This window comes from Streptomyces flavidovirens DSM 40150 (assembly GCF_000429085.1).
Lineage (GTDB): Bacteria > Actinomycetota > Actinomycetes > Streptomycetales > Streptomycetaceae > Streptomyces > Streptomyces flavidovirens.
Genome location: NZ_AUBE01000006.1, coordinates 226,806 through 281,654 on the forward strand (window position 1 = coordinate 226,806; position 54,849 = coordinate 281,654).

At 67.6% G+C, this 54,849-nt stretch carries 64 protein-coding genes, 1 tRNA gene and 1 pseudogene (2 of these 66 running past the window's edge); 10 read left to right on the forward strand and 56 right to left on the reverse strand.

Annotation, left to right across the window (positions count from 1 at the left end; all coding sequences use genetic code 11):
- The 3 genes in view from G412_RS34145 to glmS are tightly spaced (at most 12 nt apart) and all read right to left on the reverse strand, a layout consistent with a single transcriptional unit that may run on beyond the window.
- Positions 1-416 carry the beginning of a bifunctional ADP-dependent NAD(P)H-hydrate dehydratase/NAD(P)H-hydrate epimerase gene (locus G412_RS34145; protein ID WP_051338299.1) on the reverse strand. 1,126 nt of this gene lie to the left of the window's left edge, so the window shows 416 of its 1,542 coding nt (coding positions 1-416); it begins with the start codon at positions 414-416; its stop codon lies beyond the left edge, outside the window.
- A 12-nt stretch (positions 417-428) separates the two neighbouring features.
- Entirely contained in the window at positions 429-797 is a 369-nt protein-coding gene (locus G412_RS0112175; RefSeq protein ID WP_028812345.1) for a holo-ACP synthase, read from the reverse strand.
- A gap of 4 nt (positions 798-801) precedes the next feature.
- Positions 802-2,688 (reverse strand): glutamine--fructose-6-phosphate transaminase (isomerizing), encoded by a 1,887-nt coding sequence (gene glmS, locus G412_RS0112180; protein ID WP_028812346.1) that lies wholly within the window; start codon positions 2,686-2,688, stop codon positions 802-804.
- Between the two features lie 78 nt (positions 2,689-2,766).
- On the opposite strand from glmS, the gene coaA reads away from it, so the two are divergent.
- Positions 2,767-3,768, forward strand: a complete 1,002-nt coding sequence (gene coaA / locus G412_RS0112185) for a type I pantothenate kinase (RefSeq protein WP_028812347.1) — start codon at positions 2,767-2,769, stop codon at positions 3,766-3,768.
- Between the two features lie 12 nt (positions 3,769-3,780).
- Positions 3,781-4,725 (forward strand): DUF389 domain-containing protein, encoded by a 945-nt coding sequence (locus G412_RS0112190; protein WP_028812348.1) that lies wholly within the window; start codon positions 3,781-3,783, stop codon positions 4,723-4,725.
- On the opposite strand, the gene glmM is transcribed toward G412_RS0112190, so the two are convergent.
- The 4 genes from glmM to G412_RS0112210 form a co-directional block, all read right to left on the reverse strand.
- Positions 4,722-6,080, reverse strand: coding sequence for a phosphoglucosamine mutase (gene glmM, locus G412_RS0112195; RefSeq protein ID WP_028812349.1), 1,359 nt, complete (start codon positions 6,078-6,080; stop codon positions 4,722-4,724). The two genes, G412_RS0112190 and glmM, sit on opposite strands and share 4 nt — an antisense overlap.
- Positions 6,081-6,197: 117 nt before the next feature.
- Positions 6,198-6,725 carry a 30S ribosomal protein S9 gene (gene rpsI / locus G412_RS0112200; protein WP_028812350.1) on the reverse strand — a complete coding sequence of 176 codons (528 nt, stop codon included), beginning with the start codon at positions 6,723-6,725 and terminating at the stop codon, positions 6,198-6,200.
- 44 nt (positions 6,726-6,769) lie between these two features.
- Positions 6,770-7,213 carry a 50S ribosomal protein L13 gene (gene rplM / locus G412_RS0112205; protein WP_028812351.1) on the reverse strand — a complete coding sequence of 148 codons (444 nt, stop codon included), beginning with the start codon at positions 7,211-7,213 and terminating at the stop codon, positions 6,770-6,772.
- Positions 7,214-7,740: 527 nt separating this feature from the next.
- On the reverse strand, positions 7,741-9,369 hold the full coding sequence (locus G412_RS0112210) for an ABC-F family ATP-binding cassette domain-containing protein (RefSeq protein ID WP_028812352.1): 1,629 nt from the start codon (positions 9,367-9,369) through the stop codon (positions 7,741-7,743).
- Between the two features lie 47 nt (positions 9,370-9,416).
- Between G412_RS0112210 and G412_RS0112215 the strand changes: the two genes are divergently transcribed.
- Entirely contained in the window at positions 9,417-10,304 is an 888-nt protein-coding gene (locus tag G412_RS0112215; RefSeq protein ID WP_028812353.1) for a hypothetical protein, read from the forward strand.
- Here the strand turns inward: G412_RS0112215 and truA are convergent.
- The 31 genes from truA to rpsJ form a co-directional block, all read right to left on the reverse strand.
- Positions 10,278-11,162: a tRNA pseudouridine(38-40) synthase TruA gene (gene truA / locus G412_RS0112220; protein ID WP_028812354.1), complete on the reverse strand. Its 885-nt coding sequence runs from the start codon at positions 11,160-11,162 to the stop codon at positions 10,278-10,280. The two genes, G412_RS0112215 and truA, sit on opposite strands and share 27 nt — an antisense overlap.
- An 86-nt stretch (positions 11,163-11,248) precedes the next feature.
- A complete protein-coding gene (rplQ, locus tag G412_RS0112225) occupies positions 11,249-11,746 on the reverse strand; it encodes a 50S ribosomal protein L17 (RefSeq protein WP_028812355.1) in 498 nt (165 codons plus the stop codon).
- A gap of 78 nt (positions 11,747-11,824) precedes the next feature.
- Positions 11,825-12,847, reverse strand: coding sequence for a DNA-directed RNA polymerase subunit alpha (locus tag G412_RS0112230; protein ID WP_003956430.1), 1,023 nt, complete (start codon positions 12,845-12,847; stop codon positions 11,825-11,827).
- Positions 12,848-12,996: 149 nt separating this feature from the next.
- On the reverse strand, positions 12,997-13,401 hold the full coding sequence (rpsK, locus tag G412_RS0112235; protein WP_003948617.1) for a 30S ribosomal protein S11: 405 nt from the start codon (positions 13,399-13,401) through the stop codon (positions 12,997-12,999).
- A gap of 65 nt (positions 13,402-13,466) precedes the next feature.
- Positions 13,467-13,847, reverse strand: coding sequence for a 30S ribosomal protein S13 (gene rpsM, locus G412_RS0112240; protein ID WP_028812356.1), 381 nt, complete (start codon positions 13,845-13,847; stop codon positions 13,467-13,469).
- 192 nt (positions 13,848-14,039) lie between these two features.
- The gene (rpmJ, locus tag G412_RS0112245) at positions 14,040-14,153 is read right to left on the reverse strand and encodes a 50S ribosomal protein L36 (RefSeq protein ID WP_009740505.1); all 114 of its coding nucleotides are present in this window, start codon (positions 14,151-14,153) and stop codon (positions 14,040-14,042) included.
- A 59-nt stretch (positions 14,154-14,212) separates the two neighbouring features.
- Complete coding sequence (gene infA, locus G412_RS0112250) at positions 14,213-14,434, reverse strand: translation initiation factor IF-1 (protein ID WP_003956442.1); 222 nt, start codon at positions 14,432-14,434, stop codon at positions 14,213-14,215.
- A gap of 149 nt (positions 14,435-14,583) precedes the next feature.
- Positions 14,584-15,420 carry a type I methionyl aminopeptidase gene (map, locus tag G412_RS0112255; RefSeq protein ID WP_028812357.1) on the reverse strand — a complete coding sequence of 279 codons (837 nt, stop codon included), beginning with the start codon at positions 15,418-15,420 and terminating at the stop codon, positions 14,584-14,586.
- A gap of 119 nt (positions 15,421-15,539) precedes the next feature.
- The gene (locus G412_RS0112260) at positions 15,540-16,202 is read right to left on the reverse strand and encodes an adenylate kinase (protein WP_028812358.1); all 663 of its coding nucleotides are present in this window, start codon (positions 16,200-16,202) and stop codon (positions 15,540-15,542) included.
- Entirely contained in the window at positions 16,202-17,515 is a 1,314-nt protein-coding gene (gene secY, locus G412_RS0112265) for a preprotein translocase subunit SecY (RefSeq protein WP_028812359.1), read from the reverse strand. The genes G412_RS0112260 and secY overlap by 1 nt, the downstream gene beginning before the upstream one ends.
- Before the next feature lie 228 nt (positions 17,516-17,743).
- Entirely contained in the window at positions 17,744-18,199 is a 456-nt protein-coding gene (gene rplO / locus G412_RS0112270) for a 50S ribosomal protein L15 (protein ID WP_028812360.1), read from the reverse strand.
- Position 18,200: 1 nt separating this feature from the next.
- Entirely contained in the window at positions 18,201-18,383 is a 183-nt protein-coding gene (gene rpmD / locus G412_RS0112275; RefSeq protein WP_028812361.1) for a 50S ribosomal protein L30, read from the reverse strand.
- The gene (gene rpsE / locus G412_RS0112280; protein ID WP_028812362.1) at positions 18,383-18,985 is read right to left on the reverse strand and encodes a 30S ribosomal protein S5; all 603 of its coding nucleotides are present in this window, start codon (positions 18,983-18,985) and stop codon (positions 18,383-18,385) included. Before rpsE ends, rpmD begins: the two co-directional genes overlap by 1 nt.
- Positions 18,986-19,031: 46 nt before the next feature.
- Complete coding sequence (gene rplR / locus G412_RS0112285) at positions 19,032-19,415, reverse strand: 50S ribosomal protein L18 (RefSeq protein ID WP_028812363.1); 384 nt, start codon at positions 19,413-19,415, stop codon at positions 19,032-19,034.
- A 3-nt stretch (positions 19,416-19,418) separates the two neighbouring features.
- A complete protein-coding gene (gene rplF / locus G412_RS0112290) occupies positions 19,419-19,958 on the reverse strand; it encodes a 50S ribosomal protein L6 (RefSeq protein ID WP_028812364.1) in 540 nt (179 codons plus the stop codon).
- Positions 19,959-19,979: 21 nt separating this feature from the next.
- Positions 19,980-20,378, reverse strand: coding sequence for a 30S ribosomal protein S8 (rpsH, locus tag G412_RS0112295; protein ID WP_028812365.1), 399 nt, complete (start codon positions 20,376-20,378; stop codon positions 19,980-19,982).
- Positions 20,379-20,588: 210 nt separating this feature from the next.
- Entirely contained in the window at positions 20,589-20,774 is a 186-nt protein-coding gene (locus G412_RS0112300; protein WP_004571834.1) for a type Z 30S ribosomal protein S14, read from the reverse strand.
- Positions 20,775-20,776: 2 nt separating this feature from the next.
- On the reverse strand, positions 20,777-21,334 hold the full coding sequence (gene rplE, locus G412_RS0112305; protein ID WP_028812366.1) for a 50S ribosomal protein L5: 558 nt from the start codon (positions 21,332-21,334) through the stop codon (positions 20,777-20,779).
- Positions 21,334-21,657, reverse strand: a complete 324-nt coding sequence (gene rplX / locus G412_RS0112310) for a 50S ribosomal protein L24 (RefSeq protein WP_028812367.1) — start codon at positions 21,655-21,657, stop codon at positions 21,334-21,336. The genes rplE and rplX overlap by 1 nt, the downstream gene beginning before the upstream one ends.
- A gap of 2 nt (positions 21,658-21,659) precedes the next feature.
- The gene (rplN, locus tag G412_RS0112315) at positions 21,660-22,028 is read right to left on the reverse strand and encodes a 50S ribosomal protein L14 (protein ID WP_003966950.1); all 369 of its coding nucleotides are present in this window, start codon (positions 22,026-22,028) and stop codon (positions 21,660-21,662) included.
- A gap of 97 nt (positions 22,029-22,125) precedes the next feature.
- A complete protein-coding gene (gene rpsQ / locus G412_RS0112320; protein WP_028812368.1) occupies positions 22,126-22,410 on the reverse strand; it encodes a 30S ribosomal protein S17 in 285 nt (94 codons plus the stop codon).
- Positions 22,410-22,634, reverse strand: coding sequence for a 50S ribosomal protein L29 (gene rpmC, locus G412_RS0112325; RefSeq protein ID WP_028812369.1), 225 nt, complete (start codon positions 22,632-22,634; stop codon positions 22,410-22,412). Before rpmC ends, rpsQ begins: the two co-directional genes overlap by 1 nt.
- Entirely contained in the window at positions 22,634-23,053 is a 420-nt protein-coding gene (rplP, locus tag G412_RS0112330) for a 50S ribosomal protein L16 (protein ID WP_028812370.1), read from the reverse strand. The genes rpmC and rplP overlap by 1 nt, the downstream gene beginning before the upstream one ends.
- Positions 23,054-23,058: 5 nt before the next feature.
- On the reverse strand, positions 23,059-23,904 hold the full coding sequence (gene rpsC / locus G412_RS0112335) for a 30S ribosomal protein S3 (RefSeq protein WP_028812371.1): 846 nt from the start codon (positions 23,902-23,904) through the stop codon (positions 23,059-23,061).
- On the reverse strand, positions 23,904-24,251 hold the full coding sequence (gene rplV, locus G412_RS0112340; RefSeq protein WP_028812372.1) for a 50S ribosomal protein L22: 348 nt from the start codon (positions 24,249-24,251) through the stop codon (positions 23,904-23,906). The genes rpsC and rplV overlap by 1 nt, the downstream gene beginning before the upstream one ends.
- A 41-nt stretch (positions 24,252-24,292) precedes the next feature.
- Positions 24,293-24,574, reverse strand: a complete 282-nt coding sequence (gene rpsS, locus G412_RS0112345; protein WP_028812373.1) for a 30S ribosomal protein S19 — start codon at positions 24,572-24,574, stop codon at positions 24,293-24,295.
- A 12-nt stretch (positions 24,575-24,586) separates the two neighbouring features.
- Positions 24,587-25,423, reverse strand: coding sequence for a 50S ribosomal protein L2 (rplB, locus tag G412_RS0112350; RefSeq protein WP_028812374.1), 837 nt, complete (start codon positions 25,421-25,423; stop codon positions 24,587-24,589).
- A gap of 39 nt (positions 25,424-25,462) precedes the next feature.
- Positions 25,463-25,786 carry a 50S ribosomal protein L23 gene (gene rplW, locus G412_RS0112355; RefSeq protein WP_028812375.1) on the reverse strand — a complete coding sequence of 108 codons (324 nt, stop codon included), beginning with the start codon at positions 25,784-25,786 and terminating at the stop codon, positions 25,463-25,465.
- Positions 25,786-26,439, reverse strand: a complete 654-nt coding sequence (gene rplD, locus G412_RS0112360; protein ID WP_028812376.1) for a 50S ribosomal protein L4 — start codon at positions 26,437-26,439, stop codon at positions 25,786-25,788. Before rplD ends, rplW begins: the two co-directional genes overlap by 1 nt.
- Positions 26,440-26,446: 7 nt before the next feature.
- On the reverse strand, positions 26,447-27,091 hold the full coding sequence (gene rplC / locus G412_RS0112365; protein WP_028812377.1) for a 50S ribosomal protein L3: 645 nt from the start codon (positions 27,089-27,091) through the stop codon (positions 26,447-26,449).
- Positions 27,092-27,105: 14 nt separating this feature from the next.
- The gene (gene rpsJ, locus G412_RS0112370; RefSeq protein WP_003948644.1) at positions 27,106-27,414 is read right to left on the reverse strand and encodes a 30S ribosomal protein S10; all 309 of its coding nucleotides are present in this window, start codon (positions 27,412-27,414) and stop codon (positions 27,106-27,108) included.
- 543 nt (positions 27,415-27,957) lie between these two features.
- Between rpsJ and G412_RS0112375 the strand changes: the two genes are divergently transcribed.
- Positions 27,958-28,809, forward strand: coding sequence for a hypothetical protein (locus tag G412_RS0112375; protein WP_028812378.1), 852 nt, complete (start codon positions 27,958-27,960; stop codon positions 28,807-28,809).
- A 116-nt stretch (positions 28,810-28,925) separates the two neighbouring features.
- On the opposite strand, the gene G412_RS0112380 is transcribed toward G412_RS0112375, so the two are convergent.
- Positions 28,926-29,450, reverse strand: coding sequence for a hypothetical protein (locus G412_RS0112380; RefSeq protein WP_028812379.1), 525 nt, complete (start codon positions 29,448-29,450; stop codon positions 28,926-28,928).
- 230 nt (positions 29,451-29,680) lie between these two features.
- Between G412_RS0112380 and G412_RS0112385 the strand changes: the two genes are divergently transcribed.
- Positions 29,681-31,759: a PIG-L family deacetylase gene (locus G412_RS0112385; RefSeq protein WP_037648570.1), complete on the forward strand. Its 2,079-nt coding sequence runs from the start codon at positions 29,681-29,683 to the stop codon at positions 31,757-31,759.
- A 113-nt stretch (positions 31,760-31,872) separates the two neighbouring features.
- Here the strand turns inward: G412_RS0112385 and tuf are convergent, their stop codons facing one another.
- From tuf to G412_RS39615, 6 genes are all read right to left on the reverse strand, one after another.
- Positions 31,873-33,066 carry an elongation factor Tu gene (tuf, locus tag G412_RS0112390; RefSeq protein WP_028812381.1) on the reverse strand — a complete coding sequence of 398 codons (1,194 nt, stop codon included), beginning with the start codon at positions 33,064-33,066 and terminating at the stop codon, positions 31,873-31,875.
- A 148-nt stretch (positions 33,067-33,214) separates the two neighbouring features.
- Entirely contained in the window at positions 33,215-35,344 is a 2,130-nt protein-coding gene (fusA, locus tag G412_RS0112395; RefSeq protein WP_028812382.1) for an elongation factor G, read from the reverse strand.
- A gap of 38 nt (positions 35,345-35,382) precedes the next feature.
- Positions 35,383-35,853 carry a 30S ribosomal protein S7 gene (gene rpsG / locus G412_RS0112400; protein ID WP_028812383.1) on the reverse strand — a complete coding sequence of 157 codons (471 nt, stop codon included), beginning with the start codon at positions 35,851-35,853 and terminating at the stop codon, positions 35,383-35,385.
- A gap of 2 nt (positions 35,854-35,855) precedes the next feature.
- Positions 35,856-36,227, reverse strand: a complete 372-nt coding sequence (gene rpsL / locus G412_RS0112405; RefSeq protein WP_003948652.1) for a 30S ribosomal protein S12 — start codon at positions 36,225-36,227, stop codon at positions 35,856-35,858.
- Positions 36,228-36,519: 292 nt separating this feature from the next.
- On the reverse strand, positions 36,520-36,897 hold the full coding sequence (locus G412_RS34150; protein ID WP_157839082.1) for a hypothetical protein: 378 nt from the start codon (positions 36,895-36,897) through the stop codon (positions 36,520-36,522).
- 31 nt (positions 36,898-36,928) lie between these two features.
- On the reverse strand, positions 36,929-37,081 hold the full coding sequence (locus G412_RS39615; protein WP_157839083.1) for a hypothetical protein: 153 nt from the start codon (positions 37,079-37,081) through the stop codon (positions 36,929-36,931).
- A 208-nt stretch (positions 37,082-37,289) separates the two neighbouring features.
- Between G412_RS39615 and G412_RS37965 the strand changes: the two are divergent.
- Both G412_RS37965 and G412_RS0112420 read left to right on the forward strand, forming a co-directional pair.
- Positions 37,290-37,637 (forward strand): annotated as a pseudogene (locus G412_RS37965) (peptidoglycan-binding protein); the annotation flags it as partial.
- A gap of 91 nt (positions 37,638-37,728) precedes the next feature.
- Positions 37,729-37,992 (forward strand): hypothetical protein, encoded by a 264-nt coding sequence (locus tag G412_RS0112420; protein ID WP_028812385.1) that lies wholly within the window; start codon positions 37,729-37,731, stop codon positions 37,990-37,992.
- A gap of 76 nt (positions 37,993-38,068) precedes the next feature.
- Here the strand turns inward: G412_RS0112420 and G412_RS0112425 are convergent, their stop codons facing one another.
- A complete protein-coding gene (locus tag G412_RS0112425; protein ID WP_028812386.1) occupies positions 38,069-41,968 on the reverse strand; it encodes a DNA-directed RNA polymerase subunit beta' in 3,900 nt (1,299 codons plus the stop codon).
- Between the two features lie 98 nt (positions 41,969-42,066).
- Positions 42,067-45,549, reverse strand: a complete 3,483-nt coding sequence (gene rpoB, locus G412_RS0112430) for a DNA-directed RNA polymerase subunit beta (RefSeq protein WP_028812387.1) — start codon at positions 45,547-45,549, stop codon at positions 42,067-42,069.
- 335 nt (positions 45,550-45,884) lie between these two features.
- Here rpoB and G412_RS39620 point away from each other — a divergent pair, with 335 nt between their 5' ends.
- A complete protein-coding gene (locus G412_RS39620) occupies positions 45,885-46,055 on the forward strand; it encodes a hypothetical protein (protein WP_157839084.1) in 171 nt (56 codons plus the stop codon).
- 43 nt (positions 46,056-46,098) lie between these two features.
- Here G412_RS39620 and rplL read toward each other — a convergent pair whose 3' ends face one another.
- The 7 genes from rplL to G412_RS0112470 all read right to left on the reverse strand — a co-directional run bounded on the left by rplL (position 46,099) and on the right by G412_RS0112470 (position 50,304).
- Positions 46,099-46,485 (reverse strand): 50S ribosomal protein L7/L12, encoded by a 387-nt coding sequence (gene rplL, locus G412_RS0112440; protein ID WP_028812388.1) that lies wholly within the window; start codon positions 46,483-46,485, stop codon positions 46,099-46,101.
- A gap of 110 nt (positions 46,486-46,595) precedes the next feature.
- Positions 46,596-47,126 (reverse strand): 50S ribosomal protein L10, encoded by a 531-nt coding sequence (rplJ, locus tag G412_RS0112445; RefSeq protein ID WP_028812389.1) that lies wholly within the window; start codon positions 47,124-47,126, stop codon positions 46,596-46,598.
- Positions 47,127-47,459: 333 nt separating this feature from the next.
- The gene (gene rplA, locus G412_RS0112450) at positions 47,460-48,182 is read right to left on the reverse strand and encodes a 50S ribosomal protein L1 (RefSeq protein ID WP_028812390.1); all 723 of its coding nucleotides are present in this window, start codon (positions 48,180-48,182) and stop codon (positions 47,460-47,462) included.
- 104 nt (positions 48,183-48,286) lie between these two features.
- Positions 48,287-48,721, reverse strand: coding sequence for a 50S ribosomal protein L11 (rplK, locus tag G412_RS0112455; RefSeq protein WP_028812391.1), 435 nt, complete (start codon positions 48,719-48,721; stop codon positions 48,287-48,289).
- 161 nt (positions 48,722-48,882) lie between these two features.
- Positions 48,883-49,764: a transcription termination/antitermination protein NusG gene (gene nusG / locus G412_RS0112460; RefSeq protein WP_028812392.1), complete on the reverse strand. Its 882-nt coding sequence runs from the start codon at positions 49,762-49,764 to the stop codon at positions 48,883-48,885.
- A 73-nt stretch (positions 49,765-49,837) separates the two neighbouring features.
- On the reverse strand, positions 49,838-50,125 hold the full coding sequence (gene secE, locus G412_RS0112465) for a preprotein translocase subunit SecE (protein ID WP_028812393.1): 288 nt from the start codon (positions 50,123-50,125) through the stop codon (positions 49,838-49,840).
- Between the two features lie 106 nt (positions 50,126-50,231).
- A tRNA-Trp gene (locus tag G412_RS0112470) sits at positions 50,232-50,304 on the reverse strand.
- 194 nt (positions 50,305-50,498) lie between these two features.
- Here G412_RS0112470 and G412_RS0112475 point away from each other — a divergent pair.
- Together G412_RS0112475 and G412_RS0112480 are read left to right on the forward strand one after the other, a co-directional pair.
- Positions 50,499-51,725 carry a pyridoxal phosphate-dependent aminotransferase gene (locus G412_RS0112475; protein ID WP_028812394.1) on the forward strand — a complete coding sequence of 409 codons (1,227 nt, stop codon included), beginning with the start codon at positions 50,499-50,501 and terminating at the stop codon, positions 51,723-51,725.
- A 119-nt stretch (positions 51,726-51,844) separates the two neighbouring features.
- Positions 51,845-52,864, forward strand: a complete 1,020-nt coding sequence (locus G412_RS0112480; protein WP_028812395.1) for an adenosine deaminase — start codon at positions 51,845-51,847, stop codon at positions 52,862-52,864.
- 536 nt (positions 52,865-53,400) lie between these two features.
- Here the strand turns inward: G412_RS0112480 and G412_RS0112485 are convergent.
- Positions 53,401-54,456 (reverse strand): UDP-N-acetylmuramate dehydrogenase, encoded by a 1,056-nt coding sequence (locus G412_RS0112485; protein ID WP_028812396.1) that lies wholly within the window; start codon positions 54,454-54,456, stop codon positions 53,401-53,403.
- 57 nt (positions 54,457-54,513) lie between these two features.
- Positions 54,514-54,849: the 3' portion of a MaoC family dehydratase gene (locus G412_RS0112490; protein WP_028812397.1), read on the reverse strand. Its footprint extends 93 nt past the window's final position; the window shows 336 of its 429 coding nt (coding positions 94-429); its start codon lies off the right edge, out of view — the gene reads right to left on this strand; its stop codon occupies positions 54,514-54,516.

Consider the following 54,849-nt stretch of genomic DNA (forward strand, 5'->3'; position numbering starts at 1 on the left):
GCCAACGGCACAGCAGCCTCCCGCAGACCACCCCGCCCGCCGATCCCAGTGATCCCATCGATCACCAGATCCGCACCGGCCACACCCACACCCGCCCCACCACCACCAGCGACCACCCCCCCGGCCCGCCCCAACGCCGCCAGCCCACCCCCATGCGCCCGCTCCGCGTCGAGCAGCACGGCGGTCACCCCCGCCCCCCGCCGGGCCAGCCGCGCCCCCGCGTACAGCGCGTCGCCCCCGTTGTCCCCGCTCCCCACCAGCAGCACGACCCGCGCCCCGTACACCCGCCCCAGCAGCCCCGCACACACCGCGGCGAGCCCGGCCGCGGCCCGCTGCATGAGCGCGCCCTCAGGGAGCCGGGCCATCAGCTCCCGCTCGGCGGTCCGCACGGTCTCCACGCCATAAGCAGCACGCATCAGAAAAACCCCTCACCCTTCGGCAATGACAACCGCGGAAGCGATCCCCGCGTCGTGACTGAGCGAGACATGCCAGGACCGCACCCCGAGCGCCTCCGCCCGCGCCAGCACCGTCCCGCTCACCCGCAGCCTCGGCTGCCCGCTGTCCTCGACGTACACCTCCGCGTCCGTCCAGTGCAGTCCCGCAGGCGCGCCCAGCGCCTTCGCGAGGGCCTCCTTCGCCGCGAACCGCGCGGCGAGCGAGGCGATGCCACGCCGGTCACCGCTGGGCAGGTTCAACTCACTACTCAGGAAAAGCCGTTCGGCCATCTGCGGCGTACGCTCCATCGACACCCGGAAGCGCTCGATCTCGGCGACGTCGATTCCCACACCAATGATCACGCGCTCACTCCACCGTCACGGACTTGGCCAGATTCCGGGGCTGATCGACCTCATTGCCCCGAGCCGTGGCGAGCTCACAGGCGAAGACCTGCAAAGGCACGGTGGAGACCAGCGGCTGCAAAAGCGTCGGCGTAGCCGGAATCCGGATCAGATGATCGGCGTACGGAACAACCGCCTCGTCACCTTCCTCAGCGATCACAATCGTCCGGGCCCCCCGCGCCCGGATCTCCTGCATGTTCGACACGATCTTGTCGTGCAGAACGGACCGCCCCCGAGGCGAAGGAACCACAACAACCACCGGCAGATCGTCCTCAATCAGAGCAATGGGCCCATGCTTCAGCTCACCCGCGGCGAACCCCTCCGCATGCATATAGGCGAGTTCCTTCAGCTTGAGCGCGCCCTCCAGGGCGACCGGATATCCCACATGCCGCCCCAGGAAAAGCACCGTGTTCTTCCGCGCCAGCGACCGGGCCAGCTCCCGCACCGGCTCCATGGTCTCCAGGACCCGCTCCACCTCGCCCGAGATGGCGGACAGCTCGCGCACCACGCCCCGCACCTCGTCCCCCCACTTGGACCCGCGCACCTGCGCCAGATAGAGCGCGACCAGATAACAGGCGACCAACTGCGTCAGGAACGCCTTGGTGGAGGCAACGGCGACTTCCGGCCCGGCATGCGTATAAAGCACCGCGTCCGACTCACGGGAAATGGTCGAGCCGTTCGTATTGCAGATGGCCAGAACCTTCGCGCCCTGTTCCCGCGCGTGCCGCAGCGCCATCAGGGTGTCCATGGTCTCGCCGGACTGCGAAATCGCGATCACCAGCGTCCGCGAGTCAAGAATGGGATCGCGGTACCGGAATTCACTCGCCAGCTCGGTCTCGCAGGGGATGCGCGTCCAGTGCTCAATGGCCAGCTTCGCGATCATCCCCGCGTGAAAGGCGGTCCCACAGGCGACCACCACGACCTTGTCGACTTCCCGCAGTACGGAATCGGGAATCCGCACCTCGTCCAGGGTCAGCGACCCGCCCGAGTCGATCCGCCCCAGCAGCGTGTCGGCGACGGCCTTCGGCTGTTCGGCGATCTCCTTGAGCATGAAGTAGTCGTAGCCGCCCTTTTCGGCGGCGGAGGCGTCCCAGTCGATGCGGTACGACCGCACTTCCGCGGGCGCGCCGTGGAAATCAGTGACCGTGACCGACACCCCGGCAGCGCCACCCACACCCCCGGACCCACCCTCGTCCCGCCGCAGTTCGACGACCTGGTCCTGCCCCAGCTCGATCGCGGAGCGCGTGTGCGCGATGAACGCGGCGACATCGGAGGCGAGGAAGGCCTCCCCCCCCCCCACCCCCACCACCAGCGGCGAGTTCCGCCGCGCGCCCACCACCACATCGGGCTCGTCCGCGTGAACCGCGACCAGCGTGAACGCCCCTTCGAGCCGCCGGCACACCAGCCGCATCGACTCCGCCAGGTCCCCGCACGAGGAGAAGGACTCGGCCAGCAGATGCGCCACGACCTCGGTGTCGGTCTCCGACACCAGCTCGTGCCCGCGCTCGGCGAGCTCGTCCCGCAACACGGCGAAGTTCTCAATGATCCCGTTGTGTACGACGGCGACCCGGCCCGCGTTGTCCAGATGCGGATGCGCGTTGGCATCGGTCGGCCCCCCGTGCGTGGCCCACCGGGTGTGTCCGATCCCCGTGGCCCCGGCCGGCAGCGGCCGCCCCACGAGCTCCTTCTCCAGGTTGACGAGCTTGCCCGCCTTCTTCCCGGCGGCCAGCCCACCATCGGCGAGGACGGCCACGCCTGACGAGTCGTAACCCCGGTATTCGAGCCGCTTCAGTCCCGCGACGACAACATCAAGCGCCGACTGCCCGCCGACGTACCCCACGATTCCGCACATGTCCGCACCCTACGGCCGACGCCCCCACGTGACCGAGCACACCACCCACTGCGGCCCCGCACACCCGACAATGTTCATGTGATCACTTCGCCGCCAGGAAGCACCCAGCGAGGCGCCCAGCGCCGGGCAGACGCTTCGCCGTACCTGGACCTGACCCGGGCGGAGTGGAGCGCCCTGCGCGACAAGACGCCGCTTCCTCTCACGGCGGAGGAGCTCGAAAAGCTCCGCGGCCTGGGCGACGTCATCGACCTCGACGAGGTACGGGACGTCTACCTCCCCCTGTCCCGCCTGCTCAACCTCTACGTACAGGCGACCTCGGGCCTGCGCGGCGCCCTGAACACCTTCCTCGGCGACGCGCCCAACGGCCACGGCGCCCAGCGCGGCACCCCGTTCGTCATAGGAGTGGCGGGCAGCGTGGCCGTGGGCAAATCAACGGTCGCCCGGCTGCTCCAGGCCCTGCTGGCCCGCTGGCCGGAGCACCCCCACGTCGAGCTGCTCACCACCGACGGCTTCCTCTACCCCATGGAGGAGCTGGAGCGCCGCGGCCTCCTGGCGCGCAAGGGCTTCCCCGAGTCGTACGACCGGCGCGCCCTGACCCGCTTCGTCGCCGACATCAAGGCCGGCAAGGACGAGGTCACCGCGCCCGTCTACTCGCACCTGATCTACGACATCGTGCCGGGCGAGCGCCTCACGGTCCGCCGCCCGGACATCCTGATCGTCGAGGGCCTGAACGTCCTGCAGCCCGCGCTCCCCGGCAAGGACGGCCGCACGCGGGTCGGTCTCGCCGACTACTTCGACTTCAGTGTGTACGTCGACGCGCGCGCCGAGGACATCGAGGCCTGGTACCTGGGCCGCTTCCGCAAGCTGCGCGAGACGGCGTTCCAGGACCCGTCCTCCTACTTCAGGAAGTACACCCAGGTCTCCGAGGAAGAATCCCTGGACTACGCCCGTACGATGTGGCGGACCATCAACAAACCCAATCTGCTGGAGAATGTGGCGCCCACGCGCGGCCGTGCCACGCTGGTTGTCCGCAAGGGCCCCGACCACAAGGTCAAGCGCCTCTCACTCCGCAAACTCTGAGGGACTGACACCGTGCTTCACCTTCGCCTGATCGTGCCCGCCGACCGTACCGACGAGGTGGTCAGCACGGTGGAGAAGACGGTCGGCACCGCACACCTCGCCGTCGTCGCCGGGGCGGCCCGCGATCCGGCGGGCGATCTGATCATGTGCGACGTGGCGCGCGAGGCGGGCGACGACCTCATCAACACGCTCCGCGCCCTCGGCATCGACGAATGCGGTTCGATCGCGGTCGAGAACATCGATCTCTCCCTCTCCACGCGCGCCGACCAGGCGGAGAAGGACGCGCCGGGCGAGGCCGCGGACGCGGTGCTGTGGGAGCAGTTGTCGGACGCGACCCACGAGGAGTCGACCCTCTCCGTCACCTACATCGCGTTCCTGTCGCTGGCGACGATGATCGCGGCCTGCGGTGTGGTGCTCGACAACGCGATCCTGATCGTGGGCGCGATGGCGGTGGGCCCGGAGTTCGGCCCGCTGGCGGGCTTCTGCACGGCGCTGGTGCAGCGCGCCCCGAAGCTGGCGTGGCGCTCGTTCACCGCGCTGATCGTGGGCTTCGCCGCGGCGATGGCGGTGACGGTCGTGTTCAGCCTCTTCATGAACGCGACGGGCCTGTTCACCGAGGAGCAACTGGCAGCGGACCGCCCCAATACGGGCTTCATCTACGCGCCGGACTGGTTCTCGTTCGTTGTGGCGGTACTGGCGGGCGCGGCCGGCATGCTGTCGCTCACCTCGGCCAAGTCCGGCGCCCTGGTGGGCGTAGCGATCTCGGTGACGACAGTGCCGGCCGCGGCCAACGCCGCCGTGGCGCTCATCTACGGGGACGCCGCCCAGACCTGGCGCTCCTCCGAGCAGCTCCTGCTCAACCTGCTGGGCATCGTCGTCGCCGGTACGCTCACGCTGCTCGCCCAGAAGTACCTGTGGGCGAAGCAGCGCGAACGTACCGCGCGAAACAACGCCTAACCCAGCGCGGACTTCACCACATCGGCGAGCCGCCCCGCGACCGCCTTCGCCTGCTCGATGTCGGCCGCCTCGACCATGACCCGCACCAGCGGCTCGGTGCCCGAGGAGCGCAGCAGCACCCGTCCCGTGGCGCCCAGCTCTCGCTCGGCGTCGGCGACGGCGGCCGCCAGCTCGGCGGAGGTGGTGACGCGCGACTTGTCGACGTCGGGCACGTTGATGAGGATCTGCGGCAGTCGGCTCATGACCCCGGCGAGGTCCGCGAGCGTACGCCCGGTGGCGGCCACCCGCGCTGCCAGCATCAGCCCGGTCAGGGTGCCGTCGCCGGTGGTCGCGTGGTCCAGCACGATCACATGCCCGGACTGCTCACCGCCGAGCGCGTACCCCTCGGCCTTCATGGCCTCCAGCACGTACCGGTCCCCCACCCCGGTCTGGACGAGCTCGATGCCCTCGCGCTCCATGGCCAGCTTGAAGCCGAGGTTCGACATGACGGTGCCGACGACGGTGTTCCTCCGCAGCTGACCGGCCTCGCGCATGGCGAGGGCGAGCACGGCGAGGATCTGGTCCCCGTCGACCTCACGCCCCTCGGCATCGACAGCGAGGCACCGGTCGGCATCCCCGTCATGGGCGATCCCGAGATCGGCACCGTGCTCGACCACAGCGGCCTGGAGCAGCTCCAGGTGCGTGGACCCGCACCCGTCGTTGATGTTCAGCCCGTCGGGATCGGCACCGATGGTGATGATCTCGGCGCCGGCCCGGGCGAAGGCCTCGGGAGAGACGCGGGAAGCGGCCCCGTGCGCCTCGTCCAGCACGACCTTGACCCCGTCGAGCCGGTTCGGCAGCACGCCGATCAAGTGCGCGATGTACTGGTCGAAGCCCGCGTCGTAGTCGGACACCCGTCCGACACCCGCGCCCGTCGGCCGCGCCCACGGCTCACCGGACCGGTGCTGCTCGTACACGGCCTCGATCCGGTGCTCCAGCTCGTCGGCGAGCTTGTGACCGCCGCGCGCGAAGAACTTGACACCGTTGTCCGGCATCGCGTTGTGGCTCGCGGAGAGCATGACGCCGAGGTCTGCACCGAGCGCGCCCGTCAGGTACGCCACCGCGGGGGTGGGCAGTACGCCCACCCTCAGAACATTCACGCCCGCGCTCGCCAGGCCCGCCACCACGGCGGCCTCCAGAAACTCCCCCGACGCACGCGGATCGCGTCCGACCACGGCGGTCGGCCGATGCCCCTCAAAGGTGCCCGCCTCGGCGAGCACGTGCGCCGCCGCGACCGACAGTCCGAGCGCGAGCTCGGCCGTCAGATCCGCGTTGGCGACACCGCGCACACCGTCAGTGCCGAAGAGTCGTCCCACTGGTGTCCTCCGAAAATGCTCCGAAAATGCAAGGTGGCTACAAAGCCATAAACGAACGCCCCGACAGGCACACAATGTGCCGCCGGGGCGAACGTCTGATGCAGGCGAGCAGGCGGGTTAGCGCTTGCTGTACTGCGGCGCCTTACGGGCCTTCTTGAGACCGGCCTTCTTGCGCTCGACCGCACGGTCGTCGCGGGAGAGGAAGCCGGCCTTCTTCAGCGTGGCGCGGTTGTTGTCCACGTCCGCCTCGTTCAGCGCACGGGCGACACCGAGACGGAGCGCACCGGCCTGACCGGAGACACCGCCACCCGCGATGCGGGCGATGACGTCGTAGCGGCCGTCGAGCTCGAGCACCTTGAAGGGCTCGTTGACTTCCTGCTGGTGGACCTTGTTCGGGAAGTAGTCCTCGAGCGTACGCCCGTTGATCTTCCACTTGCCGGTGCCCGGAACGATCCGGACGCGGGCGATGGCGTTCTTGCGACGGCCAAGGCCGGCCGCCGGCTGCGGGTCACCGAAACGGCCCGCGAGGGACTCGCTGGTGTACTCGCCCTCGACGGGAACCTCGGACTCGAAGGTGGTCACCTCGGCGAAGGTCTCTTCGGCCTCGGAACCCTCGACGGGCGTCTCAACAGTGGTCTCGGCCACGATTCTCCTCAGATTTCTTTCGTTCTTAGGGGGTGTGGCCGGAACTACTGCGCGACCTGGGTGATCTCGAACGGCACCGGCTGCTGGGCAGCGTGCGGGTGCTCGGGACCTGCGTAGACCTTCAGCTTCGAAAGCATCTGACGACCCAGGGTGTTCTTGGGGATCATGCCCTTGATGGCCTTCTCGACGGCCTTCTCGGGGCTCTTCGCCAGCAGCTCGTCGTAGCGCACCGAACGGAGACCGCCCGGGAAACCGGAGTGGCGGTACGCCATCTTCTGGGTCTTCTTGTTGCCGGAGAGGTGAACCTTCTCGGCGTTGACAATGATGACGAAGTCGCCCATGTCCATGTGCGGGGCGTAAATCGCCTTGTGCTTGCCCCGCAGGAGGTTGGCGGCAGTCGTCGCCAGACGGCCCAGGACGATGTCCTGCGCGTCGATGATGTGCCACTGGCGCGTGACATCGCCGGGCTTGGGGCTGTACGTACGCACGGTCGTAGCCTTCGCTTCTTCAGAGTGGGGTCTCCCCCAGCTCGTCAAGAGCTAGGGGAAGGGTCCTGACAAGGCCACTGGGACGATGACGACAGCCTTGGCGGCATTCGGGGACGCAACCCGTCTGCCTGCCGCTGGTCATCGGCCCGGTGGACCGGCGTAAGGGCCCCTCGCGTGAGAACGACCAAGCCAATACGCATAACGAACTGGAAGCTTACCCGCCTGCCCCCGTACGGGTCAAAACGGCCCGACACCCGCCCCCGACGGGCACGCAGCACCTCGTCAGCGGGTACGGACCGACGTGCGGCTGACAGCGCCTCGTCGGCGCGTGCGGGCGGTCCCGCCTGCGGCTGTCCCGCTTCGCCCCCGGCACCTTCCAGCCCGTCCGGCGTTTGAGGACCGGGGTCCGGGGCTGAGCCCCGCTTCGGGAAGGGGCGGGTCGGGGAAAGCCCGCCGCAGGCGCCCCACCCCGGCCGCCCGCCACCCGCACCCGCACAGCACCAGGCGCCCCAGCCGGCCCCCGCCCCCTACCGCGCCCGCTCCACCCGCCGCTCGTCCCACACCGGCTCCGCCGTCTCCCGTACGACCCCGTCCGAGCCGAAGACCAGATACCGGTCGAAGGTCTTCGCGAACCACCGGTCGTGCGTCACGGCCAGCACCGTCCCGTCGTACGCCTCCAGCCCCTCCTGCAGCGCCTCGGCGGACTCCAGGTCGAGGTTGTCCGTCGGCTCGTCGAGCAGCAGCGCGGTCGTGCCCTCCAGCTCCATCAGCAGGATCTGGAAGCGCGCCTGCTGCCCGCCCGACAGCCGGTCGAACGCCTGGTCCCCCTGGCGCTCCAGCTCGTACCGCCGCAGCGCGCCCATCGCCCCGCCCCGGTCCTTGGAATGTTCCGACCACAGGATGTCGACGAGGGTCCGCCCGACCAGCTCGGGATGCGCGTGCGTCTGGGCGAAGTGCCCGGCCACCACCCGCGCGCCCAGCTTCCACTCCCCGGTGTGCCTGACGTCCTCCCCGGCGAGCAGCCGCAGGAAGTGCGACTTGCCGGATCCGTTCGACCCGAGTACGGCGACCCGTTCCCCGTAATAGACCTCCAGGTCGAACGGCTTCATCAGCCCGGTGAGCTCCAGCCCCTTGCACACCACGGCCCGCACCCCCGTACGCCCACCCCGCAGCCGCATCCGGATGTCCTGCTTCCGCGGCGGCTCCGGCGGCGGCCCCGCCTCCTCGAACTTCTCGAACCGCGTCCGCATGGCCCGGTACCGCGACGCCATGTCGGGGCTGCTCGCGGCCTGCCCCCGCAGCCTCAGCACCAGCGCCTTGAGCCGCGCGTGCTCCTCCTCCCACCGGCGCAGGAGCTCCTCGAACCGGGCGAACCGCTCGGCCCGCGCCTCGTGGAAGGTGTCGAACCCGGCGCCGTGGACCCACGCGTCGGCCCCCGTCGCCCCCGGCTCCAGGCTCACGATCTTGTCCGCGGCCCGCGAAAGCAGCTCACGGTCGTGGGAGACGAAGAACACCGTCTTGCGGGTCTCCTTCAGGCGCTCCTCCAGCCACCGCTTGCCCGGCACGTCCAGATAGTTGTCGGGCTCATCGAGCAGCAGCACTTCATCCGGCCCCCGCAGCAACGCCTCCAGTACGAGCCGCTTCTGCTCACCCCCGCTGAGCGTCCGCACCTCGCGGAACTGCGCCTTGTCGTACTCGATCCCCAGCGCCGCCATGGAGCACATGTCCCACACGGTCTCGGCGTCGTACCCGCCGACCTCCGCCCAGTCGGACAACGCCTGCGCATAGGCCATCTGCGCCTTCTCGTCGTCCACGGTCAGGATCCCGTGCTCGGCCCGGTCGACGGCGGCGGCCGCCTCCCGGATCCGCTCCTGGGACACCGAGACCAGCAGGTCCCGCACCGTCCGCTCGTCCTGCACGGACCCCACGAACTGCCCCATCACCCCGAGCCCGCCGCTCACCGTCACCGAACCGCCGTGCGGCTGCAGCTCTCGGGAGATCAGCCGGAGCAGGGTCGTCTTGCCCGCTCCGTTGGGCCCGACCAGGGCCACGACAGCGCCCTCCCCCACCCGGAAGGAGACGTCGCCGAGCAGCGGCCGCCCGTCCGGCAGGTAGTACTCGACGTGTGCGGCCTCAAGATGTCCCATGCTCCGCATTCTCGCCGCCGTCCGCCGCATCACCCAACCGGATTAGGATGCGCGGCATGAGCTTTGGGCAAGGGGGGCCCTCCTGGGGTGGCCCCGAGGGACAGCAGAGCCCTCAGGATCCGTACGGAACGAACACAGCACCCGACACACCGGACTGGGCGGCACTCGCCGACGCCTCCGCCGCACGCGCCCGCCGCAAGCGGTGGATGTACATCGGCGGCGGCGTCCTCGCGACCGCCCTGGTCGGCGCGATCGTGGCCACAGCGGTCGTCACGACGAACGGCAAGACCACCGGCACCAACGGCTCCGCGACCGGGCTGCCGACCCCGGAGACCCTGCCGACCGGGTCCGCGCAGCCCGGCCCCTCCTTCTCCTCCCAGGCGCCCCCGCCCCCACCCAACCCCAGGGACTTCATCTCCAGCGCGCAGAAGGACAAGCTGCCGCTGAGCGCCGACAGCCTCTTCCCCGGCAAGAAGCTGAAGATGGGCGAGCGCGCGTACGCCAAGGGCGCGACGAACCGCACGACCAGCTGCTCCGCCGCGACCCAGGGCGCGCTGGGCTCCGTACTCGCCAACAACGGCTGCGACCAGGTCATCCGCGCGACCTACTCCAAGGGCGGCGTGGCCGTCACCGTGGGCGTCGCGGTCTTCGACACGGCCGCCCAGGCCCAGAAGGCCAAGGAGCAGGCGAGCGGCGGCCTCGCCTCCCTCCCCGGCGCCGGCGTCCCCACCTTCTGCCGGGGCGGCGTGTTCTGCCGCAAGACCGCCAACGCATACGGCCGCTACGCCTACTTCACCGTGAGCGGCTTCACCAGCGGCAAGAACGTCGTCACGACCGACAAGGACGTCTACACGACCGGCGACGACCTCGCGGAGTTCACGTTCCGTCAGATCCACCAGCGCGGAAAGACCCAGGCGTCAGCAGCAGCCACCGCCGGACAGTGAACCGGCCGGCGATCCCGGCAGCGTCCGCATGTTGCGGGCCTGCCGGGCCCGCTCGGCCAGCAGGTCGTCAGCGGGATACCCGACTTCTTCCAGCGTGAGGCCGTGCGGGCGTACGACATGGACAGCCGAGTCCCGTACGCCCGCCGCCAGCACCTTCCCCGGCCAGTCCGCGTCCCGGTGCCCGTCGCCGACGAACAGCATCGCGCCGACGAGCGAGCGCACCATGTTGTGGCAGAAGGCATCGGCGCGCACGGTAGCCGTGATCACACCGTCCGCTCCCCGCTCCCAGCTCAGTTCCTGAAGGGTCCGGATGGTCGTGGCGCCTTCGCGCCTCCTGCAGTACGCCGCGAAGTCGTGCTCCCCGACCAGCTTCTGTGCGGCCCGGTTCATGGCGTCGACGTCCAACGGCCAGTCGTGCCACAGCACATGTCCGCGCAGCAGCGGGTCCACGCCCCCCGGATTGTCCGTCACGCGGTACGCGTAGCGCCGCCAGACGGCCGCGAACCTGGCGTTGAACCCCGCGGGGGCCTCGGCCACCTTCCAGACCCGCACATCGTGCGCCAGCCGCCCCGCGAGCCGCCGCAGCAGCTTGTCGTGGTGCTCGGCCCAGACATTTTCCGGCAGGTCGACGTGCGCGACCTGTCCGCGCGCGTGCACGCCCGAGTCCGTACGCCCGGCGACCGTCAGCTCGTACGTCACCGAGGACCGCGTCACGGTCCGCAGCGCGTCCTCGATCTCACCCTGGACCGTGCGCCGGGCCGTCTGCTTCGCCCACCCGGAAAAGTCCTTCCCGTCGTACGAAAGATCCAGCCGCACCCGCACGAACCCCGGCGCCGCACCCTCAATGTCCTCGCTCACCAGCGCATCCTCTCAAAGCAGCAAAAACAGGCGGGCCCGCACCGCCCCGAAGGGTGATGCGGGCCCGCCCGGTGGAGTCAGAACGCTCAGGCGTCCTTGGACTCGCCCTCGGCAGCCTCGGCGGCCGGAGCGTCGTCCTGGGCAGCCTCGTCCTTCTTGGCTGCGTCTTCCTTCACCGCGCGCTTCGTCGCGGCCTCGGCCTCACCGGTGGCCTGCTGGGCCACGGTCAGCGCCTCGACCAGCTCGATGACCGCCATCGGGGCGTTGTCGCCACGACGGTTGCCGATCTTCGTGATGCGGGTGTAACCACCGGGGCGGTTCTCGTACCGCGGGGCGATCTCGGTGAAGAGCGTGTGGACGACGCTCTTGTCCGTGATCGTCTGCAGCACCAGGCGACGGTTGTGGATGTCGCCCTTCTTCGCCTTGGTGACCAGACGCTCGGCGACGGGGCGCAGGCGGCGGGCCTTGGCCTCGGTCGTCGTGATGCGGCCGTGCTCGAACAGCGACTTCGCCAGGTTGGCGAGGAGCAGACGCTCGTGCGCGGCGCTGCCGCCCAGACGGGCACCCTTTGCGGGACGCGGCATGGTGTTTCTCCTTGTGTCTGCACCGGCCGTATCAGGTACCGGTGTCAGTTACCGGCGAGCTGCTGCCCGCCGGAAGTTCTAGTACTGCTCGGTCTCGACGAAACCCGCGTCCGCGTCGTCGTCGGCGCCGAAGGCGTCGGCGGCGGCGGTCGGGTCGAATCCGGGCGGGCTGTCCTTGAGGGCCAGGCCCATGCCGGCCAGCTTCGCCTTGACCTCGTCGATCGACTTCGCACCGAAGTTGCGGATGTCGAGCAGGTCGGCCTCGGAGCGCGCCACGAGCTCACCCACGGAGTGGATGCCCTCACGCTTGAGGCAGTTGTACGAACGAACGGTGAGCTCGAGCTCCTCGATCGGCAGCGCCAGGTCGGCGGCAAGAGCGGCGTCCGTGGGGGACGGGCCCATGTCGATGCCCTCGGCGTCGATGTTGAGCTCGCGCGCCAGACCGAACAGCTCGACCAGCGTCTTACCGGCGGACGCCATGGCGTCGCGCGGCCGCATGGCCTGCTTGGTCTCGACGTCGACGATCAGCTTGTCGAAGTCGGTGCGCTGCTCGACACGGGTCGCCTCGACCTTGTACGTGACCTTGAGCACCGGCGAGTAGATGGAGTCGACCGGGATACGGCCGATCTCCTGGCCCACCTGCTTGTTCTGGACGGCGGAGACGTAGCCGCGACCGCGCTCGACGGTCAGTTCCATCTCCAGCTTGCCCTTGCCGTTCAGCGTCGCGAGAACGAGGTCCGGGTTGTGGACCTCGACGCCGGCCGGCGGGGCGATGTCAGCAGCGGTGACCAGGCCCGGACCCTGCTTGCGCAGGTACATCACGACGGGCTCGTCGTGCTCGCTGGAAACGACGAGCTGCTTGATGTTGAGGATGAGGTCGGTGACGTCCTCCTTGACACCCGGCACGGTGGTGAACTCGTGCAGGACGCCGTCGATCCGGATGCTGGTGACAGCGGCACCGGGGATCGAGGAGAGGAGCGTACGACGCAGAGAGTTGCCGAGGGTGTAACCGAAGCCCGGCTCGAGGGGCTCGATCACGAACCGCGAGCGGTACTCGTCGACGACCTCTTCGGTCAGCGACGGACGCTGAGCGATAAGCATGAGAAATGCCTCCAGTCTTGGCACCCACTATTTGATGCCAACTGTTACAAGGGTACGGGCGGCACGGCCCGAAGGACCGTACCGCCCGAGTACAACGCGTTCAGAGGTGAAGGTCGGTCTTCACTCGTCACGCACTGCAACAACCTGAATCAGACGCGGCGGCGCTTGGGCGGCCGGCATCCGTTGTGCGGGGTGGGGGTGACGTCCTGGATCGAGCCGACCTCGAGGCCAGTGGCCTGGAGGGAGCGGATCGCGGTCTCACGGCCGGAGCCGGGACCCTTGACGAAGACGTCGACCTTGCGCATGCCGTGCTCCTGCGCGCGGCGGGCGGCCGACTCGGCGGCCATCTGCGCGGCGAAGGGGGTGGACTTGCGCGAGCCCTTGAAGCCGACGTGGCCGGCGGAGGCCCAGGAGATCACGTTGCCCGTGGGGTCGGTGATCGAGACGATCGTGTTGTTGAACGTGCTCTTGATGTGAGCGTGCCCGTGAGCGACGTTCTTCTTTTCCTTGCGGCGCACCTTTTTGGCAGCGCCCTGACGACCCTTCGGGGGCATCTATATCTCCTACGGGAGGTGGTCGGTCCTACAGCGAAGACCGCTGATGAGCGTCCGGCTGAGGACTACTTCTTGCCCGGCTTCTTCTTGCCGGCGATCGCGCGACGCGGGCCCTTGCGGGTACGAGCGTTCGTGCTGGTGCGCTGGCCGTGGACCGGCAGGCCGCGGCGGTGACGCAGACCCTGGTAGCAGCCGATCTCGACCTTGCGGCGGATGTCGGCCTGCACCTCGCGACGAAGGTCACCCTCGGTCTTGAAGTTCACGTCCACGTACTCGCGGATCTTGACGAGGTCTTCCTCGGCCAGGTCACGAACGCGCGTGTCGGGGTTCACGCCGGTAGCGGCGAGAGTCTCCTGGGCACGGGTGCGACCGATGCCGAAGACGTAGGTGAGGGCGACCTCGATACGCTTTTCGCGCGGGAGGTCAACGCCTTCAAGGCGTGCCATGCATGGCTCCTGTTTGCTCGGAGGTCTTCCGCAGAACCGCTCCGTGGCCGCCGACCCCTCTCCTCAAGAGAGCGGTACGGACCAGGTCCCCGGCCTCCGCCGGAGGTGTCAGCACCCGTGGGCACTGGGTTCTGCGTAATTACGTTTTTACGTGCGTCGCGCGAAGTTCTGCGAGATGCAGGGGGTCGTGCGTCAGCCCTGGCGCTGCTTGTGGCGCAGGTTTTCGCAAATGACCATGACCCGGCCGTGACGGCGGATCACCTTGCACTTGTCGCAGATCTTCTTGACGCTCGGCTTGACCTTCATGAAAGTGAGGTTCTCCGGGTCAGTGCCGCCGCCCCGCTGACACGGGGCGTGGGCAAGATCTACTTGTACCGGTAGACGATCCGGCCACGCGTCAGGTCGTACGGAGACAGCTCCACCACGACCCGGTCATCCGGGAGGATGCGGATGTAGTGCATACGCATCTTGCCGCTGATGTGCGCTAGGACTTTGTGACCGTTCTGAAGTTCCACCTTGAACATTGCGTTCGGGAGGGACTCGATCACGGTGCCCTCGATTTCGATGGCACCTTGCTTCTTGGCCACGCTTCGCCCTTCGAATCGGCTACCTTGATCGACTCACGCATCCGTATGCAGGCATACGGGTACACGCGAGCCGACGAGTCAGTCTACGTCAGGCACCCGGAAAAGACGAATCCGGCAAGTGTGCCCAACAGTCAAGATCATTACGCCGTTCAGCCGAGGGGATCGGGCGCGGCGGTGATCCCGTACTCCGCCAGCTTCGCCTTGCCGCCGTCGACGGCTGTCAGGACCAGCGGTCCCTCCTCCGTCAGCGCCACCGAGTGCTCCCAGTGCGAGGACCAGGACCCGTCGGTCGTGACGACGGTCCAGTTGTCCTCCAGGACGTCCGTCTGCGCCGTACCGAGGCTCACCATCGGCTCGATCGCCAGGCAGAAGCCGGGCACCAGCTTGGGGCCCTTGCCCCGCTTGCGCGTGACGTAGTTCAGCAGGTGCGGGTCCATGTGCATCTCGGAGCCGATGCCGTGGCCGCCGTAGTCCTCGATGATCCCGTACTTGCCCGTCGCCGGACGCGGCTGGCGGCGGATGTACGACTCGATCGCCTTGGAGATGTCGACGAGCCGGTTGCCCAGCTTCATGGCGGCGAGGCCGGCCCACATCGACTCCTCGGTCACCCGCGAGAGCTCGACCAGCTCGGGCGCGTGCCCCGTACCGACGAAGGCGGTGTACGCCGCGTCGCCGTGCCAGCCGTCGATGATCGCGCCGGCGTCGATCGAGATGATGTCGCCGTCCTTCAGGACCGTCTTCTCGTCCGGGATGCCGTGGACGACGACCTCGTTGACCGAGGTGCAGATCGTGGCGGGGAAACCGCCGTACCCGAGAAAGTTCGACTTCGCACCGTGCTCGGCGAGCACCTTGCGGGACACCTCGTCCAGATCCCTGGTGGTGGCGCCGGGTACGGCCGCCTCGCGCGTGGCCGCGTGGACGGCGGCGACGACCAGCCCCGCCTCGCGCATCTTCGCGATCTGCTCGGGGGTCTTGATCTCCACCATGAGTGTGCCTTCCACCTTCGCTGTCACTACGTACTACGTCCCACGTACTACCCGCCCAACAGTACGGCCGCGGCGCCTCTCGGACACCGCGGCCGCAACCGTTGGCACTGCTCGTTCGATCAGCCCTTGCCGGCGGGCTTCTTCAGGGCTTCCATCGCCCGCCGGGTCACTTCGTCGACCTTGCCCAGCGCGGAGATGGTGACCACCAGGCCCTGGGCCTTGTAGTGGTCGATGATCGGCTCGGTCTCACTGTGGTAGACCTCCAGCCGGCGGCGCACCGTTTCCTCGGTGTCGTCGCCGCGCTGGTAGAGCTCGCCGCCGCAGACGTCACAGACGTCGTCCTGCGCGGGCGGGCTGTACGTCACGTGGAAGACGTGGCTCGAATCGTTGCGGCAGATACGCCGGCCCGCGATCCGCTTCACGACCTCGTCCTCGGGGACTTCCAGGTCCAGTACGCCGTCGAGGTGGAGGCCCTCCGCCTTCAGCCACTCGTCGAGCGCCACGGCCTGCGAGACATTGCGCGGGAAGCCGTCGAGCAGGAACCCGCCCACCGCGTCGGCCTGGCCCATGCGGTCCTTGGCCATCCCGATGGTGACCTCGTCCGGCACCAGGTTGCCGGCGTCCATGAACGCCTTCGCCTGCTTGCCGAGGGCGGTGCCCTGGCTGATGTTGGCGCGGAAGAGGTCGCCCGTGGAGATGTGCGGGATCGACAGGTTCTTGGCAAGGAACGCGGCCTGCGTTCCCTTGCCGGCACCGGGCGGTCCGACGAGGACGATTCGCATCAGCGGAGGAACCCTTCGTAATTGCGCTGCTGGAGCTGGCTCTCGATCTGCTTCACGGTCTCCAGACCCACACCCACGATGATGAGGATGCTTGTTCCACCGAAGGGGAAGTCCTGGTTCGCGCCGAAGCCCGCCAACGCCATCGTCGGCACAAGAGCGATCAGACCCAGATACAGCGAGCCCGGCCAAGTGATCCGGTTGAGCACGTAGCTCAGGTACTCGGCGGTAGGCCGACCTGCCCGGATACCCGGGATGAAGCCACCATACTTCTTCATGTTGTCGGCGACTTCCTCGGGGTTGAACGAGATCGCCACATAGAAGAAGGCGAAGAACACGATCAACAGGAAGTACGTGGCGATGTAGATGGGCTTGCCATCCACGAAGTTCGCCTGGATCCACGTGCCCCAGCTGGAGTTTGCGCCCCCACCGCTGAACTGAACGATGAGCATGGGGATGTAGAGCAGAGACGAGGCGAAGATGACCGGAATCACACCGGCCTGGTTCACCTTGAGCGGGATGTACGTGGACGTACCGCCGTAGGACTTCCGGCCGATCATGCGCTTCGCGTACTGCACGGGAATCCTGCGCTGCGCCTGCTCGACGAAGACGACAAGGCCGACCATGGCGAAGCCGACCAGGATCACCACACCGAACTCGATCCAGCCGTTCGCGAGATCGCCCTGCTTCTTGATGGCCCACAGCGCGCCCGGGAAGCCGGCGGCGATCGAGATGAACATCAGGATCGACATGCCGTTGCCGATGCCGCGATCGGTGACGAGCTCACCGAGCCACATGACGGTCGCGGTGCCCGCGGTCATCGTGACGACCATGATGAGGGTCACGAAGATGGACTTGTCGGGGACGATCTGGTCCGCGACCTGACAGCCCTGGAAGATCGCGCCGTTGCGGGCGGTGGCCACCAGGCCGGTGCCCTGAAGCACGGCGAGGGCAACCGTCAGATAACGCGTGTACTGCGTGATCTTGGCCGTACCGGACTGTCCCTCCTTCTTGAGGGCCTCCAGTCGCGGAATCACCACGGTCAGCAGCTGCAGGATGATGCTCGCCGTGATGTACGGCATGATGCCGAGCGCGAAGATCGTGATTTGCAGCAGCGCGCCACCACTGAACAGGTTGACGAGTCCGAAGAGCCCGCCCGTCTGGGCCGCGTCGACGCAGATCTGAACGTTCTTGTAGTTGACGCCGGGAACCGGAACGTGGGCCCCGAGCCGGTACAGCACGATGATGCCCAGTGTGAAGAGCAGCTTCTTGCGCAGGTCGGGCGTCTTGAACGCCCGGGCGAACGCGGTGAGCACGGTGCCTCCTGCGACCCCCGCGCTACTGCGTCAGAGGTGACGGTATTGAGGATCGACGAATCCGACGAAAACGAATACAAAGCAGTCAAAAGCCGTGCGGACGCACCGCACGGAAGTTAACGGTGCACGCCACCATACCGGCGACCATGCCCCCCTTGGAACGACCAACCGGGGATGCCCCTTTTGGGAGGCATCCCCGGTCGGTGTTCAAGCCATCGGGCTCGTCTCTCAGACGAGCTCGGTGACGGTGCCGCCAGCGGCAGCGATCTTCTCCTTGGCGGAGGCGGAAACGGCGTCAACCGTCACCGTCAGCGCCACGGAGACCTCGCCGGCGCCGAGCACCTTGACGAGCTGGTTCTTACGAACCGCACCCTTGGCGACCAGGTCGGCCACCGTGACCTCTCCACCCTGCGGGTAGAGGTCGGCGAGCTTGTCCAGGTTCACGACCTGGTACTCGGTGCGGAACGGGTTCTTGAAGCCCTTGAGCTTCGGGAGACGCATGTGGAGGGGCATCTGCCCGCCCTCGAAGCGCTCCGGAACCTGGTAACGGGCCTTGGTGCCCTTGGTACCACGACCTGCGGTCTTACCCTTGGACGCCTCACCACGACCCACACGGGTCTTGGCGGTCTTGGCGCCCGGGGCGGGCCGGAGGTTGTGGACCTTCAGCGGGTTGTTCTCCGCCATGTCAGTCGACCTCCTCAACCGTCACGAGGTGGCGGACGGTGTGCACCATTCCGCGGAACTCGGGGCGGTCCTCCTTGACAACCACGTCGTTCAGGCGCTTGAGCCCGAGCGAACGCAGGGTGTCGCGGTGGTTCTGCTTGCTGCCGATGTACGACTTCGTCTGCGTGATCTGGAGACGGGCCATTACGCACCCGCTCCCGCACGCGCACGGAGCAGGGCCGCGGGGGCCACGTCCTCGAGGGGCAGACCACGGCGAGCCGCGATCTCCTCGGGACGCTGCAGACCCTTGAGGGCCGTCACAGTCGCGTGGACGATGTTGATGGGGTTCGACGAGCCGAGCGACTTCGACAGGATGTCGTGAACGCCCGCGCACTCGAGCACGGCACGCACCGGGCCACCGGCGATAACGCCGGTACCGGGGGAAGCCGGCTTGAGCAGGACGACGCCCGCAGCCTTCTCGCCCTGAATCGGGTGAGGGATGGTGCCCTGGATGCGCGGAACCTTGAAGAAGGACTTCTTGGCCTCTTCAACGCCCTTGGCAATGGCCGCGGGAACTTCCTTGGCCTTGCCGTATCCGACGCCTACAGTGCCGTCACCGTCGCCCACCACGACCAGCGCGGTGAAGCTGAAGCGGCGACCACCCTTGACAACCTTGGCGACACGGTTGATCGCGACAACGCGCTCAACGTAAGCGGTCTTCTCGGCGGCAGCGCCACCGTCGCGACCCTTCCGGTCCCGCCGCTCGCCGCCACCGGCACCGCTTCCGCGGCGCTGGGGTCCAGCCATTGGATTTACCTCTCTCTGTTACGTCCGTTAGTCCCGGAACCGGGGCTTAGAACTTCAGCCCGGCTTCGCGGGCGGCGTCAGCCAGAGCGGCAATGCGCCCGGCGTACCTGTTGCCACCACGGTCGAACACGACGGCCTCGACGCCGGCAGCCTTGGCACGCTCGGCGACAAGCGCGCCGACCTGCTGGGCCTGGGCGCTCTTGTCGGCCTCGCCACCGCGGATCGAAGCGTCCAGGGTCGACGCCGACGCGAGCGTGTGGCCCGCGATGTCGTCGATGACCTGAGCAACGATGTTGCGGTTGGAGCGCGTCACGACCAGGCGAGGACGCTCCGGCGTACCGGAGACGTGCTTGCGGACGCGGATGTGGCGGCGCTTGATGGCAGCGCGCTTGTACGCGTCACCCTTGGCGATCTTTACACCGTATGCCATGGCTTACTTACCCGCCTTTCCAACCTTGCGGCGGATAACCTCGCCGGCGTACTTGACGCCCTTGGCCTTGTACGGGTCGGGCTTCCGCAGCTTGCGGATGTTAGCGGCGACCTCGCCGACCTTCTGCTTGTCGATGCCCTCGACGCTGAGCTTCGTGGGCGACTCGACCTTGAAGGTGATGCCCTCAGGGGCCTCAACGACGATCGGGTGGCTGTAGCCCAGGGCGAACTCCAGGTTGGAGCCCTTCGCCTGGACGCGGTAACCGACACCGCTGATCTCGAGCGCCTTGCTGTAACCCGCGGTCACGCCGGTGATCATGTTCGCCACCAGCGTGCGGGACAGGCCGTGGAGGGCCTTGTTCTGACGCTCGTCGTTGGGGCGGGTGACGCTGAGCACGCCGTCCTCACCCTTGGTGACCTCGATCGGCGCGGCGACGGTGTGCGAGAGGGAACCCTTGGGGCCCTTCACCGCGACCGTGCGGCCATCGATGGTGACGTCCACACCGGCGGGAACCTGGATGGGGAGCTTGCCGATTCGCGACATTAGCTTTTCCTCCGTTCCCGACTACCAGACGTAGGCGAGGACTTCCCCACCTACGCCCTTCTTGCCTGCCTGCTGGCCGGTCAGGAGACCGTGGGACGTGGAGATGATCGCCACGCCCAGGCCGCCGAGAACCTTCGGCAGGTTGGTGGACTTCGCGTACACGCGCAGACCCGGCTTCGAGATCCGCTTGATGCCCGCAATGGAGCGCTCACGGTTCGGGCCGAACTTCAGCTCCAGGACGAGGGACTTGCCAACTTCGGCGTCCTCGACCTTCCAGCCGGTGATGAAGCCCTCCTGCTGGAGGATCTCCGCGATGTGCGACTTGATCTTGCTGTGCGGCATAGCCACGGTGTCGTGGTACGCCGAGTTCGCGTTACGCAGACGAGTCAGCATGTCCGCGATCGGATCAGTCATGGTCATGAATTGGCCTTCGGCCTCTCTCGCCGGGGTTTCCTGTATGCGCCATCCCTCTCCCCACTCAGTGGCGGGACGGGTGCGGTGCGGGGACCTACGGCGTAGTAAGTCGGTCAGGGCGACAGGCGCCCAACCCCGCAAGCCTACGGCATGCGGTGTCGGGCTCCTGCCGACCAGATACTTACCGAGAGCATCCGGAGTACGGGAAAACCCGTACTACCAGGAGCTCTTGGTCACGCCCGGCAGCTCGCCACGGTGAGCCATCTCACGAAGGCACACGCGGCACAGGCCGAACTTGCGGTAGACGGAGTGCGGCCGGCCGCAGCGCTGGCAACGCGTGTACGCGCGCACAGCGAACTTCGGCTTGCGGGCCGCCTTAGCGATCAGGGCCTTCTTCGCCACGGTCAGTTCTCCTTGAACGGGAAGCCGAGGTGACGAAGGAGGGCACGACCCTCGTCGTCGTTGGTCGCCGTGGTGACCACGGTGATGTCCATGCCCCGGACCCGGTCGATCTTGTCCTGGTCGATCTCGTGGAACATGACCTGCTCCGTGAGACCGAAGGTGTAGTTGCCACGGCCGTCGAACTGCTTCGGCGACAGACCACGGAAGTCACGGATACGCGGCAGCGCGAGCGACAGCGTACGGTCCAGGAACTCCCACATGCGGTCACCACGGAGGGTGACGTGGCAGCCGATCGGCTGACCCTCGCGCAGCTTGAACTGCGCGATGGACTTCCGGGCCTTGGTGACGGCCGGCTTCTGGCCCGTGATCGTGGTGAGGTCGCGAATGGCGCCGTCGATCAGCTTGGAGTCGCGGGCGGCGTCGCCCACACCCATGTTGACCACGATCTTGACGAGACCGGGGATCTGCATGACGTTCTCGTATGAGAACTCTTCACGCAGCTTGCCCGCGATCTCCTCGCGGTAGCGCAGCTTGAGGCGCGGTGCGGTGGTGGTAGTCATCAGATGTCCTCACCAGTCCGCTTGGCAACGCGGATCTTGTTGCCCTCGTCGTCAAAGCGGTAGCCGACGCGGGTAACGACCTTCTTGCCGTCCTTCTCAACAACCAGCTGCACGTTGCTGACGTGGACCGGAGCCTCGGTCGTCACAATGCCACCGGTCTGCGAACCGCGAGCGGTCTGGCCGGCCTTGGTGTGCTTCTTGACCCGGTTGACACCCTCGACGAGGACGCGGTTCTCGCGGGGGAAGGCCACGATGACCTTGCCCTGCTTGCCCTTGTCCTTACCGGTGATGACCTGAACCAGGTCGCCCTTCTTGATCTTCATGCTTACAGCACCTCCGGCGCGAGCGAGATGATCTTCATGAACTTCTTCTCGCGCAGCTCACGGCCCACCGGGCCGAAGATACGGGTGCCACGAGGGTCGCCGTCGTTCTTGAGAATGACAGCGGCGTTCTCGTCGAAGCGGATGTACGAGCCGTCCTGGCGGCGGCGCTCCTTGACGGTGCGAACGATGACAGCCTTGACGACGTCACCCTTCTTCACGTTGCCGCCGGGGATCGCGTCCTTGACGGTGGCGACGATGACGTCGCCGATGCCCGCGTAGCGGCGACCCGAGCCACCGAGAACACGGATGGTGAGAATTTCCTTCGCACCCGTGTTGTCGGCGACACGCAGTCGCGACTCCTGCTGGATCACGTCTATCTCCTGATCGTCTGCCGGTTCCCGGCAGGGGCACCTGGGTGCCCCTGCCGAGCCTGGCGGAACTGCCCTGAGGGAAACCCCTCAGGGGTTTTTACTTGGCCTTCTCGAGGATCTCGACGATGCGCCAGCGCTTGCTCGCCGACAGCGGACGCGTCTCCATGATGAGGACGCGGTCGCCGACGCCTGCGGCGTTGGACTCGTCGTGAGCCTTGAGCTTGTTCGTACGGCGGATGACCTTGCCGTACAGGGCGTGCTTGACGCGATCCTCGACAGCGACGACGACGGTCTTGTCCATCTTGTCGCTGACGACGAGACCCTCACGGGTCTTGCGGAATCCGCGCTGCTCAGTCGTCTCAGTCACATTCTTCTCGCTCATCAGGCGCTCTCCACCGTCTCGATGCCCAGCTCGCGCTCGCGCATCAGGGTGTAGATCCGGGCGATGTCCTTACGGACGGACTTGAGCCGGCCGTGGTTCTCGAGCTGTCCGGTCGCCGCCTGGAAGCGGAGGTTGAACAGTTCTTCCTTGGCCTCACGGAGCTTCGCGACGAGGTCCTCGTCGTTGAGCTCGCGCAGCTCGGTCGCCTTGGTACCGGCCGCCATCACGACTCACCTGCCTCGCGCCGAACAATCCGGCACTTCATCGGAAGCTTGTGAGCAGCGCGGGTGAGCGCCTCACGAGCAATCTTCTCGTTCGGGTAGGACAGCTCGAACATGACCCGGCCCGGGTGCACGTTCGCGATCCACCACTCGGGAGAACCCTTACCGGAACCCATGCGGGTCTCGGCGGGCTTCTTCGTCAGCGGACGGTCCGGGTAGATGTTGATCCAGACCTTGCCGCCACGCTTGATGTGGCGGGTCATCGCGATACGAGCAGCCTCGATCTGGCGGTTCGTCACGTAGGCCGGGGTCAGCGCCTGGATGCCGTACTCGCCGAATGCGACCTCAGTGCCACCCTTCGCCATACCGCGGCGCTTGGGGTGGTGCTGCTTGCGGTGCTTGACCCTACGAGGGATCAGCATTTCGGTCAGGCCTCCGTTCCGGTGCTCTCAGCCGGAGCAGCGGCGGCGGGAGCGTCGGCCTTGGGGGCCTCTGCTGCCGGTGCGCCCTGCTGCGGCTTGCGGCCGCGGCCGCCACGCTCGCCACCACGACCGCCACGGCCACCGGCCGGACGGTCGGCCGCGCCGCCACCACGGGCCGGGCGGTTACCCGCACGGGCCGCGGCGTTCTCGGCACGGACCTCGGCGATGTTCTTGACGTCGCCCTTGTAGATCCAGACCTTCACGCCGATGCGGCCGAAGGTCGTCTTGGCCTCGAAGAAGCCGTAGTCCACGTTCGCGCGCAGCGTGTGCAGCGGCACACGGCCCTCGCGGTAGAACTCGGACCGGGACATCTCGGCGCCGCCGAGACGGCCACCACACTGGATCTTGATGCCCTTGGCGCCGGCCTTCATCGTGCCCTGCATGCTCTTACGCATGGCGCGACGGAAGGAGACGCGGGAGGAGAGCTGCTCGGCAACGGCCTGAGCAACCAGCTGAGCGTCCATCTCGGGGTTCTTGACCTCGAGGATGTTCAGCTGGACCTGCTTGCCCGTGAGCTTCTCGAGGTCACCGCGGATGCGGTCGGCCTCGGCGCCACGGCGGCCGATGACGATGCCCGGACGAGCGGTGTGGATGTCCACACGCACGCGGTCACGGGTGCGCTCGATCTCAACCTTCGAGATGCCGGCGCGCTCCATGCCGGACGTCATCATCCTGCGGATGGCGACGTCTTCCTTGACGTAGTCCTTGTACAGCTTGTCGGCGTACCAACGGGACTTGAAGTCCGTGGTGATGCCGAGCCGGAACCCGTGCGGGTTTACCTTCTGGCCCATTACCGGGAACCTTCCTTGCTGCTGACGACCACGGTGATGTGGCTGGTCCGCTTGCGGATCCGGTAGGCACGGCCCTGAGCGCGCGGACGGAACCGCTTCAGGGTCGGGCCCTCGTCGACGTACGCCTCGCTGATGACCAGCGAGGAGGCGTCCGTGTGGTCGTAGTTGTGCGCGGCGTTGGCAATGGCGCTGTCAAGCACCTTGCCGACCGGCACGCTGGCGGCCTGCGGGGCGAAACGCAGGACCGCCTGGGCCTCCGTGGCATCCATGCCACGGATAAGGTCCACCACGCGGCGGGCCTTCATGGGCGTGACGCGGATGTACCGCGCCTGGGCCCTGGCTTCCATGGTTGTCCCTTCGGTGTCGTTCATAGTCATCGCACCCCGCCTTAGCGGCGCTTCGACTTGCGGTCGTCCTTGACGTGGCCGCGGAAGGTGCGGGTCGGCGCAAACTCGCCGAGCTTGTGGCCGACCATCGACTCGGTGACGAACACCGGGACGTGAATCTTGCCGTTGTGCACCGCGATCGTGTGACCCAGCATGCTGGGAATGATCATCGAGCGCCGGGACCAGGTCTTGATGACGTTCTTGGTGCCTGCCTCGTTCTGTACGTCCACCTTCTTGATGAGGTGTCCGTCGACGAAGGGCCCCTTCTTGAGACTGCGCGGCATCTAAACCCGCTCCTAGCGCTTCTTGTTCGTCTTGCGGCGGCGGACGATGTACTTGCTCGATGCCTTCTTCGGCGAGCGAGTACGACCCTCCTTCTGACCCCACGGGCTGACCGGGTGGCGACCACCGGAAGTCTTGCCCTCACCACCACCGTGCGGGTGGTCAACCGGGTTCATCGCGACACCGCGGACGGTCGGGCGTACGCCCTTCCAGCGCATACGGCCGGCCTTGCCCCAGTTGATGTTCGACTGCTCGGCGTTGCCGACCTCGCCAATCGTGGCGCGGCAGCGGGCGTCGACCAGGCGGATTTCACCGGACGGCATACGAAGGTGGGCCATCGTGCCCTCCTTCGCCAGCAGCTGCACGGAGGCACCCGCGGAACGGGCGAACTTCGCGCCGCCGCCGGGCCGCAGCTCGATGGCGTGGATGGTCGTACCGACCGGGATGTTGCGCAGCGCCAGGTTGTTGCCGGGCTTGATGTCGGCGCCAGGGCCGTTCTCAATCCGGTCACCCTGCGACAGGCCACGCGGTGCGATGATGTAGCGCTTCTCGCCGTCTGCGTAGTGCAGCAGCGCGATGCGCGCGGTGCGGTTCGGGTCGTACTCGATGTGCGCGACCTTCGCCGGCACGCCGTCCTTGTCGTGACGACGGAAGTCGATCACGCGGTAGGCGCGCTTGTGTCCGCCACCCTGGTGGCGAACGGTGATCCGACCGGCGTTGTTACGGCCGCCCTTGCTGTGCAGGGGGCGGACCAGCGACTTCTCCGGCGTGGACCGCGTGATCTCGACAAAGTCGGCTACGGAGGAGCCACGGCGGCCCGGCGTAGTCGGCTTGTACTTGCGGATTCCCATTTCTCAGTCCTCGTCCGATTCCGGACGACTCGACCTCCGTCAGGAGGTCGGGCCGCCGAAGATGTCGATACGGTCGCCCTCGGCGAGGGTCACGATGGCGCGCTTGGTGTCGGCGCGCTTGCCGAAGCCGGTCTTGGTGCGCTTGCGCTTACCCTGCCGGTTGATCGTGTTGACCCCGGTGACCTTGACCCCGAAGACCGCCTGAACGGCCTGCTTGATCTGCGTCTTGTTGGAGCCGGGCGCGACGATGAACGTGTACTTGTTCTCGTCGAGCAGCGCGTAGCTCTTCTCGGAAACAACCGGCTTGACGAGGACGTCGCGCGGGTCCGTGAAGGTCTTGCTGGTTACGGTCGTCTCAGCCATCAGACGTCGCTCCCTTCGGTCTCATCGGCCGTGGTGGGGCCAGACACGAAAGACTCGAAAGCGGCCTTGGTGAAGACCACGTCGTCGGAGACGAGCACGTCGTACGTGTTGAGCTGGCCCGGCTCCAGGAGGTGCACCTGGGGCAGGTTGCGGGCGGACAGCCACGCGGCCTCGTCCGAACGCTCGGCGACCAGGAGCACGTGCTTGCGCTCGCTGACCTTGCCCAGCAGGTTCTTCGCGGCCTTCGTGGAAACCGCACCCTCGACCACGTCGGAGACGACGTGGATGCGAGCGTTGCGGGCCCGGTCGGTGAGGGCGCCACGCAGAGCGGCGGCCTTCATCTTCTTGGGCGTGCGCTGCGAGTAGTCACGCGGCTGCGGGCCGTGGACGACGCCACCACCGGCGAACTGCGGGGCGCGGGTCGAACCCTGACGGGCGCGGCCGGTGCCCTTCTGGCGGTACGGCTTCTTGCCGCCACCACGGACTTCGCCGCGACGCTTGGTCTTGTGCGTGCCCTGGCGGGCAGCGGCCAGCTGTGCGACAACGACCTGGTGGATCAGCGGGATGCTGACCTTGGCGTCGAAGATCTCCGCGGGGAGTTCGACGGTCCCGGCCTTGTCGCCTGCCGGCGTAAGGATGTCAATGGTGCTCATCGGTTCCTCAAACCCCCTTGGCCGCGGTGCGGACCAGGACGAGGCCACCGTTGGGGCCGGGAACGGCGCCCTTGATGAGCAGCAGACCCTTCTCGGCGTCAACGGCGTGGACGGTCAGGTTCTGGGTGGTGACCCGCTCGTTGCCCATACGACCCGCCATGCGCATGCCCTTGAAGACACGGCCGGGGGTGGCACAGCCACCGATGGAACCAGGCTTGCGGTGCACGCGGTGGGCACCGTGCGAAGCCTTGCCACCGGCGAAGTTGTGACGCTTCATGACACCGGCGAAGCCCTTGCCCTTGCTCTTGCCCGTGACGTCAACCTTGACGCCGGACTCGAACACCTCGGCAGTGATCTCCTGGCCGAGCGTGTACTCGCTGGCGTCGGAGGTACGGAGCTCCACCAGGTGGCGGCGCGGGGTCACGTCGGCCTTGGCGAAGTGGCCCTTGAGGGGCTTGTTCACCTTGCGAGGGTCGATCTCGCCGAAGGCGATCTGGACCGACTCGTAGCCGTCGGAGTCATTCGTGCGGACCTGGGTCACGACATTAGGCCCGGCCTTGACGACGGTCACCGGGACAACCCGGTTGTTCTCGTCCCAGACCTGGGTCATGCCGAGCTTCTCGCCCAGGATGCCCTTAATCTGCTTAGCCATCTTTCCCGCGCCTCTCAGAGCTTGATCTCGATGTCAACGCCGGCCGGAAGGTCCAGGCGCATCAGCGAGTCAACGGTCTTGGGAGTGGGGTCGAGGATGTCGATGAGGCGCTTGTGCGTGCGCATCTCGAAGTGCTCGCGAGAATCCTTGTACTTGTGCGGCGACTTGATGACGCAGTACACGTTCTTCTCTGTGGGCAGCGGCACCGGGCCTGCGACCGACGCACCAGTGCGAGTCACCGTCTCGACGATCTTCTTCGCCGAAGAGTCGATGACCTCGTGGTCGTAGGCCTTGAGCCGGATGCGGATCTTCTGTCCCGCCATGGCTACCTAGTAGTCCTGTTCTCTCGTAACGCTCTGGGACCCGGGGGCTGTCTTTGCCAGCACTGCTCTTCTCCGACCCACGCGGTCGGGCGTGTCGCATCCCCGCCAGTACGAAATCCCGAAGGTTTTCCCTGAAGCAGGGGATGCGGTCCGCGACCGCAGGCCGGGGGCGAACACCCACCGGGTGCCTGGTATCAGCCCCGCTGACGCTTCCCGAAAGATTCCCGTACGTCCGCCCCAGCGCTGCCCGGAGGGGCAGTTAGGGCGACGAGTACTGTGGGACTCGCTTCCGGTCCTCCCGACGGGAGGCGCGCAGCATCGGCACTCAACCGAGCAACCCCGACAGTCTGCCATACGGGGCACAGCCCGCGCCAATCGGGCGCAAGAGATTACCCCGTACGTGACGAACGTCAAACCCAGGGCCACACCCGGGCGCGCCGCACCCGCCCACAACCCGTACGGGTGAAGACCCCCCAAACGGCCGAGCGCGGGCCCACCTCACCCCTAGCGTCATATGCCAGGGTCAGTTCTTCGCACGAGGCGATGCACCGCGTCTTCCAGGAGGATCCGGGTGTCTTCTCCCGCACCTTCCGGGCGCTCCGGCTCCCCTTCGACGACCCAGTAGCGGTAACCCTCCTCCCCACGGACCTCACCGAGTCCAGACCGCTGGAACGCCGCGTGGACACCCTGCTGCGCTTCGACACGGCGGACCCGGACAGTGGCTTCCTCCTGGCCGTCGAGGCCCAGGGCAAGAAGGACCTGGGCAAGCCCGCGAGCTGGACGTACTACCTGGCGTATCTCTACGCGAAGTACGGCATCCCGCCGCTGCTTCTCGTCGTGTGCCAGGACAAGAACACCGCTGCCTGGGCAGCGGAACCGGTGGACATCGGCCCGCCGCAGTGGCCGGCCCTGACGATGCGCCCCCTGGTGCTGGGCCCCCACAACGTGCCCGCGATCACCGACCCCGTCACGGCCTGCCGTGACATCCCACTGGCCGCTCTCGCGGCGATTACACACGGCAAGGATCCGGACGCCGGTGCCATACTGAAGGCGCTGGCCGCAGCGCTGAAAACGGTGGACGAAGACACCGCGAGCATCTATATCGAACTCACCGAACAGGGCCTGGGCACCGCCCCGGCAGCTGACATCTGGAGGGACCTGATGGCCGTCGACCTCTCCTTCTTCCGCTCGCAGACCGCCGAGCGCCTACGCGGCGAAGGCCGGGCCGAGGGCCGGGCCGAGGACATTCTGAAGCTGCTCAGCAAGCGTGGCGTCGCAGTACCCGACGACACCCGCGACCGCATCACCGCCTGCACCGATCCGGACACCCTCAGCGTCTGGTTCGACCGCGCCATCACCGCGACCTCGGCGGAGGAGCTTTTCACCGAAGAGTGACGGCTTCCGAAACAGATCGAGCCCCTGACCCGCATGCTGCGGGTCAGGGGCTCGGTCGTCCGAGTCAGCCGCAGGAGCCTGAGCCAGATCACGGGCGGTCTGTGCGCCGGGAGTGTTCAGAGACGCTTTCCCGCGCGACGGCGTCGCCTCGCGGCCACGAGGCCGACGGTCAGGGCTGCCGCGGCGGCCGTGAGGCCGAGGCCCAGGGCGGTCTCGGCCGTGCTGGTGTCGCTTTCCATGGTGCCGCCCGCGCCGCCCCTGACCCCGAGGCTCGGGGACGCGGTGGGCTGAACGGGTGTGGCGGTGACGGTGGGGGGCACGGCCGTGGGTGGCGTGGGCGACGGCGAGGCCGTGGCCGTCGTCGTGGTGGTGACGGTGACCGCCGGCCTCGGCACGGCCGTCGCCGTGCCGATCTCACCTCTGCTGGGCAGCGCCTCGCACGCGATCTGGTCGTCCTCCCCCGGGTCCTCGTCCAGCCCGTGCGGGTCGCTCGGATCCCGCTCGAACTCCGCCTGCGCCTCCTCCTGGTAGGTGAAGTCACTGCAGTCGAGGTCGCCGGGCTGCGCGTACGAAACGCCGGACAGCGGTACGGAGGCGGCGGCGGCCAGTACCACGGCTGCCGCGGCAGTACGAAGGTTCATTTTTCGAACGTAAGCAGGACGATCTTTCCCTGCCACTCGACCGTGGCAACGGTGTCACCCGCTCACGGCAAACCCGGACGCCCCGCCGGGCAACCCGGACGCCCCCGCACACGTCTAGTCCAGCGCGGCCCGGCCACGGGGGGCGGGCCGCGCCATTTCGGTGAGCGACGGGGATGTACGCGCGGTGCGGGGCACGCCCGCTGCGGGGGAAGCGGACGGGGTACGGGGCCTTGGGCAGCACGAGTGAAGGCGGTCGCACGCGCAGGGAAGAGGTACGCGGTCCCGCGAGGCGCGCCCTGCTGGCCTCCGCCGCCGCTGCCGCCGCCGGCCTCGGCGCGGCTTCCTGCTCCGTCCCCGCCCCGCGCCGCAAGGGCCCCGCTCCCGACCCGCTGCCCGGCAAGCCGATATCCGGCTCCCGTCACGCGCTGCTGATGCAGATACTCGCCCACCCGGACGACGACCTGTACTTCATGAACCCGGACACCCAGCAGACGCTGGACTCCGGTGTCCCCGTGGTCTGCGTGTACGTCACCGCCGGCGAGGCCAACGGCGTCAACCGCATACCCGGCGCGGGCCCCCAGCCCGCCGACCGGACGGCGTACTCCTCCGCCCGCCACCAGGGACTGCGCCAGGCGTACGCCGTCCTCCTGGGGCTCCCCCGGTTCACGAAGTGGCAGAAGTCCGTGGCCACCCTGCGCGGGGATCACCAGGCCGAGCTGAACACGCTCACGAACGGTGACCGCCGCGTCGAGCTGGTCTTCCTGAACCTGGCCATGCACACCTCGTGGGGGCGGATGGGTCTGCCCAGCCTCTGGGAGTCGCGCGGCCTGTCGCTGCGTACCGTCGTGGCCGACGGCTCCCCCCTGCAGAAGGCCGGCTCGTACGACTACGACGGGCTCATCGGCGTACTCGCGGGGCTGATGGAGCGGTACCGCCCCACGGTCGTGCAGACCCTCGACCCGGACCCCGACATCCAGCACAGCGACGAGGCCACCCGGCGCCGCGACAGCGAGCAGCCGGGGTACTCCGACCACGCGGACCACACCGCCGTCGCCTCCTTCGCCTGGGCCGCGCTGATCCGGCGGGTCGCCGAGGCCACCGAGGGCGGCGGTGAGGTGCCGGGCTTCGCCGTCACGTCGTACCGCGGCTACTACAACCGGCACTGGCCGAAGAATCTCCCGCAGGACGTGGTCACGGAGAAGGCCTCGCACCTCGTGCCGTACGGCGGGGATCCCGACTGGGAGTGCGGCAACGCGGCCGGCTGCGGTGATTACAACGTCGGCGGCGACCGCCCGCTCACCAACCGCAAGGGCTGGGTCCGCTCCACGCACTACCGCTATCCCGGCGCCCGCCCGGTCGTCGCCACCGGCCGCGACGGGCGGCTCACGGCGTACGGCGTGCTGGGCCTGCGGGTCGTGCGCTGGCGCGAGACGGCGCCCGGCAGCGGCGCGTGGGGCGCGCCGGACGACCTGGGTGGTGGCCCGCTGGCTCCGGCGCTCGGTGCGGCCACGCTCGCGGACGGCCGGCAACTGCTCTTCGGCCTGCGCTTCGCCGCGCTCGCCGGTCATGGCGCGGCCAATACGCGTGAGGTCGTACTGCTCCAACAGCGCACGCCCGACGGGGAGTTCGGCGCCTGGACCGGGCTCGGCAACCCGGAGAGGCGCCACGACCGGGGCCGTCGCATCGGCTCACCCGTGGCGGTGGCGGCACCCGACGGCCGGGTGCATCTCTTCGTACGGAACGCGGACAAGGGCCTCAGCACCCGCGTCCGCGGCGCGGCCGGCCGCTGGGGTGCCTGGCGCGACCTCGGCGGCGGCGAGATCCAGGACGGCCTGGCCACGGCGGTGGACGGCGACGGCCGCGTCCACGTCTTCGCCGCGGGCCACGAGACCGTGCACCACTGGACGCAGGAGGCACCGGGCGGACCGGTGAGCGCCCGCCCGGGCACGGGTCTGCCCACCCCCGGCAGCTCCCCCACCGCCCTCACATCCCCCGACGGCGGCATCGACCTGGTCTACCGGCGCCCGGCCACGGCCGGCCTGACGACGGCGCGGGTGAGCGGCGCCCGTCCGGTGACGAGGCTGCGGTTCAACGGTTACGGCGCGGTGGGCGCGGCGTCGGCGCCGACGGGCCCGGTCCTGCTCGGCCGGGAACGCAAGGGCCGGGTCCAGCTCCTCGCGGACGGCCGCCTGGTACGCCGTAAGGGCGCCACCGCGTCCCTGGAGGGCCCCACCCTCCACCTCACCCCGAAGGGCCCGGCCGTGGTGGGCCTGGGCCCGGACGCCACCCCTTGGCTCTGGCGTCCCTGAGCCAGGCGGCAGAACCGACGCGGCAACAGCGAAGGGCCCCCACACCGTCGCGAACGACGGAGCGGGGGCCCTTCTTGGTGCTCGTTCAGGAGCAACCAGGTCAAGCCACCGAATTACTTGGTGATCTTGGTGACCTGGCCGGCGCCGACGGTCCGGCCACCCTCACGGATGGCGAACTTGAGGCCCTCCTCCATGGCGACCGGCTGAATCAGCGAGACCGTCATGATGGTGTTGTCGCCCGGCATGACCATCTCGGTGCCCTCGGGGAGGGTAACGACGCCGGTCACGTCAGTCGTACGGAAGTAGAACTGCGGGCGGTAGTTGTTGAAGAAGGGGGTGTGACGACCACCCTCGTCCTTCGACAGGATGTAGGCCTGGGCCTCGAACTCGGTGTGCGGCGTGACCGAACCGGGCTTGATGATGACCTGGCCGCGCTCGACGTCCTCACGCTTGATGCCACGGAGGAGCAGACCGACGTTCTCACCGGCCTGGCCCTCGTCGAGCAGCTTGCGGAACATCTCGATGCCGGTGACCGTGGTGGTGGTCTTCTCTTCCTTGATACCGACGATGTCGACGGTCTCGTTGACCTTGAGGACACCACGCTCGATACGACCGGTGACGACCGTGCCACGACCGGTGATCGTGAAGACGTCCTCGATCGGCATCAGGAACGGCTTGTCGACGTCGCGCTCGGGCTGCGGGATCGACTCGTCGACGGCCTTCATCAGGTCGAGGACGGTCTGGCCCCACTCCTTGTCGCCCTCGAGCGCCTTGAGCGCCGAGACCTTGACGACCGGGAGGTCGTCGCCCGGGAACTCGTACTCGGAGAGGAGCTCACGAACCTCGAGCTCGACGAGCTCCAGGATCTCCTCGTCGTCCACCATGTCGGCCTTGTTCAGCGCGACAACGATGTACGGCACGCCTACCTGGCGGGCCAGGAGCACGTGCTCCTTGGTCTGCGGCATCGGGCCGTCGGTGGCGGCGACCACGAGGATGGCGCCGTCCATCTGCGCCGCACCCGTGATCATGTTCTTGATGTAGTCCGCGTGACCGGGGCAGTCGACGTGCGCGTAGTGACGCGACTCCGTCTGGTACTCGACGTGCGCGATCGAGATCGTGATACCGCGCTGGCGCTCCTCAGGAGCCTTGTCGATCTGGTCGAAGGCCGAGGCCTCGTTCAGGTCCGGGTACGCGTCATGCAGCACCTTGGTAATCGCCGCGGTCAGCGTCGTCTTACCGTGGTCAATGTGACCGATGGTGCCGATGTTGACGTGCGGCTTAGTCCGCTCGAACTTCGCCTTCGCCACTGGGTCCTCCTGGAGTGGTTCTGTACGCCTTGCTTCATCGGCGCCAGGTGATCTTTGCTGGGATGCCGACCGCCGGGGGTTTCCCATACGGGTCGCGGGGGAAAGCCCCCGGCGGTCGGGTCAAGCCTAAAGCGTCAACTCGGGGGAGTTACTCGCCCTTGGCCTTCGCGATGATCTCCTCGGCGACGTTCCGCGGAACCTCGGCGTAGGAGTCGAACTGCATCGAGTAGCTTGCGCGACCCGAGGTCTTGCTGCGGAGGTCTCCGACGTAGCCGAACATCTCCGAGAGGGGCACGAGGCCCTTCACGACGCGAGCGCCGCTGCGCTCCTCCATGGCCTGGATCTGGCCACGGCGGGAGTTGAGGTCGCCGATGACATCGCCCATGTAGTCCTCGGGCGTGGTGACCTCGACGGCCATCATCGGCTCGAGGAGCACGGGAGAGGCCTTGCGGGCACCCTCCTTGAACGCCTGCGAACCGGCGATCTTGAAGGCGAGCTCCGAGGAGTCGACCTCGTGGTAACCACCGTCGAGAAGGGTGACGCGAACGCCCACCATCTCGTAGCCGGCCAGGATGCCGAACTGCATGGCTTCCTGCGCGCCCGCGTCCACCGAGGGGATGTACTCCCTGGGGATGCGGCCACCGGTGACCTTGTTGACGAACTCGTACGAGGCGTCGCCACCCTCGATGGGCTCAAGGGCGATCTGCACCTTCGCGAACTGGCCGGTACCACCAGTCTGCTTCTTGTGCGTGTAGTCGATGCGCTCGACGGCCTTGCGGATCGTCTCGCGGTAAGCGACCTGGGGCTTGCCGACGTTCGCCTCGACGCGGAACTCGCGCTTCATGCGGTCGACAAGAACCTCGAGGTGAAGCTCGCCCATACCGCCGATGACGGTCTGGCCGGTCTCCTCGTTGGTGTGCACCTGGAAGGAGGGGTCCTCCTCCGAGAGACGCTGGATGGCTACACCCAGCTTCTCCTGGTCACCCTTGGACTTGGGCTCGATCGCGACCTCGATGACCGGCGCCGGGAAGTCCATGGACTCCAGGATCACCGGGTTCTTCTCGTCGCAGAGCGTCTCACCGGTGGTGGTCTGCTTCAGGCCCATGACGGCGATGATGTCACCGGCGCCCACCGACGCGATCTCCTCACGCTTGTTCGCGTGCATGCGGTAGATCTTGCCGATGCGCTCCTTCTTGCCCTTGACCGAGTTCAGCACGGAGCTGCCGGCCTCGAGGCGGCCCGAGTACACCCGGACGAAGGTGAGCTTGCCGAGGTGCGGGTCGCTCATGATCTTGAATGCAAGACCGGAGAACGGCTCGTCGTCGGCGGGCTTGCGCTGGACGACCTTCTCCGGGTCCTTGACGTCGTGGCCCTCGATGGCCTCGACGTCCAGGGGGGAAGGCAGGTAACGCACGACCGCGTCGAGCAGGGGCTGGACGCCCTTGTTCTTGAACGCGGTGCCACAGAACACCGGGGTGACGGTGACGGAGTCGGCGCTGCCCTTGGAGGCGAGGGTGATACGACGGATGGCGGCGTACAGCTGCTCCACCGAAGGCTCCTGGCCCTCGAGGTACAGCTCCATCATCTGGTCGTCGTGCTCAGCCACGGCCTCGAGGAGCTTGCCGCGCCACTCGTCGGCGGCGTCGACGTGCGTGTCCGGGATGTCGACGATGTCGTACATCTCGCCCTTGGCGGCCTCGGCGGACCAGACAAAGGCCTTCATCGTCACGAGGTCGACGACGCCCTTGAAGTCTGCTTCAGCACCGATGGGGAGCTGCATGACCAGCGGAACCGCACCGAGGCGGTCGACGATCATGTCGACGCAGCGGTGGAACTCGGCGCCGGTGCGGTCGAGCTTGTTGACGAAGCAGATACGCGGCACGCCGTAGCGGTCCGCCTGACGCCAGACAGTCTCGGACTGCGGCTCGACGCCCGCCACACCGTCGAACACGGTGACGGCACCGTCGAGGACGCGGAGCGAACGCTCCACCTCGACGGTGAAGTCGACGTGACCCGGAGTGTCAATGATGTTGATCGTGTGATCGACGTCATTGAGCGGCCAGTGGCAGGTCGTCGCGGCAGACGTGATCGTGATGCCGCGCTCCTGCTCCTGCTCCATCCAGTCCATGGTGGCTGCGCCATCGTGGACTTCACCGATCTTGTAAGACACACCGGTGTAGAAGAGGATCCGCTCGGTGGTGGTCGTCTTGCCCGCGTCGATGTGGGCCATGATCCCGATGTTGCGGACCTTGGCCAGGTCAAGCGAAGTGGTGGCCATAAGGCTCAATCTTCTCTCGGTCTCGATGTGGGTAGCGACTACCAGCGGTAGTGCGCGAAGGCCTTGTTGGACTCGGCCATCTTGTGGGTGTCCTCACGCTTCTTGACGGCAGCGCCAAGACCGTTCGAGGCGTCGAGCAGCTCGTTCATGAGGCGCTCAGTCATGGTCTTCTCACGGCGGGCGCGGGAGTAACCCACGACCCAGCGCAGCGCGAGGGTGGCGGCGCGACCGGGCTTGACCTCGATCGGCACCTGGTACGTCGCGCCACCGACACGGCGGGACTTCACCTCGAGCGAGGGCTTGACGTTCTCAAGCGCGCGCTTCAGCGTGATGACCGGGTCGTTGCCGGTCTTCTCGCGGAGGCCTTCCATGGCGCCGTAAACGATGCGCTCGGCGGTGGAACGCTTGCCGTCAAGCAGAATCTTGTTGATCAGCGACGTGACAAGAGGAGAGCTGTAGACCGGGTCAATGATGACCGGGCGCTTCGGGGCGGGGCCCTTACGAGGCATTCTTACTTCTCCTTCTTGGCGCCGTAGCGGCTGCGGGCCTGCTTGCGGTTCTTGACACCCTGGGTGTCGAGCGAGCCGCGGATGATCTTGTAGCGAACACCCGGCAGGTCCTTCACACGGCCACCACGCACGAGCACGATCGAGTGCTCCTGCAGGTTGTGTCCCTCACCCGGGATGTAAGCAGTGACTTCGATCCCGCTGGTCAGACGCACACGCGCGACCTTACGCAGGGCCGAGTTCGGCTTCTTCGGGGTGGTCGTGAACACACGCGTGCAGACGCCCCGGCGCTGAGGGGAACCCTCGAGTGCGGGCGTCTTGTTCTTCTCGACCTTGTCCTGCCGGCCCTTGCGGACCAGCTGCTGGATCGTAGGCACTACTTCTCCGGTTTCTGTGTGCCGATCACTGTGAAACTAACCTGGAACACCTCCGACCCACGCGGTCGGGTGTGTCGAACACTGCGGACCGCTCCGCCCGAAAGCGGAATGAGCGCAGATTGCGGTGGCCGTTCACGGACTCGCGGTGCGGTTGAGGACACGCACACGAGCCCAGGCACACCCCAGGCACAAGGTCTGAGCGTACCTACCTCATGGACTCCGGTCAAAACAAATGCCCACGCCCAGGGACACCTCGGGCACGGCGGGCGTGCGCACCGGCGCTGCGGGCGGTTCAGGGCTGCTCACGGCGCTTGCGCCGGTGGGCGGGCAACGGCGGGATCGTCGGGACCTTCGACGTCCGGCTCTTGGCGGCCAGGCCGGGCTTGACGGGCTCGCCGGCCGGTTCCGTACGGCCGCCGGGCACGCCTTCGGGCGCACCACCGGGGGCGCCGCGCTCGGCGTCGGCGGGTTCCGGCTGCTGCTGTTCGTCCTGCGGGAAGGGGATGACAGCCGCCTGTCCGGGTGTACGGCCGACGAGCCTGAGCCTGCGGGTCTGGGCTATTCGGCGCGCCTGCTCCAGTGCGGGTTCGTACTGGTCGGCGGCGTCGCGCCAGCCGTTCGCGTACGCCTGGAGCTCGCGGCGCTCCATTTCCGCCCGTACGAGAATCACGAGGTCTTCGGGCGCGTGGCGCAGCAGGTGCTCACCGAGGGGATTCCAGGAGGCCCGGCAGGCCGTTGTCGCGCTCCAGCGGGCCGGCGACGGGATTGCGCGCTCTTGGCACCGCCGAGGGCTCGCGCGTGCCCCCCTCGCGGGCGCCGTCGGTCGGCCGGGAGCGCTTTTCGCCCTCGACCATGCACCGTTCTCCTTAAAGACCCATCGCTGCCCGTCCCGTCGGCGGCACGAAATCATGTGCCTGACAGACAGGCCGTCACAGCCTAGTGGCCTGCCGGAGTCACCCTTTCCGGGCGTCTTTGATCCTCGCACCCGCCGGGCAGCGGGGACGTGCCCAGCTCTACCGGCTGGAGGACGTGTTCGCCGCCGAGCGCACGGCGCGCAGGAAGACCATGCGGGAGCGGATCGCGACACGTCTCGCGTCGCCGCCCTCCGTGCCGCCCGGCACCGGCGGCGCGGGCAGCCCCGGCGGACCGTCCGGTTCCCGTTACGAGCCGTTTCCCGGCTCCGCGTTCTTCCGGCCCGGAACCAACTCGCCGGTCATCACCGCCATGGGCCGCCGCCTGGCCGCCGAGCGCTGCGCCGCGTACGTCGTCGGACCCGGCCCGCGCTGGTCCGAGGCCGACCGGCGTTCGTACGCCAGGTGGCAGCGCAAGCTCGGCTACACGGGTGCGGACGCCGACGGCGTGCCCGGCCGTGCCTCCTGGAACGCCCTGAAGGTCCCGCGCGTCCGCTGACCGCCGCCCGCCTGCCCACCCGCCCCCACTCCCCCATCACCGGCCGTGACAGCGACCTGCTGTCACTTCTCCAGCAGCACCGGAGTCGCCAATGACCGAGCCCGCACCGCATGACGCGGCCGCCGTCGCACTGGAGCTTGAGCGACTGCGCGGCACCGTGGAGGTGGGATTCGCCCGGGTCGACGGATCACTCGCCCTGCTCGTGCAGCGCAGCGACCAGAGCGACCGGCAGCTCGCCGACCACGAGACACGGATCGACACGCTGGAGCGCGCCCGGTGGCCGCTGCCCAGCCTCGCGGCCGTGACGGCCATCTCGGGAATGCTGCTGTCCGTATGGCAGCTCGCCACCCGCTGACGCGACCAGCCACAACGCCGCAGGGCGGCCACCCCGTACGAAACGGGGTGACCGCCCTGCGGTTCAGACGTACGCCTTACTGGTTGTACGGACCGTAGTCGTAGTCCTCCAGCGGAACGGCCTGGCCGGAGCCGGTGCCGAACGGCGAGTAGTCGATGTCGTCGTAGCCGACGGCCGAGTACATCGCGGCCTTGGCCTCCTCGGTGGGCTCCACCCGGATGTTGCGGTAGCGGGACAGACCCGTACCGGCCGGGATGAGCTTACCGATGATGACGTTCTCCTTGAGGCCGATCAGGGAGTCGGACTTGGCGTTGATCGCCGCGTCCGTCAGAACCCTGGTCGTCTCCTGGAAGGACGCCGCCGACAGCCACGACTCGGTCGCCAGCGAGGCCTTGGTGATACCCATCAGCTGCGGACGGCCGGAGGCCGGGTGGCCGCCTTCCGTGACCACACGACGGTTCTCGCCCTCGAAGCGGCCGCGCTCGACGAGCTCGCCCGGAAGCAGCTCGGCGTCGCCCGACTCGATGATCGTCACGCGGCGGAGCATCTGCCGGATGATGATCTCGATGTGCTTGTCGTGGATCGACACACCCTGGCTGTTGTAGACCTTCTGGACTTCGCCGACCAGGTGGACCTGGACCGCGCGCTGACCGAGGATCCGCAGCACGTCGTGCGGGTTGGTGGCACCCACGGTGAGCTTCTGGCCCACCTCGACGTGGTCGCCCTCGCCCACGAGCAGACGGGCACGCTTCGAGATCGGGAACGCCGTCTCGTCGCTGCCGTCGTCCGGGGTGACGACGATCTTCTTGGTCTTCTCGGTCTCCTCGATACGGATGCGGCCTGCCGCCTCCGAGATCGGGGCGACACCCTTGGGCGTACGAGCCTCGAAGAGCTCGACGACACGGGGCAGACCCTGGGTGATGTCGTCACCGGCCACACCACCGGTGTGGAAGGTACGCATCGTCAGCTGCGTGCCGGGCTCACCGATGGACTGGGCGGCGATGATGCCGACCGCCTCACCGATGTCGACCAGCTTGCCGGTGGCCAGCGAGCGGCCGTAGCAGAAGGCACAGGTGCCGACCGCGGACTCGCAGGTCAGGACCGAGCGGGTCTTGACCTCCTCGACGCCGTGCATGACCAGCTGGTCGATGAGCACGTCACCGAGGTCGACATTGGCCGGCGCGATGACCTTGCCGTCGATGACGACGTCCTCGGCGAGCATGCGTGCGTACACGCTCGTCTCGACGTCGTCGGTCTTGCGGAGGATGCCGTCGGCGCCCTTCTCCGCGATCTTCAGCTTGAGGCCGCGGTCGGTGCCACAGTCCTCCTCGCGGATGATCACGTCCTGCGAGACGTCCACCAGACGACGGGTCAGGTAACCCGAGTCGGCGGTACGCAGGGCGGTGTCGGCGAGACCCTTACGGGCACCGTGGGTGGAGATGAAGTACTCCAGCACGGACAGACCCTCACGGAACGACGCCTTAATGGGCCGCGGGATGGTCTCGTTCTTCGCGTTCGACACCAGACCACGCATACCGGCGATCTGACGCATCTGCATCATGTTTCCTCGGGCACCCGAGTCAACCATCATGAAGATGGGGTTCGTCTTGGGGAAGTTCGCGTTCATCGCCTCGGCAACCTCGTTGGTCGCCTTGGTCCAGATCGCGATGAGCTCCTGAGTGCGCTCTTCCTTGGTGATGAGACCGCGCTCGTACTGCTTCTGGACCTTCTCGTCCTGTGCCTCGTAGCCCTTGACGATGGCCTTCTTGGCCTCGGGCACGACGACGTCGGAGATGGCCACGGTGACGCCCGAACGGGTCGCCCAGTGGAAGCCGGCCGCCTTCAGGTTGTCGAGCGTCGCCGCCACGATGACCTTGGGGTAGCGCTCCGCCAGGTCGTTGACGATCTCGGAGAGCTGCTTCTTGCCCACCGAGTAGTCGACGAACGGGTAGTCCTCGGGCAGCAGCTCGTTGAAGAGCGCGCGGCCCAGCGTCGTACGAAGCCGGAAGCTGTCGCCCTGCTGGAACTCCTGCTCACCCTCCTCGGCGACCGGCGGCACCCAGCCACGCGGCGGGATGGTGCCCACCGGGAAGCGGATGTCGACCTTGGCCTGGAGCGAGAGCTCACGGTTGTCGAACGCCATGGTCGCCTCGGCGGTCGAGCCGAAGCTACGGCCCTCACCGATGACCTTGCGCTCTTCCTCATCGGTCGTGAGGAAGAAGAGACCGAGAACCATGTCCTGGGTCGGCATGGTGACGGGACGACCGTCGGCCGGCTTCAGGATGTTGTTCGAGGACAGCATCAGGATGCGGGCCTCGGCCTGCGCCTCCGCGGAGAGCGGCAGGTGCACGGCCATCTGGTCACCGTCGAAGTCCGCGTTGAACGCGGTGCAGACGAGCGGGTGGATCTGGATGGCCTTGCCCTCGACCAGCTGCGGCTCGAAGGCCTGGATGCCGAGGCGGTGCAGCGTCGGCGCACGGTTCAGCAGAACCGGGTGCTCGGCGATGACCTCTTCCAGAACGTCGTACACGACGGTCCGGCCGCGCTCGACCATGCGCTTCGCCGACTTGATGTTCTGCGCGTGGTTGAGGTCAACCAGGCGCTTCATCACGAACGGCTTGAAGAGCTCCAGCGCCATGGCCTTCGGCAGACCGCACTGGTGCAGCTTCAGCTGCGGGCCGACGACGATCACGGAACGCGCGGAGTAGTCCACACGCTTACCGAGAAGGTTCTGACGGAAGCGACCCTGCTTGCCCTTGAGCATGTCGCTCAGGGACTTCAGCGGGCGGTTACCGGGACCGGTGACCGGACGGCCACGACGACCGTTGTCGAACAGCGCGTCGACGGCCTCCTGAAGCATGCGCTTCTCGTTGTTCACGATGATCTCGGGAGCACCGAGGTCAAGGAGACGCTTGAGGCGGTTGTTGCGGTTGATCACGCGGCGGTACAGGTCGTTCAGGTCGGAGGTCGCGAAGCGGCCACCGTCCAGCTGCACCATCGGACGCAGGTCCGGCGGGATGACCGGCACGCAGTCGAGGACCATGCCCTTGGGGCTGTTGGAGGTCTGCAGGAAGGCAGACACGACCTTCAGCCGCTTCAGCGCACGGGTCTTCTTCTGGCCCTTGCCGGTACGGATGATCTCGCGGAGGCGCTCGGCCTCCTCCTCCAGATCGAACGACTCCAGACGCTTCTGCAGAGCAGCCGCGCCCATCGAGCCGTCGAAGTACGTACCGAAGCGGTCGCGCAGCTCGCGGTAGAGCAGCTCGTCGCCCTCGAGGTCCTGGACCTTGAGGTTCTTGAAGCGGCTCCACACCTCGTCGAGACGGTCGATCTCGCGCTGCGCACGGTCGCGCAGCTGCTTCATCTCACGCTCGGCACCTTCGCGCACCTTGCGGCGTACGTCGGCCTTGGCGCCCTCGGCCTCAAGCTCGGCCAGGTCGGTCTCGAGCTTCTTGGCGCGGGCTTCGAGGTCGGCGTCGCGACGGTTCTCGATCTGCTGACGCTCTACGGAGACGTGCGCCTCCAGCGACGGCAGGTCGCGCGTGCGGCGCTCCTCGTCCACGAACGTGATCATGTACGCGGCGAAGTAGATGACCTTCTCGAGGTCCTTCGGCGCGAGGTCCAGCAGGTAGCCAAGGCGCGACGGGACGCCCTTGAAGTACCAGATGTGAGTGACGGGTGCGGCCAGCTCAATGTGGCCCATCCGCTCACGACGCACCTTCGCGCGAGTAACCTCGACGCCGCAGCGCTCGCAGATGATGCCCTTGAAGCGGACACGCTTGTACTTACCGCAGTAGCACTCCCAGTCCCGGGTCGGGCCGAAGATCTTCTCGCAGAAGAGTCCGTCCTTCTCGGGCTTGAGCGTGCGGTAGTTGATGGTCTCCGGCTTCTTCACTTCGCCGTGCGACCAGGTCCGGATGTCGTCCGCGGTGGCGAGGCCGATCCGCAGCTCGTCGAAGAAGTTGACGTCGAGCACTTGTCGTCAATCCCTCTTTCGGGGTCGAGAGTCAATCATGGTCTGAACGGGTCCGGGGAGAGCCGGCCGCTGCGGTGAAGCAGCGGCCGGCCAACCCGTCAGACCTCTTCGACGCTGCTCGGCTCGCGCCGGGACAGGTCGATACCGAGCTCTTCCGCAGCGCGGAAGACGTCCTCGTCGGTGTCGCGCATCTCGATGGACATGCCGTCCGAGGACAGCACCTCCACGTTGAGGCACAGGGACTGCATCTCCTTGATGAGCACCTTGAAGGACTCGGGGATGCCGGGCTCAGGAATGTTCTCGCCCTTGACGATGGCCTCGTAGACCTTCACGCGGCCGGTGACGTCGTCGGACTTGATGGTCAGCAGTTCCTGGAGGGCGTAAGCGGCGCCATAAGCCTCAAGCGCCCACACCTCCATCTCACCGAAGCGCTGGCCACCGAACTGGGCCTTACCACCCAGCGGCTGCTGGGTGATCATGGAGTACGGACCGGTCGACCGAGCGTGCAGCTTGTCGTCGACCAGGTGGTGGAGCTTGAGGATGTACATGTACCCGACCGAGATCGGGTCCGGGAACGGCTCACCCGAGCGGCCGTCGAACAGGTTGGCCTTGCCGGACGGCTGGACCATCCGGTTGCCGTCGCGGTTCGGGATCGTGGACTCGAAGAGACCGGAGATCTCGTCCTCGCGCGCACCGTCGAAGACCGGGGTCGCGACGTTCGTGCCAGGGGCGACCTCGTCGGCGCCGATGACCTTCAGGCGCTCCATCCACTCCTCGCTGCCCTCGACCTTCCAGCCCTGACTGGCGAGCCAGCCGAGGTGGATTTCGAGAACCTGTCCCGGATTCATTCGGGACGGGACACCCAGCGGGTTGAGGATGATGTCGACCGGGGTGCCGTCCTCCAGGAACGGCATGTCCTCGATCGGCAGGATCTTCGAGATGACGCCCTTGTTGCCGTGACGGCCGGCGAGCTTGTCACCATCGGTGATCTTGCGCTTCTGCGCGACGTACACGCGAACCAGCTGGTTCACGCCCGGCGGCAGCTCGTCGCCCTCTTCGCGGTCGAAGACGCGGACACCGATGATCTTGCCGACCTCGCCGTGCGGCACCTTCAGCGAGGTGTCGCGCACCTCGCGCGCCTTCTCACCGAAGATCGCACGGAGCAGGCGCTCCTCCGGCGTCAGCTCGGTCTCACCCTTGGGCGTGACCTTGCCGACGAGGATGTCACCGGCGACGACCTCGGCACCGATACGGATGATGCCGCGCTCGTCGAGGTCCGCGAGGACCTCTTCGGAGACGTTCGGGATGTCCCGAGTGATCTCCTCCGGGCCGAGCTTGGTGTCACGGGCGTCGACCTCGTGCTCCTCGATGTGGATCGAGGAGAGGACGTCGTCCTGCACCAGACGCTGGCTGAGGATGATCGCGTCTTCGTAGTTGTGGCCCTCCCACGGCATGAACGCCACGAGCAGGTTCTTGCCGAGCGCCATCTCACCCTGCTGGGTGGCGGGCCCGTCGGCGAGGACCTGGCCCTCGACGACCCGGGCGCCCTCGTCCACGACAACCTTCTGGTTGACCGAGGTGCCCTGGTTCGAGCGGGAGAACTTCGCGATCCGGTACGTCGTGTACGTGCCGTCGTCGTTGGCGACGGTGACGTAGTCCGCGGAGACCTCCTGGACCACACCGTCCTTCTCCGCCTTGATGACGTCACCGGCGTCGACCGCGCAGCGGTACTCCATGCCGGTGCCGACGAGCGGCGCCTCGGACGTGATCAGCGGCACGGCCTGACGCATCATGTTCGCGCCCATGAGCGCGCGGTTCGCGTCGTCGTGCTCGAGGAACGGGATCATCGCGGTGGCGACCGACACCATCTGGCGCGGCGAGACGTCCATGTAGTCGACGTCGTCGCCCGGGATGTAGTCGATCTCGCCGCCACGACGGCGGACCAGTACGCGGGACTCCTCGAAGCGCATGTCCTCGGAGAGCGTCGCGTTGGCCTGCGCGATAACGAAACGGTCCTCTTCGTCAGCCGTCAGGTAGTCGACGTCGTCGGTGACGACACCGTTGACGACCTTGCGGTACGGCGTCTCGACGAAACCGAACGCGTTGACGCGGCCGTACGAGGCGAGCGAACCGATCAGACCGATGTTCGGGCCTTCGGGGGTCTCAATCGGGCACATACGGCCGTAGTGAGACGGGTGCACGTCACGGACCTCGAAGCCGGCCCGCTCACGGGAGAGACCACCGGGACCGAGCGCCGACAGACGGCGCTTGTGGGTGAGACCCGACAGCGGGTTGTTCTGGTCCATGAACTGCGACAACTGGCTGGTGCCGAAGAACTCCTTGATGGAGGCGACGACCGGCCGGATGTTGATCAGGGTCTGCGGCGTGATCGCCTCGACGTCCTGAGTCGTCATCCGCTCACGCACGACGCGCTCCATACGAGCCAGACCCGTGCGGACCTGGTTCTGGATGAGCTCGCCGACGTTACGCAGACGACGGTTGCCGAAGTGGTCGATGTCGTCGGTCTCGACGACGATGCTCCGGCCCGACTCGCCGACCGTCTCGACCTCGCCGGCGTGCAGCCGGACCAGGTACTTGATGGTGGCGATGATGTCCTTGCTCGTAAGGACACCGGCGTTCAGCGGCTCATCGGCGCCGAGCTTCTTGTTCACCTTGTAGCGGCCGACCTTCGCGAGGTCGTAACGCTTCGGGTTGAAGTAGAGGTTCTCGAGCAGCGTCTGAGCGGCCTCACGCGTGGGCGGCTCGCCCGGGCGGAGCTTGCGGTAGATGTCGAGCAGCGCGTCGTCCTGGCCCTGGGTGTGGTCCTTCTCCAGGGTGGCGCGCATGGACTCGTACTCGCCGAACTCTTCGAGGATCTGCTCGGTGGTCCAACCGAGAGCCTTGAGGAGGACGGTCACGGACTGCTTGCGCTTGCGGTCGATGCGGACACCGACCATGTCGCGCTTGTCGATCTCCATCTCCAGCCAGGCACCCCGAGAGGGGATGATCTTGGCCGAGAAGATGTCCTTGTCGGACGTCTTGTCGATGGAGGAGTCGAAGTAGACACCCGGCGAGCGGACCAGCTGCGACACGACGACACGCTCGGTGCCGTTGATGACGAAGGTGCCCTTGTTGGTCATGAGCGGGAAATCGCCCATGAAGACCGTCTGGGACTTGATCTCGCCGGTCTCGTTGTTGGTGAACTCTGCGGTGACGAAGAGCGGAGCCGCGAACGTGAAGTCCCGCTCCTTGCACTCGTCGATCGAGTTCTTCGGCGGCTCGAACCGGTGGTCGCGGAACGTCAGCGACATCGACCCGGAGAAGTCCTCGATCGGCGAGATCTCCTCGAAGATCTCTTCCAGTCCAGACTTGGTGGGGACGTCCTGTCCGCTCTCGAGAGCGGCCTCGACGCGACCCTTCCAAGCGGCGTTGCCGAGGAGCCAGTCAAAGCTCTCGGTCTGCAGCGCGAGGAGGTTAGGAACCTCGAGGGGCTCCTTGATCTTTGCAAAGGAGATGCGCAGCGGGGCGGTGCTGGCGCCGTTGTTCGTATTGGAGGTCGAGGCGTTGCGCGAGGCGGCCAAGAGGGGGTCCTTCCGAGGGCTCGGACTCACTACGCGCGTACCGGTCCCAAGCTGGCACAGCGGCAGAATTCCCTGGTCAGGGAAGTCGGCTGTCGATGCTCGAGCGAGGGTATGCCTCTGGTGACGGGCAGGAGGCAGCTAACAGGCAGCGCAAAGGGTCAGTGTAGCCACTTGGCTCACTGATGTCCAGAGCGGGTCGTTTGACACCCTCGCTGTACTCAACTCCTGCGGAAAGCCATGCGCTGTATGCGCATATCAGTACTGCCCTCTACGCCGCCGATCCATGCCTCGGATCCGGATCGGTATGACGACGAGTCCTGAGAATTGCGCGCCTCGTGCGGTTCGTCAAGGCCTTCCCGCTCTCGACAGAGATCGTCACTGGCCACAGCGCCGTACGGCGCAAGGACACCCGCGGGGCGTACGGCGAAGATCACGATACTCGCCACGACGCCAAGAGCAAGGACGGCGTCGCGGGAACGACCAAGGGCGACCACCCGAATGGGTGATCGCCCTTGGAACGTGAGCAGCTGAGTCAGAGACTCAACGAGGTCACTTGACCTCGACAGCCGCACCGGCGGCCTTGAGGGACTCGGCGGCCTTCTCAGCGGCCTCCTTGGCGACCTTCTCGAGGACCGGCTTCGGAGCGCCGTCGACGAGGTCCTTGGCCTCCTTCAGACCCAGCGAGGTCAGCTCACGCACGACCTTGATGACCTGGATCTTCTTGTCGCCGGCACCGGTGAGGATGACGTCGAACTCGTCCTGCTCCTCGACGGCCTCGGCGGCGCCACCGGCGGCACCGCCGGCGGGGGCGGCGGCAACCGCGGCAGCGGCGGTGACGTCGAACTTCTCCTCGAAGGCCTTCACGAACTCGGAGAGCTCGATGAGGGTCATCTCTTCGAACTGCGCGAGCAGGTCGTCCTGGGACAGCTTCGCCATGATGGCGTCCTTCCACTAATTCGGCTGGTGCCGATGTACATGTGAGGCGGGCGTACTTCCGGCCCGCTGCGACCGGCGCCTAGGCGGCGACGGTCAGAAAGCGAGCCGAATTACTCGGCACCGCCCTGCTCGGCCTGCTTGGCACGAAGCGCCTCCGCGGTGCGGACGAACTTCGAGGGAAGCGCCTTGAACAGCGACGCAGTCTGGGACTGCTTGCCCTTCATGGCACCCGCCAGCTTGGCGAGCAGAACCTCGCGGGACTCGAGGTCCGCAAGCTTCTTGATCTCATCGGCGGACAGCGCCTTGCCATCAAGGACACCGCCCTTGATGATCAGGTTCGGGTTCTCCTTGGCGAAGTCACGAAGACCCTTCGCCGACTCCACCGGGTCACCGGTGATGAAGGCAACCGCCGTCGGGCCTGCGAACAGGTCGTCCAGCGTGTTGATCCCGGCCTCGTTGGCCGCGATCTTGGTCAGCGTGTTCTTCACCACGGCGTACTGGGCGTTCTCACCGAGCGAACGACGCAGCGTCTTGAGCTGCGTCACGGTGAGACCCCGGTACTCGGTCAGCACGGCGGCGTTCGAGCTGCGGAACTGGTCCGCGAGCTCGGCTACCGCGGCAGCCTTGTCGGGCCTTGCCATAGAGCGTCGGCCTCCTTCCGGGTGATGAGGACCGCTCAGAAGGGGCTGGGCAAAACGAAACGCCCCGGCGCAGGCGCACGGGGCTGGGCTCGACCGGAACGAGTCTGGGAGCTTTCCACGAACACCTGCGCAGGTCGTTCCGCACCTAGCGGATCCTTCGGCCACTGCACCTTCTTGCGAAGACACAGCAACGACCAGCGGTCTTTGGCTTCCGGGGAAGACTACGCGAACGGGTCACCCACAAGCAAATCGGGCCCCGCGCCTCCCCGAGGGGAGGTACGGGGCCCGATCAGAGCCACTCAGTGACCCGAGCCGTCAGGCCCGGCCCGGCCGTCAGACAGCGGCCGGGTCCTCCTCGACGAGGAGGTTACGGGTGCGGTTCTGGTCCAGCGGGATGCTGGGGCCCATCGTCGTGGTCAGGGCGGCCTTCTTGATGTAGCGGCCCTTCGCGGCGGACGGCTTGAGACGGAGGATCTCCTCCAGCGCCGCGGCGTAGTTCTCGACCAGCTTCGTCTCGTCGAAGGAGACCTTGCCGATGATGAAGTGCAGGTTCGAGTGCTTGTCGACGCGGAACTCGATCTTGCCGCCCTTGATGTCCGTGACAGCCTTCGCCACGTCCGGGGTGACCGTTCCGGTCTTCGGGTTCGGCATCAGACCACGCGGACCGAGCACGCGGCCGAGGCGGCCGACCTTGCCCATGAGGTCCGGGGTGGCGACGACGGCGTCGAAGTCCAGACGGCCCTTCGCGACCTCGTCGATGAGCTCGTCGGAGCCGACGATGTCGGCGCCGGCGGCCTCCGCGGCCGCAGCACGGTCACCGGTCGCGAAGACCAGGACCCGGGCGGTCTTGCCGGTGCCGTGCGGCAGGTTCACGGTGCCACGGACCATCTGGTCGGCCTTGCGCGGGTCGACACCCAGACGCATGGCGACCTCGACGGTGCCGTCGAACTTCGTGGTGGAGGTGTCCTTGGCGATACGGACGGCCTCGAGCGGGGCGTACAGACGCTCCCGGTCGATCTTCGCGTCCGCGCTGCGGAAGTTCTTGCTGCGCTTCACTTCTGCTCCTGGGGTATGGAGGTGGAGTCGTGGTGCGGACCAGCGCTTGGCCCTACCACTGAGGCGGTGTCCGATTTCCGGCTACCGCCGGGTGACGGGGACTTTCAGCCCTCGACGGTGATGCCCATGGAACGGGCGGTACCGGCGATGATCTTGTCCGCGGCCTCGAGGTCGTTGGCGTTCAGGTCGGGGAGCTTGACCGTCGAGATCTCACGCACCTGAGCGGCGGTGAGCTTCGCGACCTTGGTCTTGTGGGGCTCGCCCGATCCCTTGTCCACACCAGCGGCCTTGAGGATCAGCTTCGCGGCCGGCGGGGTCTTCGTCACGAAGGTGAAGGAGCGGTCCTCGTAGACCGTGATCTCCACCGGCACGACCATGCCACGCTGCGACTCGGTCGCGGCGTTGTAGGCCTTGCAGAACTCCATGATGTTGACGCCGTGCTGGCCGAGCGCGGGGCCGACCGGCGGAGCCGGGTTGGCCGCGCCGGCGTTGATCTGGAGCTTGATGAGCCCCGTGACCTTCTTCTTCTTGGGAGGCATTGCTCTCTCCGGGTCCTAGTGAGAGTTTCCTGCCATCCGATCACCGGACGGAGGCATACCGCACAACGATAACGGGTATAGCTGTGCGGCTAAAAACCGAGCAGGTCAGACCGGCTGCGAGAGCCTGTCTGACCTGCTCGGAAGCGGGGGTCCAGAGAAGATCAGTTCTTCTGGATCTGGTCGAAGCTCAGCTCGACCGGGGTCTCGCGACCGAAGATCTCGACGAGGCCCTTGACCTTCTTCGAGTCGGCGTTGATCTCGTTGATCGTCGCCTGGAGGGTCGCGAAGGGGCCGTCGGTGACGGTGACCGAGTCGCCCACCTCGAAGTCCAGAACCTGGACCTCCATCTTGCGGCTGGGCGCCGGCTTGCCCTCGGCCTCGGCGGCCTCGCGGGCGGCCTTCTCCTCGGCCTCCGGGGCGAGCATCTTGACGATCTCGTCCAGGGTCAGCGGGTACGGGTCGTAGGCGTTGCCGACGAAGCCGGTGACGCCGGGGGTGTTGCGGACGACGCCCCAGGACTCGTTGGTGAGGTCCATGCGGACCAGGACGTAACCGGGAAGCTTGTTCTGGCGGACGTTCTTGCGCTCGCCGTTCTTGATCTGGACGATCTCTTCCTCGGGGACTTCAGCCTGGTAGATGAACTCCTCGACGTTCAGCGAGACCGCACGCTGCTCCAGGTTCGCCTTCACGCGCTTCTCGTACCCGGCGTACGTGTGGATGACGTACCACTCGCCCGGCAGGGTGCGGAGCTCCTCGCGGAGGGCGGCGATCGGGTCGGCCGGCTCGGCAGGAGCCTCGACGGGCTCCTCCTCGGCGTCCTCGTCGGACGCGGCGTCGGCGGCGTCCTCGGCGGCTTCCCCGGCAGCGTCTTCGTCCGCGTCGGACTCGACGTGCACGGCTGCCTCTTCCGCCGGCTCGCCCGCAGCGACGTCAGCAGTTTCCGCCTGGTCCTCGTCGGCCGCCTCGACGATGTCGAGCTGGTCCTCAGCGGACTCCGCGCTTTCGCTCGGCTCAACGGCGTCGTTCAGGTTCGGGTCAGACACGGTGGCTGCTTCTTCCTGGATACATATGGGTGGAACGGCGAAAGGGGCGCCGGGTGAGGCGCCCTACGCGGGATCAGCCGAAGACGTACTTGACGGCTCGGGCGAAGCCCATGTCGATCACGGTCACAATGCCGATCATGATGACGACGAAGACAATCACCACGGTGGTGTACGTCGTCAGCTGGCTGCGCGTGGGCCAGACGACCTTGCGCAGCTCTGCGACGATCTGGCGGTAGAAGAGCGCGAGACGGCCCAGGGGGCCCTTCTTGCCGCGCTTACCGCCTTTACGAGACTTCTTGCTGGAATCCGGCGTCTCGTCCTGGGCATCAGGCATGTCGATGGAGCCCACGGCGTCCGTCACGCTACTCACCTGATTCCGGGTCGTGGCCGTGCCGCGCCCGGTGGAGCCGCACGGCAGTGCATAGAAGTACGTACATGCGCACACATCCTGGCGAAGATGCGTGTAGCAGGGCCGGAGGGACTTGAACCCCCAACCGCTGGTTTTGGAGACCAGTGCTCTACCAATTGAGCTACGACCCTTTGTGGTTCCCCCAACCTACCGCATCCGGCCGAGTGCACGGAGTGCGCGCGGCGGAGTGGCTGATGAGGGGCCAACGACGAGTGAGTGTACGTGGTCACAGGCCCGGCGTCGAACAGATACGGTCCGACCCCTTCCTGTCCGCCCCTCGATATGCGTGTGCTGGGCTGGTTTCCGGTCTGGGACGATGGGCCGTATGAGCGCTGCAACTCCTCCCACCGAGCGCCGGGTCTCAGCCCGAATCGGCGCTATCTCCGAGTCCGCAACCCTTGCCGTGGACGCCAAGGCCAAGGCCCTGAAGGCCGCCGGCCGTCCGGTCATCGGCTTCGGCGCGGGCGAGCCCGACTTCCCTACGCCCGGCTACATCGTCGAGGCCGCGATCGAGGCCTGCCGCAACCCGAAGTACCACCGCTACACGCCGGCCGGCGGGCTCCCCGAGCTCAAGGCCGCGATCGCCGCGAAGACGCTGCGTGATTCCGGTTACGAGGTGGACGCCTCGCAGGTCCTGGTCACCAACGGCGGCAAGCAGGCCATCTACGAGGCCTTCGCCACCATCCTGGACCCGGGCGACGAGGTCATCGTCCCGGCGCCGTACTGGACGACGTACCCCGAGTCGATCCGTCTCGCCGGCGGTGTCCCGGTCGACGTCGTGGCCGACGAGACCACCGGCTACCGGGTCTCCGTCGAGCAGCTGGAGGCGGCCCGTACGGAGAAGACCAAGGTCGTCCTCTTCGTCTCCCCGTCCAACCCGACCGGCGCGGTGTACACCGAGGCCGAGACCGAGGCGATCGGCCGCTGGGCCGCCGAGCACGGACTGTGGGTGCTGACGGACGAGATCTACGAGCACCTCGTCTACGGCGACGCGTCCGCCGTCTCGCTCCCGGCGGTCCTGCCGGAGCTGCGCGACAAGTGCATCGTGGTCAATGGTGTGGCGAAGACGTACGCGATGACCGGCTGGCGGGTGGGGTGGATCATCGCTCCCAAGGACGTCGTGAAGGCCGCGACCAACCTCCAGTCGCACGCCACGTCCAACGTGTCGAACGTCGCTCAGATCGCGGCGCTGGCGGCGGTCTCCGGCAACCTCGACGCGGTCGCCGAGATGCGTTCCGCCTTCGACCGCCGCCGGCAGACGATGGTGCGGATGCTCAACGAGATCGACGGCGTCGTCTGCCCGGAGCCGGAGGGCGCGTTCTACGCGTACCCGTCGGTGAAGGGCCTGCTGGGCAAGGAGATCCGCGGCAAGCGCCCGCAGAGCTCGGTCGAGCTGGCCGCGCTGATCCTGGACGAGGTCGAGGTGGCGGTCGTTCCCGGCGAGGCTTTCGGCACGCCGGGTTACCTGCGGCTTTCGTACGCGCTGGGCGACGAGGACCTGGCCGAGGGCGTGTCGCGTATCCAGAAGCTGCTGGCCGAGGCGCGCGACTAGTTCCCACCCCTGCTTGACGGGCCCCTGGCTTCGGCCGGGGGCCCGTTTCTGCGTTCGCCTCGCTACTCGTTCGGGCAAAGACGCTTCCGGGCCGCTCCCGCGTACGGCAGGATCTTGGGATGTTGAGTGTGCGCGATGTCCGACTGCTGCCGAAGGCCCATCTGCATCTGCATTTCACCGGATCGATGCGGCCCACCACGCTTCTTGAGCTGGCCGACAAGTACGGCGTACACCTGCCGGAGGCGCTGACCAGCGGGGAGCCGCCGAAGCTGCGGGCGACGGACGAGCGCGGCTGGTTCCGTTTCCAGCGGCTGTACGACGCCGCCAGGTCGTGCCTGCGCGAGCCCGAGGACATCCAGCGGCTGGTGCGTGAGGCGGCGGAGGAGGACGTGCGGGACGGCTCGGGGTGGCTGGAGATCCAGGTCGATCCGACGTCGTACGCGCCCATGCTGGGTGGCCTGATTCCGGCCCTGGAGATCATCCTGGACGCGGTGGACGCCGCGTCGCGGGAGACGGGGCTCGGGATGCGGGTGCTGGTCGCGGCGAACCGGATGAAGCATCCGCTGGACGCGCGGACGCTGGCGCGCCTCGCTGTGCGGTACGCGGACCGCGGGATCGTCGGCTTCGGGCTCTCCAACGACGAGCGCAGGGGCATGGCCAGGGATTTCGACCGTGCGTTCGCGATCGCGCGGGAGGGCGGGCTGCTCGCGGCGCCGCACGGCGGGGAGCTGACCGGGCCCGCGTCCGTACGGGACTGCCTGGACGATCTGCGCGCGACGCGGATCGGGCACGGCGTACGGGCGGCCGAGGACCCTCGGTTGCTGCGGAAACTGGCCGAGAAGGGCGTGACGTGCGAGGTGTGCCCGGCCTCCAATGTGGCGCTGGGGGTGTACGAGAAGCCGGGGGACGTGCCGTTGCGGACCCTGTTCGACGCCGGGGTGCCGATGGCGCTGGGCGCGGATGATCCGCTGCTGTTCGGGTCGCGGCTGGCGGCGCAGTACGAGCTGGCTCGGCGGCATCACGGGTTCACGGACGCCGAGCTCGCCGAGCTGGCGCGGCAGTCGGTGCGGGGGTCGGCTGCGCCCGGCGACGTACAGGCGAAGCTGCTGGCGGGGATCGACCACTGGCTGTCGGGCTGACGGACGCGCGCGCTTCGGTCACCGCCGGGCGGAGCGGGGGCTCTGGGGGCGGTGCCGCGCCGGGGCGTCTCCTCGGGTGCCGAACGGCGCGTGCTTCGCCGGGCCGGGCGGAGCGGGGGCTCCGGGGTCGGTGCCGCGCCGGGGCGTCTCCTCGGGTGCCGAACGGCCGGCAGGGTTGCCCGCGACACCCAAACTGTGTTCGACACCCTGCGGGGAGCACCCCGCCACGTCCCCTCCTGCACCTCGGGACGCGAAGCGGTGTGGGCGTCAGCCCGGAGGCCGCAAACCCACCCCTGTCCGGCACAACCAGGCCCCCGGCGCCTGAGAAGCGGGGCCTGGGGCGGAGCCCCGGCAGCACGGCGATACTCCCTGGGCGCCATCAGCCCCTCCGGCGCTTGAGGAGCGGGGTCCGGGGCGGAGCCCCGGCAGTACGGCAATACCCCCGGCGTCCCAGCCCCTCCGGCGTTTGAGGAGTGGGGGCTGGGGCGGAGTCCCTTGTCGGGAAGGGGTGGGGTGGGGGAAGCTCCGGGGGTGGGCTACAGGGTGACGCCTACTGTCACCGGCTCGTTCACCAGGGTTACGCCGAACGCCTCGCGGACGCCCGCTACCACTTCGCGCGCGAGCGCCAGCAGGTCCTCGGTCGTGGCCTCGCCGCGGTTGGTCAGGGCCAGCGTGTGCTTCGTGGAGATGCGGGCCGGGCCCGCCCCGTACCCCTTCGTGAAGCCCGCCTTGTCGATCAGCCAGGCCGCCGAGGTCTTGGTCAGGCCGTCGCCCGCCGGGAACGCCGGCGGCGTCACATCGGCGCCGAGACGCTCCTGGGCGCGGGCGAGGAAGGCGGCGTACTCCTCGGCCGTGAGGATCGGGTTGGTGAAGAAGGAGCCCGCCGACCACGTGTCGTGGTCCTCCGGGTCCAGGACCATGCCCTTGCCCGCGCGCAGCTTCAGCACGGTCTCGCGGGCGACGGCCGCCGACACCCGGTCGCCGGCCTCGACGCCGAGGGTTCGCGCGGTCTCGGGGTATTTGATCGGCGCCGAGAGGCCGCCCGCGTCCTCCAGCGCGAAGCGGACCCGCAGGACCACGAAGCGGTCCGGGTGCTGCTTGAAGCGGCTGCGGCGGTACGAGAAGGCGCAGTCGGCGGCCGGGATGGTGACCGTCTCGCCCGTCCGGCGGTCGTAGGCGACGACCTCGGTGATGACGCTGGACACTTCCTGGCCGTACGCCCCGACGTTCTGGATCGGCGTCGCGCCGGCCGAGCCGGGGATGCCGGCGAGGCATTCGATGCCCGCGAGGCCCGCCTCGACGGTGCGGGCGACGGCGTCGGTCCAGACCTCGCCGGCGGCCAGTTCGAGCGACGTACCGTCGAGGTGGAAGCCGGTGGTCGCGATGCGCAGGGCGGTGCCGTCGAAGCCCTTGTCGCCGATGACCAGGTTGCTTCCACCGCCGATGACGAGCAGCGGCGTGCCGGCCGCGTCGGCCTCGCGAACGGCGGCGATCACCTCGTCGTCGGTGGTGGCCGTGACGAGACGGGTCGCGGGACCGCCGAGCCGGAAGGTGGTCAGGGGGGCGAGGGGGGCGTCGTGGAGTTCCTGCACGGGGACAAGCGTACGGGGCGCCTCCGACAGCCAGAGGCGCCCCGTGGCGGCGTACCGTCAGGCGAGCTGGACCACGGCGCGGGACATGCCGAGGACCTTCTGCCCGGCGCTCATCGCCGTCAGGTCCACGCGGACCCGGTTGTCCTCCAGCAGCACGGCGACCTTGGCGCTGACCTCGATCAGCGCGCCCTTGTCGTCGTTCGGGACTATGACCGGCTTGGTGAAGCGCACGCCGTACTCGACGACGGCGGCCGGGTCGCCCACCCAGTCGGTGACCACCCGGATCGCCTCGGCCATGGTGAACATGCCGTGCGCGATCACGTTCGGCAGCCCGACCTCGGTGGCGAACTTCTCGTTCCAGTGGATCGGGTTGAAGTCGCCGGAGGCGCCCGC

Coding starts and splice junctions, on each gene's coding strand:
- glmS (WP_028812346.1), bottom strand. CDS start 2,688: ATGTGCGGAATCGTGGGGTACGTCGGCGGGCAGTCGGCGCTTGATGTT.
- G412_RS0112210 (WP_028812352.1), bottom strand. CDS start 9,369: ATGCGGAGCATGGGACATCTTGAGGCCGCACACGTCGAGTACTACCTG.
- G412_RS0112215 (WP_028812353.1), top strand. CDS start 9,417: ATGAGCTTTGGGCAAGGGGGGCCCTCCTGGGGTGGCCCCGAGGGACAG.
- rplQ (WP_028812355.1), bottom strand. CDS start 11,746: ATGCCGCGTCCCGCAAAGGGTGCCCGTCTGGGCGGCAGCGCCGCGCAC.
- G412_RS0112230 (WP_003956430.1), bottom strand. CDS start 12,847: ATGCTTATCGCTCAGCGTCCGTCGCTGACCGAAGAGGTCGTCGACGAG.
- rpsK (WP_003948617.1), bottom strand. CDS start 13,401: ATGCCCCCGAAGGGTCGTCAGGGCGCTGCCAAAAAGGTGCGCCGCAAG.
- rpsM (WP_028812356.1), bottom strand. CDS start 13,847: ATGGCACGCCTTGAAGGCGTTGACCTCCCGCGCGAAAAGCGTATCGAG.
- rpmJ (WP_009740505.1), bottom strand. CDS start 14,153: ATGAAGGTCAAGCCGAGCGTCAAGAAGATCTGCGACAAGTGCAAGGTG.
- map (WP_028812357.1), bottom strand. CDS start 15,420: ATGGTGGAGATCAAGACCCCCGAGCAGATCGCGAAGATGCGCGAGGCG.
- G412_RS0112260 (WP_028812358.1), bottom strand. CDS start 16,202: ATGCGAATCGTCCTCGTCGGACCGCCCGGTGCCGGCAAGGGAACGCAG.
- rplO (WP_028812360.1), bottom strand. CDS start 18,199: ATGGCGGAGAACAACCCGCTGAAGGTCCACAACCTCCGGCCCGCCCCG.
- rpmD (WP_028812361.1), bottom strand. CDS start 18,383: ATGGCCCGTCTCCAGATCACGCAGACGAAGTCGTACATCGGCAGCAAG.
- rpsE (WP_028812362.1), bottom strand. CDS start 18,985: ATGGCTGGACCCCAGCGCCGCGGAAGCGGTGCCGGTGGCGGCGAGCGG.
- rplR (WP_028812363.1), bottom strand. CDS start 19,415: ATGGCATACGGTGTAAAGATCGCCAAGGGTGACGCGTACAAGCGCGCT.
- rplF (WP_028812364.1), bottom strand. CDS start 19,958: ATGTCGCGAATCGGCAAGCTCCCCATCCAGGTTCCCGCCGGTGTGGAC.
- rpsH (WP_028812365.1), bottom strand. CDS start 20,378: ATGACCATGACTGATCCGATCGCGGACATGCTGACTCGTCTGCGTAAC.
- rplE (WP_028812366.1), bottom strand. CDS start 21,334: ATGACTACCACCACCGCACCGCGCCTCAAGCTGCGCTACCGCGAGGAG.
- rplX (WP_028812367.1), bottom strand. CDS start 21,657: ATGAAGATCAAGAAGGGCGACCTGGTTCAGGTCATCACCGGTAAGGAC.
- rpsQ (WP_028812368.1), bottom strand. CDS start 22,410: ATGAGCGAGAAGAATGTGACTGAGACGACTGAGCAGCGCGGATTCCGC.
- rpmC (WP_028812369.1), bottom strand. CDS start 22,634: ATGGCGGCCGGTACCAAGGCGACCGAGCTGCGCGAGCTCAACGACGAG.
- rplP (WP_028812370.1), bottom strand. CDS start 23,053: ATGCTGATCCCTCGTAGGGTCAAGCACCGCAAGCAGCACCACCCCAAG.
- rpsC (WP_028812371.1), bottom strand. CDS start 23,904: ATGGGCCAGAAGGTAAACCCGCACGGGTTCCGGCTCGGCATCACCACG.
- rplV (WP_028812372.1), bottom strand. CDS start 24,251: ATGGAAGCCAGGGCCCAGGCGCGGTACATCCGCGTCACGCCCATGAAG.
- rpsS (WP_028812373.1), bottom strand. CDS start 24,574: ATGCCGCGCAGTCTCAAGAAGGGGCCCTTCGTCGACGGACACCTCATC.
- rplB (WP_028812374.1), bottom strand. CDS start 25,423: ATGGGAATCCGCAAGTACAAGCCGACTACGCCGGGCCGCCGTGGCTCC.
- rplW (WP_028812375.1), bottom strand. CDS start 25,786: ATGGCTGAGACGACCGTAACCAGCAAGACCTTCACGGACCCGCGCGAC.
- rplD (WP_028812376.1), bottom strand. CDS start 26,439: ATGAGCACCATTGACATCCTTACGCCGGCAGGCGACAAGGCCGGGACC.
- rplC (WP_028812377.1), bottom strand. CDS start 27,091: ATGGCTAAGCAGATTAAGGGCATCCTGGGCGAGAAGCTCGGCATGACC.
- rpsJ (WP_003948644.1), bottom strand. CDS start 27,414: ATGGCGGGACAGAAGATCCGCATCCGGCTCAAGGCCTACGACCACGAG.
- G412_RS0112375 (WP_028812378.1), top strand. CDS start 27,958: ATGCACCGCGTCTTCCAGGAGGATCCGGGTGTCTTCTCCCGCACCTTC.
- G412_RS0112380 (WP_028812379.1), bottom strand. CDS start 29,450: ATGAACCTTCGTACTGCCGCGGCAGCCGTGGTACTGGCCGCCGCCGCC.
- fusA (WP_028812382.1), bottom strand. CDS start 35,344: ATGGCCACCACTTCGCTTGACCTGGCCAAGGTCCGCAACATCGGGATC.
- rpsG (WP_028812383.1), bottom strand. CDS start 35,853: ATGCCTCGTAAGGGCCCCGCCCCGAAGCGCCCGGTCATCATTGACCCG.
- G412_RS39615 (WP_157839083.1), bottom strand. CDS start 37,081: ATGGTCGAGGGCGAAAAGCGCTCCCGGCCGACCGACGGCGCCCGCGAG.
- G412_RS0112420 (WP_028812385.1), top strand. CDS start 37,729: ATGACCGAGCCCGCACCGCATGACGCGGCCGCCGTCGCACTGGAGCTT.
- rplL (WP_028812388.1), bottom strand. CDS start 46,485: ATGGCGAAGCTGTCCCAGGACGACCTGCTCGCGCAGTTCGAAGAGATG.
- rplJ (WP_028812389.1), bottom strand. CDS start 47,126: ATGGCAAGGCCCGACAAGGCTGCCGCGGTAGCCGAGCTCGCGGACCAG.
- rplK (WP_028812391.1), bottom strand. CDS start 48,721: ATGCCTCCCAAGAAGAAGAAGGTCACGGGGCTCATCAAGCTCCAGATC.
- G412_RS0112475 (WP_028812394.1), top strand. CDS start 50,499: ATGAGCGCTGCAACTCCTCCCACCGAGCGCCGGGTCTCAGCCCGAATC.
- G412_RS0112480 (WP_028812395.1), top strand. CDS start 51,845: ATGTTGAGTGTGCGCGATGTCCGACTGCTGCCGAAGGCCCATCTGCAT.